Below are 55,111 nucleotides of genomic sequence, written 5' to 3' on the forward strand. Positions count from 1 at the left end.
GCAATGGAACCAATGAGGATGATGCGCGCGATCGCTCCCGGGGCCTGCGGCGCGGCCGCCGCCCTGACCGCTTCGCTGCTGCTGGCCGGGCCCGCCCTGGCCCAGGAGGCACCCGCCATCGACAGCGGCGACACGGCCTGGATGCTGACCAGCACCGCGCTGGTGCTGCTGATGACCATTCCGGGGCTGGCGCTGTTCTATGCCGGCATGGTGCGCAAGAAGAACGTGCTGGCCACCATGATGCAGTCCTTTTTCCTGGCCGCGCTGTGCAGCGTGGTCTGGATGGTGGCCGGGTACAGCCTGGCCTTCGGCGAAGGCGGTGCCTGGATCGGCGATCTGTCGCGGGTGTTCCTGGCCGGCACGGTGGAAAGCTTCAATCAGCCGATGGCGGGCGGAACCATCCCGGAGACGGTGTTCATCGCCTTTCAGATGACCTTCGCCATCATCACCCCGGCGCTGGCCACCGGCGCCGTGGCGGACCGCATGAAGTTCTCCTCGCTCTGTGTCTTCACCGTGCTTTGGTCGCTGCTCGTCTATAGCCCGATCTGCCACTGGGTCTGGCAGTCCAATGGCTGGATCTTCGGCCTGGGTGCGCTCGATTTCGCCGGAGGCACGGTGGTGCACATCAACGCCGGCGTGGCCGGCCTGGTGGCGGCTGTGGTGCTGGGCAAGCGCACCGGCTACGGCACCGAGAACATGTCCCCCTTCAACCTGGCGCTGGCGGTGATCGGGGCTTCCATGCTGTGGGTCGGCTGGTTCGGCTTCAACGCCGGCTCCGCCCTCGCTGCTGGGGGCCGCGCCGGCATGGCCCTTCTGGTTACCCAGATCGCCGCCGCAACCGCCACCATTGTCTGGGTGCTGGTGGAATGGGTGCTCAAGGGCAAGCCCTCGGTTCTCGGCGCCATCTCCGGCGCCGTCGCGGGGCTGGTCGCGGTGACGCCGGCCGCCGGGTTCGTGTCCCCGAGCGGCGCGCTGGTGCTGGGCATCGCAGCCGGCCTGGCCGGCTACTGGGGTGCCACCGCGCTCAAGCACTGGCTCGGCTATGACGACAGCCTCGATGCCTTCGGGGTGCATGGCGTGTGCGGCATTGTCGGCGCGCTGCTGACCGGCATTCTGGCCAATGAAGCCATTGGCGGCACCGCCGCCTCCTTCGGCCAGTTCATGGTGCAGCTCTATTCGGTGATTGCGACGATCGTCTACACCGGCATTGCCACTTTCATCCTGCTGAAGGTTGTGGACATGGCCATGGGGCTGCGCGTGACCGAGGAAGAGGAGCGCGAAGGGCTGGACGTATCGCTGCACGGCGAACGGCTCGGCTGATCCTGCTCCACGGATCGGATGATGCCTGAAGGAGCGTCGGGGCAAGGACCCCGGCGCTCTTTTTGCATCCGCCATCTTGTTCCGACGCCGCAACCGTCTTGCCCATGCCGCGCTTAACCTTGGGGTGATCATCCGCGCGAGAAGGGGAAATGCCATGGCGGATGCGGTGCAGGGTCAAGGCGAACCGCGATTGCAGCGCCGCATCGGCCTGGGCCTGCTGGTGATGTACGGCCTCGGCTCCATGCTGGGCGCAGGCATCTACGGGCTGGTGGGAGAAGCGGCGCGGCTCATGGGCAGCGCCATCTGGCTGGCTTTCCTGGTCAGCATGGTCGCCGCATTGCTCACGGGTCTCTCCTACGCCACCATTGCCTCGCGCTATCCGCGGGCGGGCGGCGCCTGCTACGTCACCCACCGCGCTTACCGCTCGCCGCTGTTGGGCTACCTTGTGGGGCTGGCCGTGGCCTGTTCCGGCCTCACCTCCATCGCCACCCAGGCCAATGTGGTGGCGCGCAACCTGCAGGCCGCCTTCGGGCTGGACGGCGTGCCCGTGCTGCTGCTGGCCACCGGCTTCCTGCTGATCGTCGCCGGCATCATCCTGCGCGGCATCAAGGAGTCCCTTTGGCTCAATGCGCTCTGCACCGTGGTGGAGGCCTTCGGCCTGATCCTGGTCGTTGCCGTCGGCATCCCCTACTGGGGTAGCGCCAGCCTGCTCGAATGGCCGGATGCAGCCCAGGGCACCGAGGCCGCCGGCACCGCTCTGCTGGTGTTTCAGGGCGCCGTGCTGACCTTCTTCTCCTTTATCGGCTTCGAGGACACCATGAACCTGGCCGAGGAGGTGAAATCCCCCGAGCGGACCATGCCTGCCGGACTGATCCTGGCCATGGTGGCGGCCACCATCATCTACCTGGCGATCTGCGTCACCGCAGTCTCGGTGGTGCCCTGGCGGGAACTGGCCGCCGCCCCGGCTCCGCTGGCCGAGGTGGTGCGCCGTGCGGCACCCTGGTTCCCGACGGTGGGCTTCATCGGCATCACGATTTTCGCCGTCGCCAACACGGCGCTGGTGAACTACGTCATGGCTTCCCGCCTGCTCTACGGCATGGCGCGGCAGGGGCTGTTGCCGGCGGCGCTGGGCCGCGTGCATCCCACGCGCCACACGCCGCATGTGGCGATCGGTGCGTTGCTGGTCGTGACGCTGGCGCTGGCGGCGATCGGCAACATCGCCTCTCTGGCCGCGGCGACCGTGCTGCTGCTGCTGTTCGTCTTCACCATCGTCAACGGCGCGCTGATCGTGCTGCAGCGCCGCCAGGGCGAGAAGCGCGGCACCTTCGAGGTCCCGTCGATCATTCCCGCCCTTGGCATGGTCGTGTGCCTGACGCTGATCGTGGTGCGGGTCGCCACCGGGAACATCCAGGCGCCGCTGATCGCCGGCGGGCTGATCCTCGCGATCCTGGCGCTGTATCTGGCGACCTCGCGCAACCGCGGCAAGGAGATGGAGGAGTTGATGCGGAGCGACGTGCTGTCGTGAGGGCCGGAAGCCGTGCTTCAGCCCAGGCGGCGGCGGTTCGACGTGACGGCGCTGCGTACCGGCCGCAGGGACGATTCGGCCATGGCCATCGCATCCTGGCCGAAGCCTGTCCAGAAGCGGGCAGCCCTGTGCGTCGCGCCCGTGGCCCATTCCAGCTGCGCTGCAGCCAGGGCGGCCGGATCCTTCTGCGCACCGGAGCGCACCAGAGCCTGCTGAGCGGCGGCCTCCTGGAAGCCGTATTCCATGGTCCGCTGCATCAGGGCCAACCCGCCCTGCCACATCGCTGTCTGGACGGAAGAGAAGGCCAGCATCTTCTCGGGCACCATGCGGCCGAATTCCAGGGCGGTCAGTGCCGGGCCCCGCAACGCGGCCTCCTCGGCGGAAAGCCGGGACTGCATGACCTGGTGCGCTCCCCGGATCATCTCAACAACATTGTCGCCGTGTCGGAGAAGGCGCGGCATGGTGCTGGGGCTGCGGGTCATCTTGTCACTCCGGCTCGTTGCGAAGCGTAACATGGTGACAGGCCCGGCTTTGGGAATGCCGCACCGGCCATCGTCTCAACCCTTCTCCCGCAGTTGCGGATTGTCGAAGACCGGCTGGCGATACGCCGCCAGGACCGCTTCCAGCGCGGCGGCGAGATCGGCCTGCTCCTGCTCCGAGAGAAAACGCCCGATCTCCACCCGCCGTCCGCGCTGCACCAATGCCAGGCCGCGCTGGTCGTCCCGCTCCACGCGTGCCCAGTACGGATCCAGCGTGGCCTCGAAGGCTTTCCCCCTTCCCCTGTCGCGCCGCACCCGCAGCAGCCCGGAACGGATCGAGATCACCTCCCGCGCACGTCCGGACCAGCGGTGGTGCAAAAGCACCGCCCCCAGCACCAGCAGCGCTTCGCCACCCAGGAACGGCACTACGGGCCAGGCGCCTACCACCAGGAACACCACACCGCCGATCAGGGCCCAGCCGAGGCAGAGCACGGCCAGCACCAGGAAGCCAAAGGGGTGCAGGCTGCGATGCGGCGTGCTGACGGCCTCGAACAGCGGAGGCTCGGCCACCGCATGATCCAGCGAGGGGCGATCCGGGGTTGCTGACATTGCCGGTGAACATAGGGTGTCGAACCCTTCCTTGCCCCTGTCGAATCGCGTGATCCCATGAAACGCCCCCCTGCCGCCGTCCCTGATCCCGCCCTGGCCCCGCCCGGAACCGCCGAGATCCCGCCTCCGCCCCAGGTCGAACCGGATCCTGGCGTTGCCGCCACACGCCGGCCCCGCGGTGCCAAGCGACCGCTGCACGGAACGGCCGAGGCACCCCGCCGCGCCCGCCGCATGTCCGCGGCCCAGGCCGCCCGCTTCGTGGAGGCGCTGGCGGTGGCCAACCCCGCGCCGAAAACCGAGCTGGACTTCACCTCCCCCTACACATTGCTGGTGGCGGTGGCGCTTTCGGCCCAGGCCACGGATGTCAGCGTGAACAAGGCCACGGCCACGCTGTTCGCCGAGGCCGCCACGCCCGAAGCCATGGTGGCGCTGGGCGAGGAAGGGCTGGCGCGGCACATTCGCAGCATCGGGCTGTGGAAGGGCAAGGCGAAGAACGTGATCGCCCTTTCCCAGCAGCTGATCGAGAAGCATGGCGGCGCCGTGCCACCTGACCGGGCGGCGCTGGAGGCCTTGCCGGGGGTGGGGCGCAAGACGGCCAACGTCGTGCTCAACGTGGCTTTCGGCGAGGAGGCGATGGCGGTGGACACCCACATCTTCCGCCTCGGCAATCGGACCGGCCTGGCGCCCGGCAAGACCCCGCGCGAAGTGGAGGACGGCCTGATGAAGCGCGTGCCCGGGTCGCTGCTGCGCGACGCGCATCACTGGCTGATCCTGCACGGGCGCTATATCTGCAAGGCGCGCCTGCCGGAGTGCTGGCACTGCGTGGCGCGCGAGGCCTGCAACTACGGCGACAAGGTCTTGTGGCCGCCCGGACGCGCAGCGAAGTAGCGCAGGGCTGCGGAAGCGGCGTCCCGGGACGGCTTGAAGATGGCGCGCATGATGCGGTGCGGCATTTAGCGTCCTTTTTTCTTTCGATGCCCGCTGCGACATGCCAAACCCTTGCGGCCGCCGCGCATCCGGTTCCGGCTTTGCGCGGTTGCGGCCCCGGCACCCCAACCCTTATGTGACCGTCACCATGACCCGGCTCCTTTCCACGCTCTTTCTGCTTGGCGCCGCCCTTGGCACGGCGCCGATCCCGGCCCTGGCGCAGCAGCAGGCTCGCCCGCAATCGCTCGGCACCTTCCAGGAATGGACGGCGGCGAGCCTCGGCAGCGGCGCGCAGAAGGTGTGCTACGCCTTCACCCGCGCCACCCGCAGCGACGGTGCCGGCACGCGGCAGAACGTCATGCTGACGGTGACGCATCGTTCCGGTGGGCGCGACCAGGTGTCGCTGCGTTCAGGCTACGCTTATGCCCGCAACGCCGAAGTCACGGTGGATGTCGGCTCCACCGAACTGGACTTCTTCACCGCGCAGGAGAACGCTTTCGCGCGGGAAGGCACCCGCACCGTCGCCGCCTTCAAGGCCGGCGCCAGTGCGGTGGCCAAGGGCAGCGGCCCTAATGGGCGCGGCACGGCGACCGACACCTTCTCCCTTTCCGGCTTCACCGCCGCCTATGACGCCATCAGCAAGGAGTGCCCGGCCGGCCGCCGGTAACCCATCATGAACATTTCCGTCGCCCCCACCCCCGACCTGACCGAAGCCGAGCGCGCGCGCATCCTGGCCAAGTCAGCGCTGTTCGCGCCGCCGCCGGCCACCCTGCCCGACGGGCGGCGCGACCTGGTCGGGCTGTCGCGGGAGGAGCTGGCGGCGGAAATGGTCGCGATCGGCGAGAAGCCGTTCCGTGCCAAGCAGCTCTGGCACTGGATCTACCACCAGGGCGCCACCGATTTCGCCAAGATGTCCACCATCGCCCGCCCGATGCAGCAGAAGCTGGCCGAGCGCTTCGTGGTCGGCCGCCCGGGGGTCGATACCGAACAGACCAGCGAGGACGGGACGCGGAAGTTCCTCTTCGCCTTCCGCGACAACCAGAAGGTCGAGACGGTCTACATCCCCGGCCTGCAGGAAGACCGCGGCGCCGTGTGCATCTCCACCCAGGTCGGCTGTACCCTGTCCTGCAAGTTCTGCCACACCGGCACGCAGAAGCTGGTGCGCAACCTGGGCGCGGCCGAGATCGTCGGGCAGTTCATGGCGGCGCGCGACAGCTATGGCGAATGGCCAAGCCCGACCGACGGCACGCCGCGACTGCTGTCCACCATCGTGATCATGGGCATGGGCGAGCCGCTCTATAACTACGAGAACACCGCCAAGGCCATGAAGATCATCATGGATGGCGAGGGCATCGGCCTGTCGCGCCGGCGCATCACCCTCTCCACCTCCGGCGTGGTGCCGATGATGGATCGCTGCGGCGAGGAACTGGGCGTCGGCCTGGCCGTATCGCTGCATGCGGTGCGGGACGAGATCCGCGACGAGATCGTGCCGCTCAACCGCAAATACCCGATCGCCGAGCTGATGGCGGCCTGCCGTCGCTATCCCGGCGCTTCCAACGCCCGTCGGATCACTTTCGAATACGTCATGCTGAAGGGCGTGAACGATTCGGAGGCCGATGCGCGGGAGCTGGTGCGGCTGCTCAAGGGCATCCCGGCCAAGGTGAACCTGATCCCGTTCAACCCCTGGCCCGGCAGCCCCTACGAGACCTCCTCGGGCAACGCCATTCACCGCTTCGCCAAGGTGGTGTCGGATGCCGGCTATTCCTCGCCGATCCGCACCCCGCGCGGGCGCGACATCCTGGCCGCCTGCGGTCAGCTCAAGACCGAGAGCGAGCGCCGGCGGGTCACCCGAGCCAGCCTCGACGCCAACAAGGTCGACGCCGCGTGAGTCCCCGCGGCGAGGCGGCAGACGCGATGTCGGTCAACCCGGCGCCGCCCGGCCCCTCGCCCTCCGGCAACCTCGCCATCCTGCCCCTGCTGGCCGCTGCCGCCTTCGCCACCGGCTGCGGCATGCGGCTGCTCGACCCGCTGCTGCCTCTGGTGGCGCGTGACCTGCACAGCACTGTGGCGGAAGTGGCGGTGCTGATCACCGCCTTTGCCCTGCCCTACGGGTTCTGCCAGGTGCTGCTGGGTCCGCTGGGCGACCGCTTCGGCAAGCTGCGCGTGCTGACCATCGGGCTTGTCTCCTATGGCGTGGCCATGGCGGCCTGTGCCATGGCCGGCTCGCTCGGGCAGATGATCGCGCTGCGCGCCGCAACCGGGGCTGCGGGCGGCGCCATTATCCCGCTCGCCCTGGCCTGGATCGGCGACAATGTGCCCTACCAGGAACGGCAAGCCACGATCAGCCGCTTCATGACCGGCATGGTGATGGCGCAGCTGCTCACCGGCCCCGTTTCGGGCAGCATCGGCCAGGCCTTCGGCTGGCGCTCGGTGTTTCTGGTCACCGCCACGGTGGCCCTGCTGACGGCGGCGGCCATCGCCGCCACGCTGGGGACGCGGCTGTGGCGCGGGCAACCGGCCAAGGCCGGGCGATTCGGCTTCACGCGCTACGCCGAGCTGCTCCGCCGCCGCCCGGCCCGCCTGTTGCTGCTCACGGCGTTTCTGGACGGGCTGCTGCTGTTCGGGGGCGCCTTTCCGTTCATTGGCTCCTACCTGATCCAGGATTTCCACCTGGAACCTTGGCAGGCGGGCCTGGTGGTGGCCGGCTTCGGCCTCGGCGCCCTGGTCTATACCCGCACTGCCCGGCGCCTGCTGGACTGGCTGGGCGAGATGCGCCTGATGCTGGTCGGCGGATTGCTGCTATCGGTCGCCCTGGCTGCCCTGGCCCTGGCGCCGGTCTGGCAGATGGTGGCCGTGTTGCAGGCCCTGATCGGCCTGTTCTTTTTCGGTTTCCACGGCGTGCTGCAGGCCCGCAGCACCGAGGCCCTGCCGGAAGCCCGCGCCACCGCCGTGTCCGCCTTCGCCATGGCCCTGTTTCTGGGCCAGGGGATCGGCTCGATCTGTTTCGGCGTCCTGCTGCGGCATGGCGGCTACAGCGCAGGCTTCCTGACGGCCGCCTTGTTGATGGCGGTGCTGACGCTGTGGACGCGCGGCATGCTGCAGCGTCCCGATTGACCGATCCGGCCACCCGCGGTCCAGCTCTCCCGGGCTGACCCGCCGGCCGGGACGGTCTAGGATCGGCGGCATACCGCACGGGGAATGCCATGATCCGCAGCATCCTGATCGCACTGGACGACACGCCCGGCGCCGCTGCGGCCCGCGACCTGGCCATCTTCTTCGCCCGTCGCGACGGGTCGCACCTCGCTGCCGCCGTGGTGATGGACCTGCCGCACACCCGCGATGCCGCAGGTCCGGTCCCGATCGGCGGCGGCGCCTTCCTGGAGCACCGCAACGCCGCCCTGGTGCAGCGCGCCGAGGCCGAGGCGCGGGCGGCGCTGGATGCCTTCGATGCCGCCGCCGGCGATCTGCCGGTGGAGAAGCTGCGGCTGGAGGAGGCGCCGGAGCCGGCCCTTTTGCGCGCAGCGGCGGGGCACGACCTGCTGGTGATCGGCCGCGACTCCACGCTGGGCCAGGAAAGCAGCGAGGATGGTCTTGCTCCCGTCATCGAAGGGCTGTTGCGGCATGGTGCACGGCCATTGCTGGTGGTGCCGCCGCGGGCCGAGATGCCGGGATACGATCCGGCCGGGGCGGTGCTGGTGGGTTATGATGCCTCCATCCCGGCCCAGCGCGCCCTGCAGATCTTCGCGCTGATGAAGCCTGAGGAGGATGCCGAGATCCGCGTAGTGTCGGTGGACGCCGATGCGGGCCGCGCCCGCGCCCTGGCCGAGGAAGGGCGCGCCTACCTGTCCCGCCACGGCTTCAACGCCACCGCCCTCGCGGTGGAGGGCGACCGCCCGGCCGACCTGTTGCTGGAGGAGGCGGCGCGCATGAAGCCCCGCCTGGCCGTGCTCGGCTCCTTCGAGGTGACGGGATGGCGGGGGCTGATCTCCGGCTCGGCCACGCGCAAGCTGCTCAGAATGATGCCCTGCCCGGTTTTCATTCATCACTGAGCCCGCGCCTTCGCCCTTCCCTTGCCGCCGGACATGGCCAATCATGCCGGCCGGGAGAGTTCGAGGGAGAGAAGCCATGGCCAAGTTCGGCCTCAGCCAGCAGGTGCGCCGCGTCGAGGATCCGCGCCTGCTGAAGGGCAACGGGCGCTACACGGACGATATCTCCGTGCCCGGCCAGTTGCATGCCGTGGTGCTGCGGAGCCCGCACGCCCATGCGCGCATTCAGTCCATCGACACCGCCGCCGCCGCGGCCATGCCGGGGGTCAGGGCCGTGCTGACCGGGCAGGACTGGATGGATGACGGGCTGGGCGAGATCCCCTGCGCCATTCCGCTGAAGAACCGCGACGGCTCGCCTCGCGCCGACACGCCGCGCTACGGCCTCGCGGTCGGCACGGTGCGGCATGTGGGTGATGGCGTGGCCTTTGTTGTTGCCGACACGGTGCAGGCGGCGCGCGACGCGGCCGAGGCGGTGATGGTGGATTACGACATGCTGCCGGCGGTGACCGACCTCGCCACCGCCACCGGGGCCGGGCAGCCGCAGATCTGGGAGGGTGCTCCCGGCAACATCTGCTTCGACTGGTCGGCCGGAGACGAGGCGGCGACCCAGGCCCTGTTCGACCAGGCCTCGCATGTCACCAAGCTGACGGTGGTGAACAACCGCATCATCGTGAACAGCATGGAGGGCCGCGCGGCACTCGCCGAATACGATGCGGCCAGCGGCAAGTTCACGCTCCATGCCGGCACCCAGGGCTCGTGGCTGGTGAAGGACCTGCTGGCGAACGCGGTGTTCCACCTGCCGCCGGAAAAGTTCCGCGTCATCACCCCCGATGTGGGCGGTGGCTTCGGCATGAAGCTCTACATGTATGCCGAGTACGCGCTGTGCTGCTGGGCGGCGCGCCGGCTCGAACGCCCGGTGAAGTGGATCTCCGAGCGCATGGAGGCCTTTCAGTCCGATACCCAGGGGCGCGCGAACCTCACCACCGGGGAGCTGGCCCTCGACAAGGATGGCAAGTTCCTGGCGCTGCGCACCAAGAACTACGCCGATATGGGCGGCTACCTCTCCACCTTCGCTCCCTTCATCCCCTGCGGCGCGGGGACCAAGGTGCTGGCGAGCGTGTATGGCTTCCAGGCCATCTACGCCAATGTGCTGGGCGTGCTGACCAACACCGTGCCGGTGGATGCCTACCGCGGTGCCGGCCGGCCAGAGAGCAACTACCTAGTGGAGCGGCTGATCGACGCCGCCGCGCGTGAAACCGGCATCGACCGCATCGAGCTGCGCCGCCGCAACATGGTTCCGGCCTCTGCCATGCCGCACAAGACGCCGGTGGGACAGACCTATGACTCCGGCGAGTTCGCGATGGTTCTGGACAAGGCGCTGGCACTGTCCGACTGGCAGGGCTTCGAGAGCCGCCGTGCCGAGGCGCAGGCGCGCGGCAAGCGGCGCGGCATCGGCATGGCCTATTACCTGGAGGCCACGGGCGGCGATGCCTCGGAGCGCGCGGCGATGCGATTCGCCGATGACGGCATGCTGGACGTTCTGGTCGGCACGCAATCCACCGGCCAGGGCCATGAAACGGCCTATGCCATGATCACCGGCCACCAGCTGGGCATTCCGATCGAGAAGATCCGCGTGCTGCAGGGCGATTCCGATGGACTACCCTCGGGCGGCGGCACTGGAGGCGCCCGTTCCCTTTACTCGGAAGGCGCCGCGTTGCTGGCGACCACCGCCAGCGTCATTGAGAAGGGCAAGCAGGCGGCTGCCGAGGCGCTGGAAGCCGCTGTCGCGGATATCGAGTTCGAGGGTGGCCGCTTCGCCATCGCCGGCACCGATCGCGGCCTGGGCATCCTGGAACTCGCCGCCGCCCAGCGCGAGCGGGCCGCCCGGGGCGAGACGGTGACGCTGCTGGACGCCGCCGAGGTCGCGGCCATCCCGGCGCACACCTTTCCGAATGGCTGCCATATCGCCGAGGTAGAGATCGATCCGGATACGGGCCACACCGAAGTCGCCCGCTACATCGTGGTGGATGATGTGGGACATGCGTTGAACCCCCTGATCGTACGCGGCCAGGTGCATGGGGGCGTGGCGCAAGGGATTGGCCAGGCAGTGATGGAACGCGCCGCCTATGATCCGGACACCGGCCAGCTGCTTTCGGCCAGCCTGAACGACTACGCCCTGCCACGCGCCAACGACCTGCCCGATATCGAGGTGGAGCTGGTTGAGATTCCGTGTGAAACCAACGCCCTTGGCGTCAAGGGTGCAGGTGAGGCCGGTGCGGTGGGCTCGCCTCCTGCCGTGATCAATGCCATGGTCGATGCACTGGCCCCGGCCGGGGTAACCCATCTGGACATGCCGGCAACGCCGGAAGTGGTGTGGAAGGCCGTGGCCACCGCACGCGCCGCCTGATCCCATCCGGGGACGGCTTCCGCGGCAGGGATCGCGGAAGCCGTTCGTGGCCGGAATGGCCCTGTCTCGGAAGGTGAGCCTCATTCTTCCTTAACGGATAGTCAGCAACCATGCGTTGTATGACATACCCGGCTCCTATCCGCCCGGCAGTAGCCCGGCGGATCCTCGCACGCAGCGCGCCTGTTGCCATGCTGCTGGCGGCCAGCGCGCCTGGCATCGCCAAGGCCGCGCCCTACAGCGTGACGCTGGAGGTTGATGGCCAGACCTATTCCCGGACCTTTGGCAGCTATTCAGAGGCGCAAAGAGCTTTGCGGGAACGGAGCATCCGCGAGATCGCGCCCAACTACACCCCACGATCCTCGGTCAGAGCGGATGTCAGCATCCGCGGCCTGCCCGCCACGGTCACCCGCGTGCCTGGCGAGACAGCACTGGTGCTGTCTGTCCCAGCCGCCGGCGTGACCCAGGTCTTCTCGGGGCAAAGCTTCGCCGACTCGACGCGCCAGCTGGAAACCTTCGCCAGGGGCCAGGGCAACACCGAGGAGTTGCGCAAGATCTACGACGCGATCGCCGCCAACAGCACCATCGACCCGGTAATCGGCAATCCCTCCTCGCTGCAAGGCCAGTCGATCACTGCGGACCATGGCGCCGGCACAGCACTCCCGGGCGACCTGGGCCGCATGGAGCCGCGCGAGGCAGGATGGCATTTCGGCATCAGCGGCCGGCTCGGTCGCCACCAATCGAACGACTTCGACACCACGGCCTATGACCTGCCGCTGGCAGTGTCCTACGTGTTCGGTGCGGACGGGCCGGAACTGTTTCTCGACCTCCCGCTGAGCTTGACCACGGTGGCGGGCGCCACCTCCTACCTGGGCTCCGCCGGCATTGGCCTGCGGGTGCCGGTGCTGCGCCGGGAGGCCTTGCGGTGGGCGCTGACGCCGGCGATGCGCGGCGGCGCAGCGGGCTCCAGCGAGGTTGGGTCGGTAGGCGCGGCCTATGGTGCTTCGCTGACCAGCGACCTCCGGATGGCCTTGCCGGCGGGGCTGGTGCTCGGCATCGGCAACACGGTCGGGTACTACGAGACGGAGCCGGTGCAGGTCGGCGACTACGATCTGCGCTACGACCTGCAGAACGTTTACTACCGCAACGGACTGCGGCTTTCCCGCCCTGTCGGCAGCATCGGGAACCGGCCGGTGCTGCTCGGGGTGAACGTCACCGATACGCGCGTCGCGGGCGATGACATCGCGGTGCGCAGCTGGCAGGAATACGGGCTGACGGTGACCGTCGGGCAGGCGGCGCCGGTGCAGCTGGGCCTGAGCTACCTGGATGGTCGCAACGGCTACAACGCCTTCCGCTTCGGGATCAGTTTCGGCTTCTGAGCGGGGCACTCAGCCGGGCAGTGCCCGCCACGCACCGTCGGGCGCGAGTTCGGCCTCGCCCTGACCGGCCAGCTTCAGCAGGTGCGCGAGCAGGCTGCGCGCCGCAGCCGGGCGCAGCCGTGCATCGAGGCCGAGATACAGGAACGGCACCAGCTCCTCCACCGTTGCGGGTCCATGGCGGCCGAGCACCTCCAGCACCCCTTCCTCGCGCCGCTGGCGGTGCTCCAGCATGGTCCGGGTGAAAGGCATGGGGTCAGGCAGCGGCGCGCCATGGCCAGGCAGGTAGAGCCGATCATCCCGCCGTAGAAGCCGCTCCAGGCTGGCCATGTACTCCGCCATGTCGCCGTCGGGGGGTGAAACGATGCTGGTGGACCAGCTCATCACATGGTCGCCGGAGAACAGCACCCCCTCTCCCTCCAGCGCGAAGCACAGATGGGTGCCGCAATGGCCTGGCGTGTGCAGGGCGGTGAGGCTCCAGCCCTCACCGGCCACGCTATCGCCATCGGCCAGACGGTGGTCGGGCGTGAAGTCCTGGTCGCCCCCTTCCGGTACGCGGTGCCGGCCGAAGCCATGGCTGGGCGCGCCTGTTGCCGCCTGCAGGGCCGCCACGCCGCCCGAATGGTCGCGGTGCGTGTGGCTGACCAGAATGCGGGTGATGCGCTCATCGCCGAGGGCGCGCAGGATGGCGTCGCGATGCGCCGCATCCTCTGGCCCCGGATCGAGCAGCGTGACCTCGTGCTCGCCGAGGAGATAACTGTTGGTCCCGAGAAAGGTGAACGGCCCGGCATTGCCGGCACGGATCCGGCGCAGCCTGGGGCCGCCGGGCCGTCCCAATTCCTGCACCGCGCCGGCCGGCAGGGCGTCCTCCTTGATGTAGCGGATGCTCATGCGCCTTCTCCTCGGCGGCGCGCTCAACGGCCGCGCCGCCGCAATTCGCGATGCAGGATGTAGAGCCCGGCGGCGACGATCATCGCCGAGCCCAGCAGCATGGTGGGCGTGGGCCGGTCGCCCCAGAACAGGGCGCCCAGCAGCATGGCCCAGATCAGCGCCGAATAGGAATAGGGGCCGAGCGCCGAGACCTGCGCGCTGGCATAGGCTTCCGTCAGCATCACCTGGGCCAGCCCGCCGAACAGCCCGATGCCCAGCAGCAGCACCCACTGCTCGAGGCTCGGCGTCACCCAGATGAAGGGCAGGGCCAGGGCCGACATGGCCGTCATCAGGATGGATTGCCACAGCACGATGGCGGCGGTGGTCTCGGTCGCGGAGAGCTGGCGCACCAGCAGGGTGGTGAGGGCCGCGAACAGCCCGCCCGCCGCCGCGGCGGCGAAGCCGGCCCAGCCCAGCCACTCCGCCTGCCCGGGCGGCCCGCCATGGCTGGTGAACGCCCCCTGCCCTACGGCGATAACCACGATACCCAGAAACCCGGCCAGCACCGCGCCCCATCGATGTACGCCGGGCCGTTCGCCCAGAAAGGGGATGGCCAGCAGCGTGACGAAGAGCGGCTGCGAATAGTTCAGTGCCGTCTGCTCGGCCAGCGGCAGCACGGTGATGGCAAAGAAGGAGCAGCCCATGGCGCCGATGCCGGCCAGCGCGCGCACCACGTGCCCGCCGAAACGCTGGGTGCGCAGGTCCACATGCCGCCGCAGCCCGATCAGCGCCACCACCGGCAGGGCCAGCAGGTTGCGGAAGAACATCAGCTCCGGAAAGGGGATGCTGTCGCCGAGCGCCTTCACCAGAGCGCCCATCACCGAGAACAGCGCCGTGGCGCCCAGCATCATCAGCGCGCCGCGGCGCAGGTCGTGGCGCAGCGGCATCAGTTCTTCCCCTGACTGCCGGCGCGCAGCGCATCGCGCCGCCGGACCTGCTCGCGATGCAGGTTGTAGAGCCCGGCGGCGATCACGATGGCAGCGCCCCCCAGGGTGCCAAGGGCCGGGAACTGTCCCCAGATCACCAGCCCGAGCACCAGCCCCCAGACCAGGGTGGAGAACTCGAAAGGCGCCAGAACCGAGGCCGGCGCCAGCGCAAAGGCGCGGGCGAACAGCCAGTGCGCCACGCCGTTGGCCGCGCCCAGCAGCACCAGCACGGCGGCCGTGCCCCAGCCGGGCAAGGCGCTGGGCGGTGGCATGGCCGGCAGCAGCGCGAGGCCCACCGGCACATGCGCGAGCAGCAGCCAGAAAGCGATGCTGGCCGGGGTGTCGGTGCGCGCCAGCAGCCGGGTCCAGAGCCGCGTCAGCGCCATCAGCGACGTGGCCAGGACCAGCAGGGCCGCGTCGGCATTCCACAGATCCCCGCCAGGGCGCAACATCACCAGCACGCCGACAAATCCGCCCACCGTGCTGGCCCAGCGGCGCCAGCCCACCTGCTCGCCCAGGATCGGGATGGCCAGCAGGGTCACGATCAGCGGCGAGGCGGCGGCCACCGCATAGGTGTCGGCCAGCGGCATGCCACGCAGCCAGACGATGTAGAACAGCACCGTGACGCCGCAATGGATCGTGCAGCGCAGCAGCATCAGCCGCCGGTTCACCACGCGCACCACCTGGCCGCGCGCCAGCACGGCAATGGCCAGGGCGCCGAACACGCCGCGCCAGATCATCGCCGCCGCCGGCCCCACCTCGGGCAGAGCCCATTTCACCATCGCGTCGGAAACAGTGATCACGGCATAGCCGAGCGCCACCAGACCCATGCCGCGCAGGATGGCGTCGCCGGCCGCGGCGGGGGCAAGCGGCGGCAGCACGGCCGACATCAGGGAACCCGCCGGAACAGGCGATAGCCGCCGATCTCGCCCGCCGGCCGGTACATTCGCCAGGCGCGGGCGAATTCCGGGTTCCGCAGGAAGTAGTCGAGCAGGTCGAAATGCCCGCCGCATTCCGGGATGCCGCTCCAGCGGGCGATCATCACCGTGGCCGGCGCGCCCTGCGCCAGCGCCTCCGCCACGCTGTTCCAGACGCGGCGCTCGGCCTCGGGCATGGCGCGGGGCGCGCGGTAGCGCGGCGCGCCGGGGCTGCATTCGCCATAGGTCGCCTGCAGCAGCCACGTGCTCATGAAGGGCAGCAGCAGCCGCTCCCCGGCGTAGTTCACCGCCGGATACACGTCGGGGATATCCGGGGAGAGCACCAGGAGCCGACCTTCCGGCGCCTCGCGCGCCAGCCATGCGGCGAGCTGACCGCCGCGGCTTTCCGCCCAGTTGAGCTGCAGCCAGGGCGACTGGTCGCCACGCAGCGCGAAGGCACCGAGGAACAGCGCCAGCCCGAAGGCCAGAAACGGTCCCGCGCGGCGGGCGGTCCCGGGCGATAAGGCGGCGTCGGCGGCGCGGGCGGCCAGCGTCGCCGCCGCCAGCCCGCCGAACAGCCACACAGGCACCAGGTGGTAGCTCCAGCCCTTGTGCTGCACCAGCGCGGCGGCCAGCCCGCCCAGCATGGCTGCGGCGGCGAGCTTCGGCAGCCAGCCCAGCCGGGACGGCGCGAAGCCGGCCAGCAGCGCGGCACCCAGAGCCAGCAGCGCCGCGCTGCCGGTAGGTGCCGTCAGCAGCACCCGCCACCAGGGGGCGCTGCCCAGATCGACGTACCAGCCCCAGACGAGTGGCAGGATCTCGTCGAAGTAGGCCGGAAAAAAGACCGGAATGGCAGCGACATACAGCGCCCAGAGTGCCGCCATCAGCCACGGCGCCGGATCGTGGAAGGCCGCGACCAAGCCCCGCCCGCGCCAGACGGCCAGCAGCACCATGGCTTCCACCAGCAGGGGCACGGCCAGGAAATGCGGCTTCAGCGCGAAGCCCAGGGCCGCCAGGCCGAGCGCCGCCAGCCAGAGGGGCCATGGTGTCGCCACCGCCGCAATCCGCCGTTCGGCCAGGAACAGGTAGGGCAGCGCGGCCACAGCCATCAGGTGCTCGCGCTGGCCGAAATCGTAGCCAGCCTGGAGCATCAGCAAGGGCAGCAACGCCATCAGCACCGCGCGTTCCGCGGCGCCGCGCTGCGCCAGCCGCAGGCACAGCCAGAGCGTGCCGGCGCAGAACAGCAGCAGCAGGCCGAGCAGCGCCTGGATGTCGGAGAGCGGCGTCATCGCCGCCAGCCAGGCGGCGGGGAGGTTCAGCAGGAAGACCAGCGGCGGGTTGACGTCCACCAGCTCGGCATAGAGCGGCTCGCCCCGCAGCATCCGCGCTGCGAAATCCAGCACGGCGGCAACATCGTGGTTCAGCGGCGGCGACAACACCACGAGCAGGAAGCCGAGCGCCGGAAGCAGTGCCAGGATGCGCAGCGCCAGGGCCTGGAAAGCCCAGGTATCGGCAAAATAGGCGGGGTCCGCATGACGGCCGGGTGTGGTTCTCTCCGGGGCATGCTCCCCGGCGGCGGCATTCATGGTGCTCGGCTTCATCGGACGCCGGACCATCCTTCCCCGGCAAGGCAATTTCTGCAATGGCATTGCGGCCATCATCGGGCGCTGCCACAACTTTTCCCGTGGATCCCGCCGAATACGACCTGATGGACGCGGCCGAGGAGCGGATGTGGTGGTATCGCGCCCTGCATGCCCGCGTCGGCACCGCTTTGCGCACCGCGCAACCGCCGCCCGGCCCCTGGCTTGACCTGGGCTGCGGCACCGGGGGGCTGCTCCGCCGCCTTGCCTCCAGCTTCCCCGGACAGGCTCTGCACGGGCTCGAATACAACCCTGCTGCCGCCCGCCGCGCCGCCGCGAAATCCGCGGCAGCCATCGTCACAGGGGATGCTGCCGCCCTGCCCTACGGCGACGCATGCTTCACCGCCCTCGCCAGCATGGACGTGCTCTGCCACGCGGCGGTGGACGAGGCGCGGGCGCTGGCCGAGATGCACCGGGTGCTGGCGCCGGGTGGCGTGCTGGTGCTGAACCTCCCGGCTTTTCGCTGGCTGCACTCGGCGCATGACCGGCGGGTGCACAATGCCCGCCGCTACACCGCGGGCGAAGCGCGCCGCCTGCTGGCGCGCGCCGGCTTCGCGCCCGGCCGAGTCACCTACTGGAACGCGCTGCTGCTGCCGCTGATGGTGGCGCAGCGCAAGCTGCTGGCGCGTGGTGCGGACGATGCCAGCGACGTTGCCCCGTTTCCGCCGTGGTTGAATGCCACGCTGCACGGCGTGACCGTGGCCGAAGCCGCGCTGGTCCGCCTCGGCCTCCGCTACCCGGCCGGCGGCTCCGTGCTCGCCATCGCCACACGACGCTGAGCTCCTCACCAAGGTCCAACGCCCATGACCACGCCCCTCCCCGAACCGGCCATCGGCCTGTCCATCGTTGTACCGGTGTATCGCGGGGCGGATACCGTAGGGCGGCTGGTCGCCGCCCTTTCGGCGCTGGAGCCCGAGGGCGGGATCGAGGTCATCCTGGTCAACGATGGCAGCCCGGACAACAGCGGCGAGGTCTGCCGCGAGCTCGCCCGCACCGCCACCGTGCCGCTCACCTATGTCGAGCACGCGCGCAATTTCGGCGAGCACAACGCGGTCATGACCGGGCTCCGGCACATGCGCGGCCGCTACGTCATCACCATGGACGATGACCTGCAGAACCCGCCGGAGGAGGTGCTGAAGCTCTACAACCATGCCCGGCTCGGCAACTGGGACGTGGTCTACACCCGCTATGCCGAGAAGCAGCATGAGGGCTGGCGCAACCTGGGCTCGCGCTTCGCCAACTGGGTGGCGGACCAGCTGATGGACAAGCCGAAGGGGCTCTACCTTTCCTCCTTCCGCTGCATGTCGGCGCTCGTGGTCGGTCAGGTGACGCGCTATGCCGGCCCCTACCCCTATATCGACGGGCTGGTGATGCAGGTGACGCAGCGCATCGACAGCATCGAGGTGCTGCACCTGCCGCGCATGGAGGGGCGCTCCAACTACACGCTTCGGCGGCTGATCCGGCTGTGGCTGAATCTGGCCACCAGCTTTTCCTTGTTGCCGCTGCGGCTTGCCATGCTGGCGGGGGTGGCGATGGGCGCGCTCGGCGTGGTCGGCGCCATCTTCACCATGATCGAGGCGCTGACGGTTGACACTCCCACCGGCTGGGCCTCGGTGATGACGGTGACGCTGCTGATCGCGGGTGTGCAGTTCCTGATCCTGGGCGTCATGGGCGAGTATCTCGGTCGCGCCTTTCTTTCGGCCAATGGCAAGCCGCAAGGCGTGGTGCGGCAGGTGGTGGCGGCCGGGCCGCAGCCGCCGGGCCCGGCGCCGGAAGAACGCGCCGAGATCCTGACACCGGGCCTCTATTGATGGCTACCACCGCCCCACTGCTGCACTGGGCTGTGCTGGCCGCCGCCATTTGCACCTCGCTGGCCGGGCAGGTGCTGCTGAAGCTCGGCACCATCGGTCATGGCTCCTTTCTGGTGCAGCTCTTCCGCTGGCAGACGATGCTGGGGTTGGTCTTCTATGGCGGCGCGGCGATGCTCTACATCGTGGCGCTGCGCAAGCTGCCGATGAGCGTGGCCCTGCCCTGCACCGCCGCCTCCTATGTCATCGTGGCGCTGATCGGGCATTACGGCTTCGGCGAGGCGCTAGGGGTACAGAAGATCGCTGCCATCGCGCTGATCTCCGCCGGGGTGGTTCTGCTGGCCACGGCCTGAGCGGCGCCAGGCCAGAATGTGCGGCCGCCTTGCCGCCCTTACCACACGGCGGTTATGACAGAGGGGCTGACCCATCGCGGCCCCTGGTCGCTGCCGCAGGAGAACCCGGATGCCGACCAGCCTGGACCGAAACCGGCCGCTCGGCACCCCTTCCGCCTGGGGAATGCTTGGCCGGCTCTGGCGCATGCCGGTGCTGCTGCTGATAGGGGCCTGCTTGTTCTGGGCCGGCAACTTCATCATCGGCCGGGGGATCGGGCAGAGCGTACCGCCCTTTTTTCTTTCCTTTTGGCGCTGGCTGCTGGCCCTAGGAATGCTGCTGCCCTTCGCCTGGCCGCATCTGCGACGCGATGCACAGGCGATCCTGCGCCATGTGCCGCTGCTGTTCGGGCTGTCGCTGCTGGGCATCGGCTCCTTCAGCACGCTGGTCTATATCGGGCTGCGCAGCACGCCGGCCATCAACGGGCTGCTGCTGCAATCGGTGATCCCGCTGGCCATCATCCTGTGCAGCTTCCTGCTGTTCCGCGAGGCGCCGCGGCGCGGGCAGGTGCTGGGCCTGGCGCTCTCGGCCGGCGGGGTGGTGGCCATCGCCAGCCACGGCTCTGTGGAGGACCTGCTGGCGCTCCGGCTGCATCCGGGCGATCTGTGGGTGCTGGCGGCGGTGCTGTCCTACGCGGTCTATTCGGCCTGCCTGCGGCTGCGGCCGGCGATCCACCCGCTGAGCTTTCTGGCGGCCAGCATCGCCCTTGCCCTGGTGGCGATCGGCGCGGGGGCGATCTGGGAGGCGGGCCACAGCGCTGCGCCACCCGTCACCGCCACGCTGCTGCTCGCCATCTTCTACCTGGCGCTCTTTCCTTCGCTGCTGGCCTACCTGTTCTTCAACAGGGGGGTCGAGTTGATCGGCGCGAACCGTGCGGGGCAGTTCATCCACCTCCTGCCATTATTCGGCAGCCTGATGGCAGTAGGATTGCTGGGCGAGGCGCTGCACGGCTTTCACCTCGCCGGGCTGGCGCTGATCGGCGCCGGCATCCTGCTGGCCATGCGGGGGCGCTGAGGTCCCCGGCGGTGGTCAGCGCGCAGCGACGGCGGCCGACCAGGGGGTCATGACATCGGTGATGCCCACCATCCCACCTTGCTCGGCGCGGATCAGGTTGGGACAGGCGAAGTTTACCGGCAGCACGGAATGGTCCACCAGCGTCAGCCCGCCCTGCGCCTCCAGCGCCGCCAGCACATCGGCTGGCAGGCGGCGATCGGCGGTGGCGTCGTCCGGGCCGGAAACGTCGATGCGGGGGAAATGGGCCGCTTCCTCCACGCTCATGCCGAAATCCAGCAGGTAGGCGAGGGTCTGATAGACCGAGGCCAGGATGCGTCGCCCCCCGGAGGCGCCCAGCGCCATCACCGGGCCGCGCCCGTCGCTCACCGTCACCGGGCACATGTTGCAGAGCGGGCGCGCGCCGGGCCGGATGGCATTGGCCGAGCCGGGGCGCGGGTCGAACCACATCATGCCGTTGTTCATCAGCACGCCGCTGCCCGGCAGCACCACGCGGCTGCCCATGGAAGAGAGCAGCGTGGTAGTCATCGCCACCATGTTGCCTTCGGCATCCACCACCGTCAGGTGCGTGGTGCAGGTCTCGGGCGATTCGGGGGCGGTGGTGGCGCCGAGGCCCTCCAGCCGCTCGGCATAGGCGCTGCGCAACGTGCGGGCCAGGGCGCTGAACCAGGCGGCATCGGGCGCGGCGGGATCGAGCTTCGCCATTTCCGCCACTACCCGCGCCAGCGTCGGCGCGGCGGTCAGCCCGCCAGCGCCCTGCAGGGTCAGCCCGCCGCGCCAGGGGATCGACAGAGCCGGGCGAATCTGCGCCTGGCAGTCGCGCAGATCCTCGGCCGAAAGGAAGCCGCCCATGGCCTTGACGTCCGCGATGATGGAGGCTGCGATCTCGCCCTCGTAGAAGTCGCGCCAGCCGGCATCGCGCAGACGCTCCAGCGTCGCCGGAAGCTGGCCGAGGCGGAAATAGCTCATGGCGCCTTGGTAGGGGGCAACGGGCGGCAACCCATCGGGCAGGTAGATGCGCGCGCTTTCCTCGTACAGGCGCAGCACCTTGGCCGAGTTGGCGATCTTCAGCGTGGTGTACCAGTCCTGCGGCAAGCCGCGACGGGCGAGCGCGATGGCCGGCCCCAGCAACTCGGCCAGCGGAAGGCCGGACCCGAAGCGTTCCGCCATGGTGGCGTAGCCGGCCACGGAGGACGGGATCACCATGGAAAGCGGACCGTGGATGTTGCGGTCGCCCTCCACCTCCGGCCAGGAGAACAGGTCCTGCTTCATCTTGCCGGTCATCGGGAAGGCGGAAGGATCGCTGGCGGCGGGTGCCACCGGGCCGAAATCCAGCAGCTTCGCCTCGGCCTCGCCGGCCTTGTGGAACAGCGCGAAGCCGATGCCGCCCAGGCCCGAATTCCAGGGTTCCATCGCGGCAAGCGCGAAGGCCGTCGCCACCGCCGCATCGGCCGCGTTGCCGCCGGCCTCCAGCACGGCGACGCCGGCCTCGGCGGCGGCGCGGCTCTGGCTCGCCACCACGCCGCGCGTGCCCCGGGCCGTCGGCTTGGTCACCTGCCAGTTCTGCGTGGCGAAGGGCGGGGGCGCGTAGGCGATGGCCATGGCGGGCGGCATCCTCTCAGGCTCGGAACAACGGAATGGCGCGGGCAGCCTCCACCCATAATCCGGCCTGGGCAAGACCCCACCCGGAACTGCCGCCCCCGGCATGCGGCTGGTGGGAGGCGCTTTGCTCCTCAAGCTCTTTGCCCGCTATGCTCCGGCACCAGCAGAAGAGGGAGCAGGACATGGCCGGTAAGAAGGGGGCTGAGAAGGCGGCGCTGCAGGTGGCCCCGGTGCTGCGGGAGTTCGTGCAGGCCGAGGCGCTGCCGGGCACCGGCATCGAGCCCGACGCCTTCTGGAAGGCGATGGAGAATCTTCTTCGCAACCTCGCCCCGCGCAATGCCGCCCTCCTGGCCGAGCGCGATGCACTGCAGTCGAAGATCGACGAATGGCACCGGGCTCACCCGCAAAAACCGGTGGATGCCGCTGCCTACCGCGCCTTTCTTACGGAGATTGGATACCTGCGGCCCGATCCCGGCCCCGTCGCCATCAGCACGGCCAATGTTGATCCGGAGATTGCCAGCATTGCCGGGCCGCAACTCGTGGTGCCGGTGAACAACCCCCGTTACGCGCTGAACGCCGGCAATGCACGGTGGGGCAGTCTCTATGACGCTCTCTATGGTACCGACGCCATTCCGCAGGAAGGCGCCCTTGCCGCCAGCCAAGGCTTCAACCGTGCTCGCGGCGAGAAGGTGATCGCCCGCGCCCGCGCCGTTCTGGACGGGGCGGCGCCGCTGCTGGGCGGAGCCTGGGCCGATGTTGCGGGGCTTTCGGTTGTTGGTGGATTGCTGCTGGTGAACCTGGCGGATGGCGGCGCGACGGCGCTGAAGGATTCGACACAGTTCGCCGGCTTCACCGGCAGCGCCGAAAGCCCATCCACCATCCTGCTGCGCAACCATGGTCTGCATATCGAGGTGGTGATCGACCGCGGACACTTCATCGGCAAGGACGACCTGGCCGGCATTGCCGACGTCGTGCTGGAATCGGCCATCACCACCATCATGGATTGCGAAGACTCGGTTTCCGCCGTGGATGCCGAGGACAAGGTGGCGGTGTATCGCGCCTGGCTCGGGCTGATGAAGGGCGACCTGGAGGCCAGTTTCGAGAAGGGCGGCAAAACCCTCACCCGCCGCCTGAACGAAGACCGCAGCTACGCCACGCCGGATGGTGGCAGCCTGACCCTGCCCGGCCGTTCCCTGATGCTGGTGCGCAATGTTGGCCACCACATGATGACCGACGCGGTGACGCTCGATGGCAAAGAGGTGCCGGAAACCATCCTGGATGCGCTGGTCACCGCCGCTATCGCGCTGCACGACATCAAGGGCGCGCGCCGCAATTCCCGCGCCGGCAGCCTGTATGTCGTGAAGCCCAAGATGCACGGGCCGGAGGAAGTCGCCTGGGCCAATGAACTGTTCGGCCTGGTGGAGGATGCGCTGGGCCTGCCGCGCAACACCATGAAGATGGGCATCATGGACGAGGAGCGGCGCACCACGGTGAATCTCCGCGCCTGCATCGCCGCCGCGCAGGAGCGTGTGGCCTTCATCAACACGGGCTTTCTCGATCGCACGGGGGACGAAATCCACACCTCCATGGAAGCCGGGCCCGTGCTGCGCAAGAACGACATGAAGGGCGCTGCCTGGATCGGCGCCTACGAGAACTGGAATGTGGATACCGGCCTGGATTGCGGCCTGCGCGGCAAGGCGCAGATCGGCAAGGGCATGTGGGCGGCGCCGGACCGGATGGGCGACATGCTGGCGCAGAAGGTGGGCCATCCCAAGGCCGGAGCCAACACCGCCTGGGTTCCCTCCCCCACCGCCGCCACGCTGCATGCGCTGCACTATCACGAGGTGGATGTGGCGGCGCGGCAGGCGGAGATCGCCGCCGGCGGGGCGCGTGCGAAGCTCGACGATATCCTCACCATCCCGCTATCTGACAGCAACTGGTCACCGGCGGACGTGCAAGCAGAACTGGACAACAATGCCCAGGGCATCCTCGGCTATGTGGTGCGCTGGATCGACGCGGGCGTGGGCTGTTCCAAGGTGCCGGACATCAACGATGTCGGGCTGATGGAGGACCGGGCGACGCTGCGCATCTCGGCCCAGCACATCGCCAACTGGCTGCGCCACGGCGTGGTGACGGAAGCGCAGGTGGAAGACACGCTGCGCCGCATGGCGGCGGTGGTTGACCAGCAGAATGCGGGGGACGCCGCCTACACGCCGATGGCGCCCGGCTATGACAGGCCGGCCTATCAGGCGGCGCGCGACCTGGTGTTCGGAGGCACGACCCAGCCCAACGGTTATACCGAGTTCATCCTCCACAAGCGCCGGCGGGAAGCGAAGGGCGCGGGCTGACGCCGCAGGAGGGGCTCCGCCCCTCCCGGACCTCCCATGGCCCAGGCGCTTGGGACCTAGGGCGTTTGGAACCCATCCCCGGGCACTTCAGGTGATCCAGGGCGTGAAAGTGCCGCCAGCGGGCATCGAGCTTGGCTTCCGCCCCTTGATGCGGCGTGAGCTCCGGCGATCCGTCCTTGAACAAGGCGGCAGGGGCTTCAAGCCCCTGTCGGGAAAGTTCGAGGGGACGCTGCCCACTCACCGCAGCGGCGGTGCCTTCACTTCCGCCGGAATCGGGCAGGCATAAGGTTTGCCGCCCGTCCGACGCTTCAGCTCGTCCTTGGCGCGGGCGAGCATTTCCGGATCGCGGATCATGTCGAGCGCCGTCGCCGCCATGGCCTTGGAGGCGTGCAGCATGCCCTTGTGGGCCGCCGGGCTCTTGCCCTGCGCGACCATCTGCCAGGTGTGGAAGGGCGTGCCGACGGCGTAGTTGGCGCCGTGGCACTGCACCGTCGGGACCACCCAGGACACGTCGCCCACATCGGTCGAACCCGGCATCCAGCGAGGATTGCCGTCAAAGGGCAGCACATCCTCAGCCATGGCGAGATCTGCCGCCTCGGGCGGGGCACCGAAGAACTCGACGCTGCTCTCGATATCCTCGGGCGTCAGCGTCGCCTTGATGGCGGCGGCGAAGGCAAGGTCGTCCGCGTCGAAAACCGGAGCGCCGAGGCGGCGGATGTTCTCGTGCATCGCCATCTCCAGCACGGTGTTCGGCATGACCTCCGAGCAAGCCTTGTCGATCTCGACGGTCAGCTTCGTCTCGGTCATGTGCGCCGCCCCTTCGGCGCAGCGTTTCACCCGCTCGAACAGCGCCGCTGCCTGCGCCACCTTGGGCGAGCGGATCAGGTAGAGCACCTCGGCATTGGCCTGCACCACGTTGGGAGAGTTCCCACCCGCATCGGTGATGGCGTAGTGCAGACGCGCATCGCTGGGCATGTGCTCGCGCAGATAGTTGGCGCCCATGTTCATGATCTCAACCGCGTCAAGCGCCGAGCGACCGAGATGGGGGCTGCCGGCGGCATGGGCGGGCCGGCCCTTGAAGCGGAAATAGACCTGGAAATTGGCCAGCGTCTTTGCCGAGTTCACCCCGGCGAACACGCCCGGATGCCAGCAGATGGCGGCATCCAGATCGTTGAACGCACCGTCCCGCGCCATGAAAGTCTTGCCGGAGCCGCCTTCCTCGCCCGGGCAGCCATAATAGCGGATGATCCCCTTGCGGCCCTCGGCGGCCAGGGTGTCGCGCGCCGCCACGGCCGCCAGCATGGCACCCGAGCCCAGCAGGTTGTGGCCACAGCCATGGCCAATGCCGCCGGGCAGCACCGGGCGCGGCTCGGCCACCCCGGCTTCCTGCGAAAGTCCGGCCAGCGCATCGAACTCGCCGAGGAAGCCTATCACGGGCCCATCCTCGCCCCATTCGGCCATGAAGGCGGTGGGCAGTCCAGCCACCTCACGGGTGATGCGAAACCCTTCCGCCTCCATGGTGGCGATCTGCGCGGCGACCGACTGGTGCTCGTTGAAGCGCAGTTCGGCGAAGCCCCAGATGGTGTCGGACAGGGCGATGTAGGCCGGCCCCTTGGCTTCGATCCGGGCGGAAAGATCGTCGAGGCTGATGGGATCGTTGCGCATGATGGTCTCGTTCGGCTGCGGCATGTCGGCGCTGGCATACGCCCTTTCCGCCGCCACCGAAACCGCGGTGCACGCTTCCCGTTCCCTGCGCGGGAGGGCACAGGTCATGTTTCCGGACGGATGGCACCTGCGCGAGGCGCTGGATCTGGTGATCGCCTACCTGCTGGCGGTGCCGATCGGACTCGACCGCGAACGGGAAGATCGCAGCGCCGGGCTGCGCACCTTTCCACTGGTGGCCCTCGCCTCATGCGGCTTCATGCAGGCCGGCGGGGCATCGCTGATGGACAACGCTGATGCCACGTCCCGCGTCATCCAGGGGCTCACAACCGGTATCGGCTTCATCGGCGCAGGCGCCATCATCCGCCAGGGCGGACGCGTGCATGGCACCGCCACGGCGGCGGGCCTCTGGGTCACGGGTGCGATTGGCTGCGCAGTGGCCCTGCATGCCTATGCCGTCGCCATCGTGCTCAGCCTGGCCACCATCGTGACCTTGAGCGGATTGCAACTGGTGAAGAAGGACCGCGAGCCTCCGGCACGGTAGGGCCGACGCGCGGGCACCCCCTTGGCGGCGGGCCGCCGCATGCCCATAAGCGCGGCATGAAACGTTTCTGGGACCAGGCCACCGTCTCCACCGTCGACTCCGCGGGCGGCGGCGGCTTCACCGTGCTGCTGGATGGCCGGCCGATGCGCCTGCCCGGAAGCGGCATCCTGCATCTGCCAGGGCGTGCGCTTGCCGAGGCAGTCGCGGAGGAATGGCAGCTGGCCGGTGGCGGTAAGGGCGGCGAGATGCGGCTGGAGGAAGTGCCACTTACCCGCGTGGCTGCCACCGCCATGGAGCGCATCGCACCCGATCCGGCGCCCTCGGCGGAGGCAATCGCATCCTATGGCGGCACCGACCTGCTGTGCTACCGCGCCACCGAGGCGCCCCTGGCCGCGCGTCAGGCAGCCGAGTGGCAGCCGCTGCTCGACTGGCTGGCGCAGGCTTGCGCGGCGCCGCTCAGGGTCACGGAGGGCATCATGCCAGTGGCGCAGGATTCGGCCGCGCTTGCTGCGCTGGCGCAGGCGGTGGCGGCGCATCCTCCGCTGGAGCTCGCCGCACTCGGCGTTGCCGTGCCGGCGCTGGGCAGCTTGGCGCTGGGTCTGGCCCTCTCGCGCGGCCGGATCAATGCCGCAGAGGCTTGCCGGCTCGCCTTCCTGGATGAAAGCTACCAGCAGGAACTCTGGGGCCGGGATGAGGAGGCGGCGCAGCGGCAGGAGAACGTCGAGCGCGACGTGCATCTGGCGGCGAGGCTGCTGACACTGGCCCGGCAATAGCGAAGCCGGGGAGACGAAAGGGGATGGACGCCAAGACGGTACGGATCCGGGGCCGGGTGCAGGGCGTCGGCTATCGTGACTGGATGGTGGAGGAAGCAACGCGGCTGGGCGTGCAGGGTTGGGTCCGCAATCGCGCCGATGGCAGCGTGGAAGCGCTGGTGGCGGGGGACGCCGCGGCGGTGGGCGCATTGCTCATCGCCTGCCGCGCCGGCCCCCGCCTCGCCTGGGTGGAGCGGATCGAGGAGGATTTCGCCGAACCGCCGGCCGAGCCCGGCTTCCGCCGCCTGCCCACCGCCTGACGGCCCGCGCGCCTCCCCGTCCTGTTCTCAGCGCATCGGCGGCGCGTATTGGAGCCCGCCCTTGGTCCAGAGATTGTTGATGCCGCGTTGCACGCCGAGCGGGGTGATGTTGCGGTCCCAGATCTCGCCGAAATTGCCTACCTGGCGGATGATCTGCACCGCCCAGTCAGGCTGCAGGCCCAGCATCTTGCCCAGGTCGCCCGACTTGCCCATGAAGCGCTGAACATCGGGGTTCGAATTATCGGCGAAACTGTCGAGGTTCTTGCTGTTGATGCCCAGCTCCTCCGCCGTCACCTGGGCGAAATGCGCCCAGCGGACAATGTCGAAGAACTTCCAGTCGCCCTTGCGCACCACGGCGCCCAACGGTTCCTTGGAGATGATCTCGGGCAGCAGGACGTAATCATCCGGGTTGCGCTGCGCGACGCGGAAGGCGGCCAGCGAGGACGAGTCGTTGGTGTAGGAATCGCATCGCCCGCTGACAAAGGCCGCGCGCAGCTCTTCCAGATTGTCGATCACCACAGGGTTGAAGCGGATGTTGTGGGTGCGGAAGTAATCCGCGGTGTTCAGCTCGGTGGTTGTGCCGGGCTGCACGCAGATGGTGGCCCCGTCCAGTCCATTGGCGCTTTCCACGCCCAGCGACTTCTTCACCATGAAGCCCTGGCCATCGTAGAAATTGATCGAGGCAAAGGCGAGGCCCAGCGCTCCCTCGCGTGAAAGCGACCAAGTGGTCGCCCGCAGCAGCATGTCGAGCTCGCCCGATTGCAGCGCGGTGAAGCGGTTGGCGGTGGTGGTGTTGACGTAGCGCACCTTGTCGGCGTCGCCCAGGATAGCGGCGGCCACGGCACGGCAGCCATCCACGTCGATACCGCGGTACACGCCCTTGGTGTCAGGCAGGCTGAACCCGGCGGTGCCGCCGATCACTCCGCAAACCAGCGTGCCGCGGGCCCGGATGGCGCCCACCGTGTCGGCAGATGCGGCGCCCTGCGCTGCGGCCGGCTGGCTGAACGCGAGCCCTGCCGCCAGTGCCCCCGCGGCCAGCGATGCGGCCACGGCATGAAACTTGAACAAATCGGACCTCCCCTGATGGGCCCGGGTCTCGTGCCCGGATGCAGTCAGTGTTCCGGCGCCACGCGGCGCCGGCAAGCGGAAAACGACCGGCCAGGAATGCCGGCAATCCCTTAGCGCATCGGCGGCGCGTACTGCAGCCCGCCCTTGTTCCAAAGGTTGTTGAGGCCACGCGGCACGCCGAGCGGGGTGATGTTGCGGTCCCACATCTCGCCGAAATTACCGACGCCCTTCACCACCTGCACCGCCCAGTCGGGCGACAGGCCGAGCATCTTGCCGAGATCGCCCGATTTGCCCATGAAACGCTGCACATCCGGGTTGCTGTTATCGGCGAAGCTGTCGACGTTCTGCGCGGTGATACCCAGCTCCTCCGCCGTCACCTGGGCGAAATGCGCCCAGCGGACGATGTCGAAGAACTTCCAGTCTCCCTTGCGCACCGTGGCTCCCAGCGGTTCCTTGGAGATGATGTCCGGCAGCAGCGTGTACTGGTTGGGGTCGGCCTGGTTGGCGCGGAAGGCGGCAAGCGAGGAGGAATCGTTGGTCATGGCGTCGCAGCGGCCGGAGATGAAAGCGCGGTTCACCTCCTCGATGCTCTCGATCACCAGCGGCGTGAATTGCAGGCCGTTGGTACGGAAATAATCCGCCATGTTCAGCTCGGTGGTGGTGCCCTGCTGCACGCAGATGCTGGCGCCACCCAACTCCTTGACCGATTTGACGCCCGAGGATGCCTTCACCATGAAGCCCTGGCCGTCATAGAAGTTGATTGACGCGAATTCGAGGCCCAGTGCCGCCTCTCGTGCCAGCGTCCAGGTCGTGTTGCGCACCAGCATATCCAGTTCGCCGGACTGCAGGGCGGTGAAGCGGGCCTGCGCCGTGGTGCGGACAAAGCGCACCTTGCTGGCATCGCCGAAGATGGCTGCGGCGACGGCCCGGCAACCGTCGGCATCCAGGCCGCGCATTTCCCCCCGGCTGTCCGGCGCGCTGAAGCCGGGCACGGCGCCATCGACGCCGCATACCAGGGCGCCTCGGGCCCGGATGGCCGCCACGGTGTCGGCGGCGGGTTGCTGGGCGCTGGCTGGAGCAGTCGCTCCCAGGGCGAACAGACTGAGGCCGCCGACAAGGGCGGCAAGCGCGGAACGGAACACGGCAGGTCTCCCGGCATTGCAGCGTCGGCATGGCAGCCCGGCGCCTGACGCAGTGTTGGTGAAGCGGTGCCATTCCGGCAAGTGGAGAATCAGCGGCGGCTGAGGCCTGGGCGGCAAGGTTGCGCGTCATGTGGGCAGATGCAGCGCCGCCTGCACAAGATATTGCTTCCACGCGGATGATCGGGCGCCCTGGCGCGGCAGCAGGAGCCTCGTCATCCTGGGGGTTCCTCAAGGCCAAGCGCCTCTTTCCTTCGGATCATCTTCATCATGCCCGCCTGGCTTCCCCTCCTGCTCGGCTTCATGACAGCCATCGGGCCGCTTTCCACCGACATGTACCTGCCGGCCTTTCCGGCCATTGAAGCGGGCTTCGGCGTGCCGCCCGGCTCGGCGGAGCTGACCCTGGCCACCTGGTTCGTCGGCCTTTCAGCAGGACAGCTCGTTCAGGGCACCTTGGGCGATCGGCTGGGGCGGCGCCGGCCGCTGCTGGTGGGCTTGTGGATCTATGTGCTCGGTTCCGTGGGCTGCGCGATGTCCACCTCCATCGAGATGCTGGCCGTCTGCCGCTGCATTGCCGCCTTCGGTGGCTCGGCCAGCATGGTGCTGCCGCGCGCCGTGGTGCGCGACATGGCGGACGGGCACGAGGCGGCGCGGCTGATGTCGCGGCTGATGCTGGTGATGGGCGCGGCGCCGATCCTGGCGCCGAGCCTGGGCGGACTGATGCTGGGCTTTGGTGGCTGGCGGCCGATCTTCTGGTTCGGCGCGGGCTATGCCGTGATCTCCTCCCTGCTCGTCTGGCGCCTGCTGCCGGAAACGCTGGAGCCGTCCCGCCGGCTGAAGCTCGGGCCGACGCAGTTGCTGGCGCGCTACCTGCAGATCCTGCGCGAGCCCAGCTTCCTCGCGCACACCGCCATGGGCTGTGCCGCCATGTTCCTGACCTTCGCCTATGTGGGCGGCGCGGCCGGGGTGTTCGTCGGCCTGTACGGACTGAGCCCCTCGGCCTTCGCCATTCTGTTCGGGGTCAATGCGGCAGGCTTCATCCTGTTCTCGCAGTTCAACCCGCCGCTGCTGCTGCGGCTTGGGCCGGTGCGGCTGGTGCGCATCGCCACCCTGGCGCTGCTTGCGGCCACGCTGTTGCTGGCACTGCTGGCCTGGTCCGGCTTGGCGCCGTGGTGGATGCTGGTACCCTGCATCGCCGTCGCCATGTCCTTTGCCGCCTTCGTCATGCCGAACGCGGCGGTGGGCGCACTCAGCCGCCATGCCATGCAAGCCGGCTCGGCCTCGGCGTTGATGGGCACGCTGCAATTCGGTGTAGCGGGTACCAGTGGTTTCCTGCTCAGCCATTTCGCCGATGGCACGGCACGGCCGATGGCGGCGCTGATGCTGCTGGGCGCGATCGGCACCGTGGTGGCGGAGCGGCGTCGGCCTGGCGCCTGAGGAAGGCCGGGCCGTACGACGAAGCAGGATCAAGGGGGGCCCTGCCCTTCAAGCTCCCCTGTCCACGGACACGGCTCGCCTCTACCTGCGACCCGTTGGCGCTGCCCTGTGCAAGCCAGCAGGTGAGTCTCCGGCGGACCTCATGCCTCTGGCGGGGTGGGGCCAGGAAGGACGGCGCGCCTTGCAGAAGTGCGGCGGAAGCAGCGGGCATCATGGTCGTCCACGATGCCTACCGCCTGCATCCAGGCATAAATGATGACCGGGCCAACGAATTTGAAACCACGCTTCCTCAGGGCCTTGGAGATCGTTTCCGAGAGAGGCGACGATACCAACCGCTCTGGGCCATCATGCCGGATGGTCTGGTCCCCGGTGAACGACCAGCAAAAACTGCTGAAGTCCTCTCCCTGCTCCCGCATCGCCTCGTAGATCCGCGCCCCCTGGATGGTGGCCTCGATCTTGGCGCGGGAGCGGATGATGCCGGGATCGGCCAGCAACCGCTGGATGTCCGCCTCCCCGAACTGCGCCACCACCGCCGGCTCGAAGCCCCCAAAGGCGTGGCGGAAGGCATCGCGCTTGCGCAGCACGGTGATCCAGGCGAGGCCGGCCTGGAAACCCTCCAGCATCAGCATCTCCCACAACATGCGGGGGTCGCGCTGCGGCACGCCCCATTCCTCGTCATGGTAGCGTTGTTGCAGCGGGTCACCTTCGGCCCAGGCGCAGCGGCACAGTTCGGTCATGCTGTGGTCTCCGGCCGGGAGCATGGCAGCGACCCCGGCCCGCGCCAATGTCTCACAGCCAATGTCTCACACAGGCCGGCGCAGGCCTGTATGCTTCGTCGTGCGGAGGATCATGGCCATGCCGAACTTCATCTGCGCTACCTGCGGAACCAGCTTCCCCGAGGCCAGTATCCCGCCAGCCCGCTGCCCCATCTGCGAGGATGAACGGCAATACGTGCCGGAAGGTGGGCAGCGCTGGACCACGCCCGGCGATCTTGCCCGCGGGCACAGCAATGGCTGGCGGCAGCTGGAGCCGAACCTGTTCGAGCTGCGCACCCATCCGGCCTTCGCCATCGGCCAGCGTGCCTTTCTGATCCGCACGACGCGCGGCAACGTGCTATGGGACTGCATCGCATTGCTGGACGATGCAACGCGCGCGCTGGTCGGCACGCTGGGCGGACTCGCGGCCATCGCCATCTCTCACCCGCATTACTACACCACCATGCAGGACTGGGCGGCGGCCTTCGACGCGCCGGTTTACCTCCATGCGCGTGATCGCGAATGGGTGATGCGTCCGGATACCAGGCTGCGCTTCTGGCATGAGGAGGAGCACGGCATCGGCGAAGGGCTGACGCTGCTGCGGCTCGGCGGGCACTTTCCCGGCGGCACGGTGCTGCACTGGCGGGATGGTGCCGGCGGCGGAGCAGTCATGGCGGGCGACATCCTGCAGGTTGCGCCCGGGCGGAAAAGCGTGTCCTTCCAGTGGAGCTACCCGAACTGGATGCCGCTCGCCGGCGCCTCCGTGACGCGCATCGCGGCGCGACTGGAGCGCTGGGAGTTCGGGCGGGTTTACGGCGCCTTTGGCCACAACATCCTGGAAGATGGCAGGGCGGCGGTGTTGCGTTCCGCCGCCCGGTATGGGGAGTTGCTGCGCCAGGATCAGCCCTGACGCGGCGGCCTCACTCCCACTCGATGGTGCCGGGCGGCTTCGAGGTGATGTCGTAGGTCACGCGGTTGATGCCCCGCACCTCGTTCACGATGCGGGCCGAGACCCGCGTCAGGAACTCCATGGTGAAGGGATACACATCGGCCGTCATGCCGTCGGTCGAGGTCACGGCGCGCAGGGCACAGACGCTCTCATAGGTGCGGCCATCACCCATCACGCCGACACTGCGAACCGGCAGCAGCACGGCAAAGGCCTGCCAGATGGCGTCGTAGAGACCCGCCGCGCGGATCTCCTCCAGGTAGATGGCATCCGCCTTCTGCAGGATCTGCACCCGCTCCCGGGTCACTTCGCCAGGAATGCGGATGGCCAGGCCCGGCCCGGGGAAAGGATGGCGGCCGACGATCTCCTCCGGCATGCCCAGCTCGCGGCCCAGCTCACGCACTTCGTCCTTGAACAGGTCACGCAGCGGCTCGACCAGCTTCATGCGCATGTTCTCGGGCAGGCCGCCGACATTGTGGTGCGACTTGATGGTGACCGAGGGCCCGCCCGTGGCTGAAACGCTCTCGATCACGTCCGGGTAGAGCGTTCCCTGGGCCAGGAAGTCGGCGCCGCCAAGCTTGGCCTGCTCCTCCTCGAACACCTCGATGAACAGGCGGCCGATGGTCTTGCGCTTCCTTTCCGGGTCCGTGACGCCTTCCAGCTGGCCGAGAAACAGGTCGGAAGCGTCGCGGTGCACCAGCGTGATGTTGAAGCGGTCGCGGAAGGTGCGGACCACCTGCTCCGTTTCGCCGCCGCGCATCACGCCGTGATCCACATAAATGCAGGTGAGCTGGTCGCCGATCGCCTCGTGGATCAGCACGGCGGCAACCGAGGAATCGACGCCCCCGGAGAGGCCGCAGATCACCTTGCCGTCGCCAACCTGGGCGCGGATGCGCTGGATGGCCTCGGCACGGAAGGCGGCCATGGTCCAGTCGCCGGTGCAGCCACAGACGCCATGGGTGAAATTGCGCAGCAGCTGCGCGCCATGCGGTGTGTGCACCACCTCAGGGTGGAACTGGATGCCGTAGAAGTGCCGGGCATCGTCGGCGATCATGGCGTTCGGCGCCCCTTCGGAAACGGCGACGATGCGAAAGCCCTCGGGGAGCTTTGCCACGCGGTCGCCATGGCTCATCCAGACCTGCTCGCGCGCGCCGGAGGACCATACATCGCGGGTCAATGCGCAATCCTCGCGCACCTCGACATAGGCGCGGCCGTATTCCTGATGGTCGCTCTTCTCCACCAGCCCGCCAAGCTGCATGCACATGGTCTGCTGGCCGTAGCAGATGCCGAGCAACGGCACGCCCATGGAGAACACCGCCTCCACCGCGCGGGGGCTGCCTTCATCGACCGTGCTGGCCGGCCCGCCGGACAGGATGATCCCCTTGGGCGCGAAGCCCCGGATGCGATCATCGGTGGCGGTAAAGGGCCACACCTCGCAATAGACGCCCGATTCCCGGACCCGGCGCGCAATGAGCTGCGTCACCTGGCTGCCGAAATCGAGGATGAGGATGCGGTCCTGGTGGAGGGCTTGGGAGGACAGGTCGGCCATGGGCGAGCTTGCACCACGTTCGTTCCCCCAAGGCAAGCGTTTCGCACAGGGGCGTGCCATGCGCCCCTTGACCGTACGGCATGCCCCCCACTTCTGTACCGCACGTTGAAGGAGAGGAACCCCCGATGACCTGGTCGATTGTGGCGCATGACCCGGATACACAGGCCTTCGCGGTCGCCGTCACCACCTGCGCCTTTGCCGTTGGCGCGTCCTGCCCGCATGTTCGCGCCGGGGTGGGAGCGGTTTCCACCCAATCCTTCACCAACCGCTACCTGGCGCCGGCCGTGCTGGACGCGCTGGCACGGGGACTGACCCCGGCGGCGGCCATCGAGGGCGCGCTGGCGGGCGACGACGGCAAGGCGCTGCGGCAGATCCACGCGGTGGACCGGCTGGGACGTAGCGCCGTCTGGACGGGGCAGGATTGCGTGGAATGGGCCGGCAGCCGATCGGGCCCGGGCTTCAGCGTCGCCGGCAACATGCTTGCCGGACCAGCCGTGGTGGGTGAAACAGCCGCGACCTATGCTTCGGGTTCGGCCCTCACGCTACCGGAGCGGCTGATGCTGGCCCTCGATGCAGGGGAAGCGGCCGGTGGCGACCGGCGTGGCCGGCAATCGGCAGCCATGAAGCTGGCGACAACGGAGGATTTCCCCGATCTGGACCTGCGGGTGGACGACCATCCCCAGCCTCTCATGGAGTTGCGCCGGCTGCTGGACATCTGGCGACAGACACGGGCGCCCGCGCTCCCCTTCGCACCTCGCAAGGCTGACCCGGCCGGCATCATCGACAAGGCGATCATCGAGGCAGGGTGGCGCGCACGAGGGCTGGATCTGCGCTTTCCGCAACGGCCGGCGCCACAAGGTTGAGGACCAGACGTTCTTTGTCGGAAAGGAAAACGATGGGCCCGCCGGTCATCGTGCGACAAAAGGAAGCGCCGCACGTCAGGGGCAGTCACAACGCGAAAAGGGGCCTCAGGCCCCCAGTCGCCACACCGCCGAACAAAGCAAGCGTTACTTCGGTGCCAGCACCATGATCATCTGACGGTTTTCAAGACGAGGCATCTGCTCGACCTTGGCCATCTCCGCCAGCTCGGTACGCACACGCTCGAGCACGCGGGCACCCAGATCCTGGTGCGCCATCTCGCGGCCGCGGAAGCGAAGCGTCACCTTGACCTTGTCGCCCTCTTCCAGGAAGCCCTTGGCTGCACGCATCTTCACGTCGTAATCGTGGTCATCAATGTTCGGGCGAACCTTGATTTCCTTGATCTCGACGATCTTCTGCTTCTTGCGGGCCTCGTTGGCCTTCTTCTGCTGCTCATACTTGTACTTGCCGTAGTCGGTGATCTTGCACACCGGAGGCACGGCATTCGGACTGATCTCCAGCAGGTCCATGCCGACGTCATAGGCACGAAGCAGGGCTTCGCGCGCCGACATGACGCCGATCATTTCACCATCCTGGTCGATCAGGCGAACCTGCGGAACGCGGATATCCTCATTGACCCGCGGTCCTTCGCGGGGCGGCAGCTGGTTCGGTACGGGGCCTCGGGCCAGAGTCGGCTCCTGTTGCTGTTGGAACGAAATCGAAGTGTCTTATGATCCAGCGGTCACGCCGCTGCAACCTCCATTGCGGGCCTCAGATCGGGTGCCGCGGCCTCGGCTGCAAGGGCCTGCACAGCTTCGGCGAGGCTCATCGCCACCTGTTCCCGTCCCGGCAGGCGACGGAGGACGACCTTGCCCTCCTCCGCTTCGCGCCGGCCGATCACCGCCAGCACCGGCACCCGCGCCTCAATATGATCGACGACCTTTCGGTTGATCTTTTCATTGCGCAGGTCAAGTTCCACCGAAAGCCCGGCCTTGCGAAAGGCGTCGGTCACCTCGCGCGCAAAGGGCACCGCGTCGTCGACGATGGTGGCCACCACCACCTGGACCGGCGCCAGCCAAAGCGGGAAGCGTCCTGCGTGCTCCTCGATCAGGATGCCCAGGAACCGTTCAAAGGAACCCAGAATGGCGCGATGCAGCATGACAGGGCGATGGCGATTGCCGTCTTCGCCCACATACTGCGCATCCAGCCGCTCGGGCAGCACGAAGTCGACTTGCAGCGTGCCGCACTGCCAGTCCCGGCCGATGGCATCGCGCAGCACGAATTCCAGCTTCGGCCCGTAGAAGGCGCCCTCCCCCGGGTTCAGCTCGTATTCCACGCCGGCAATGCGGCAGGCTTCCTTGAGCGCACCCTCGGACCGGTCCCAGGTGGCGTCGTCACCCGCGCGCTTCTCCGGCCGGTCGGAGAACTTCACGCGGAAGCTCTCGAAGCCGAAATCCTTGTAGATACGGGACAGCAGCGCCACGAACTCCACCGTTTCCTGCGCGATCTGCGCCTCGGTGCAGAAGATGTGGGCATCGTCCTGGGTGAAGGCCCGCACCCGCATGATGCCGTGCAGCGCGCCGGATGGCTCATAGCGGTGGCAGGAGCCGAACTCGGCCATGCGCATTGGCAGCTCGCGGTAGGAGCGCAACCCGTGGTTGAAGATCAGCACATGGCACGGGCAGTTCATCGGCTTCAGCGCCAGCACGCGGTCCTTCTCGGACTCGTCGTCCACATTCGCCAGGAACATGTTCTCCCGGTACTTGTCCCAGTGGCCGGAGGCTTCCCACAGCTTGCGGTCCAGCAGCTGCGGGGTCTTCACCTCCTGGTAGCCGGTCGCGTCCAGCCGGCGGCGCATATAGTCCTGCACGGTGGTGTAGAGGCGCCACCCCTTGGGGTGCCAGAAGATCGAGCCCGCCGCCTCTTCCTGGAGATGGAACAGTTCCATTTCCTTGCCGATCTTGCGGTGGTCCCGCTTCTCGGCCTCCTCCAGCATGTGAAGGTGGGCATCAAGCTCCTTGCCGTCGCGCCAAGCGGTGGCGTAGATGCGGCTGAGCATGGCGTTGCGATGGTCGCCGCGCCAATAGGCGCCGGCCACCTTCATCAGCTTGAAGGCGGAGCCGATATCGCCGGTGGAACGCATATGCGGGCCGCGGCACAGGTCGAGCCACTCGCCCTGGCGGTAGATCGAGATCGCCTCGCTTTCCGGAAGGTCCCGGATCAGCTCGGCCTTGTAGCGCTCGCCCCGCTTCTCGAAGAAGTCGATAGCCTCGGCACGCGGCCATTCCTCGCGCACAAAGGCGGCGTTGCGCGCGATGATCTCCCGCATCTTGGCCTCGATCGCGGGGAAATCCTCGGGCGTGAAGGGCTCGTTGCGCGCGAAGTCGTAGTAGAAGCCGTTCTCGATGGCGGGGCCGATGGTGACCTGGGTGCCGGGGAACAACTCCTGCACCGCCTCGGCCAGGACGTGCGCGGCGTCGTGCCGGATCATCTCCAGCGCCTCGGGATCGCGGCGGGTGATGAAGCGGAGCGAGGCATCGGCCGCGATCTCGTGGCTGAGGTCGCGCAGCACGCCATCCACCTGCATGGCCAGCGCCGCCTTGGCGAGGCCGGGGCCAATGGCGGCGGCCACGGTCGTGCCGGTCACAGGCCCGTCGAATTGGCGGACGGACTGGTCAGGCAGCGTGATCGCAGGCATCGGAAGGGTATTTTCCAGGTTGAATTTCGGGCGGCGGACCATGCGGCCCTGGCCTCCCTCCCGTCAACGGCTAAAGCCTCGACGAAAGCTGAAGGCTGGGATGCCCGGCCGGAACGAAAAAACCGCGAAGTTGATCCGCATCAAGGATGGGGCCGAGGCACGGCGACATGCTGCCACCACCGGGACGGTGCTGTGGCAGGCCGCCGTGCGCGGGCTTCCAGGCGCCTGGGCCATGCCGGCAGGGTGCCTGGAGGCACAGGCCCGTGAAAGGCCGGCGGCCGCGCGCGCTCTCATCCGGGCGCGGCCGCGCTCCGCTCCGGGGCAGGCTCCGCCGGCAGCAACCGCACCATGAACAGCAGATCGAGCCAGCGGCCGAATTTGCGGCCGACCTCTGGCAGCAAGCCGGCGTCGCGGAATCCCATGGCCCTGTGCAGTGCCACGGAAGCGGCGTTGCCGGCCTCAATGCCGCCGACCATGGCGTGCATCCCTGCGGCTTCCGCGCGTTCGATCAGGGTCGCCATCAAGGCGCGTCCCACTCCGCGCCCCTGTGCGGCCGGATCCACGTAGACAGAGTGTTCCACCGTCTGCGAGTAGCCCGCGAAAGGACGGAAATCGCCGAAGGAGGCAAAGCCCAGCACCGCCCCCTCGTGCTCCGCCACCAGCACCGGCAGGCCACGCCCTTGTCGCTCCCGCAGCCAGGCCAGCCGCGCCTCCAGCGTCGCCTCCTCCAGATGCCAGATCGCGGTGGTTTCGCGGATGGCCTGGTTCAGGATTGGCAGCATCTGCGGCAGATCGGCCTCGGTGGCGTCGCGAATCAGGGGCGGCATTCGGCTCTCCGGCTTGGCGCAGCCATTCTACTGCCGCCCTTGCGCCCCTCCAATGCTTCCCGCGAAGGTTGACCCGCGCCCCCTGACCGGCCCAGTTTCCCGCGACACGGCAGCGATAAAGGGCATTTCCGCGTGCGGCAGGACATTCTGGACGAGTTGAAGGCCGACGAGGCCGAACTGATCGCCATCCGGCGCGACATCCACCGTCACCCCGAAACCCGCTTCGAGGAAGTCCGCACCGCGGCCCTGGTGGCGGAGAAGCTGCGCGAATGGGGTCTCGCGGTGGAAACCGGCATCGGCAAGACCGGCGTCGTGGGCACGTTGAAGGGAAAGCGCCCCCTGGGGCACAACCAGGCGCAGCGCGCCATCGGGCTGCGGGCCGACATGGATGCGCTGTTCATCCAGGAGGAAACCGGCCTGCCCTACGCCTCTGCAGTGCCCGGCAAGATGCATGCCTGTGGCCATGACGGCCACACGGCCATGCTGCTCGGCGCGGCCAAGCACCTGGCGCGCAACCCGGATTTCGCCGGAGCCGTGCACTTCATATTTCAGCCCGCCGAAGAGGCTGGCACCGGCGCTCCCGCCATGATCGCCGACGGCCTGTTCGACCGTTTTCCGGTGGACAGCGTCTGGGGCATGCACAACACCCCGGGCATGGCAGTGGGCGCGTTCGCGACGCGCCCAGGACCGATCCTGGCAGGCGCCGACTTCTGGGGCGTGACGTTTCACGGCACAGGCGGGCATGGCGGGGCCGCGCCGCACCTGGCCACCGACGCCACCGTGGCGCTGGGCCAGTTCCTGCTGGCGGTGCAGACCATCATCCCGCGCAACCTGAAGCCGACCGAGAGCGCGGCGCTGTCCGTCGGCTATGTTGGCGGCGGCGCCTACAACTCGCCCAACGTCATGCCGGCCAAGATCGGCGTGCGCGGCACGGCGCGATACTTCCGCCCCGAGGCGCAGGCGATCATCCGCCGGCGCTTGCAGGAGCTGGCGGAAACCCTGGCGGCCGCCTCGGGCTGCACCGCCGAATTCCAGTATGACGCGCTGTGCCCGCCCACGGTGAACGCGCCGGAAAAGGTTGCCTCGGCCCTGGCCGCAGCCGCGGCCGTGGTGGGCGAGGCACAGGTCGGCGAGTTCCCGATGAGCACGGGTGGCGAGGATTTCGCCTTCATGCTGCGGGAAAAGCCCGGCGTGTTCATGCGCATCGGCAACGGGGTGGAGGCCGACGGATCCTTCCACAACGTCCATACGCCGAAATACGACTTCAACGACGCCGCACTGCTGCACGGCTCGGCCTACTGGGTGGAGCTGGTGCGGCGGGAACTCGGCGAGGAGGCGGAGAGCGCATGATGCCCGGCCGCCGTGAATTCGCCGCCGGCCTGCTGGGCGCGGCGGCTCTTCCCTGGCTGCCACGGCGTGCCGCCGGGCAGGCTGCGGACCACCTGTCCCTCGCCGTCAGTGCGCCGCCCGCCAGCATCGACCCGCATTATTACACGTTGACGCCGAGCATCCAGATTTCGGCGCAGATCTTCGATCCGCTCGTACGGCGCGACGAAAACTCCCGCTTCGGGCCCGGCCTCGCCGAGAGCTGGCGGCTGGCGGACGACACTACCTGGGAGTTCACCCTCCGCACGGGCGTGAAGTTCCACAACGGGGACGCGCTGCATGCCGAGGACGTGGCCTACACGTTGAAGCGTGTGCCGACAGTGCAGAGTCCTTCCAGCTTCGCCGTCTACACCCGGCAGATCACGGGTGTGGAGGTGGTGGATGCCCGCACCGTGCGGTTGAAGACCAACAGCCCTTACCCGCTGCTGCCGAACGACCTGTCGCAGATCTTCATCCTGCCGCGAAGCCTGGGCGAGAACGTCGCATCCGCCGCCTTCAACAGCCCCGAGGTGGCGGTGGGCACCGGACCCTTCCGGCTGGTGTCCTACAGCCCGAACGACCGGGTGGTGCTGGCACGTAACGAGGCATACTGGGGCGAGAAGCCGGATTGGGCCCGGGTCGATTGCCGCATCGTCACCCAGTCCGGACCCCGTGTGGCAGCCCTGCTTTCGGGTGATGTCGGCATGATCGACAACGTGCCGACAGCCGATCTGGCCAAGCTGCGCCAGGACAATCGCATCACCATCACCGAGGGCAACAGCCTGCGGCTGATCTTCCTGGGCCTCGACATCGGGCGGGAGGAAGATAGCCCTGACATCACCGGCCCCAAGGGCGAGAAGCTGGGCCGCAATCCGCTGCGCGACCAGCGCGTGCGGCAAGCTCTGTCGATCGCCATCAACCGCGATGCCATCGTGAAGCGGGTGATGGAGGGCGCGGCGGCGGCGGCGGGGCAGTTCATGCCGGAGGGAACCTTCGGCCATGATCCCGGCATCAAGGTGCCGGCCTTCGACCCCGCTCGCGCCAAGGCGCTTTTGGCCGAGGCGGGCTATCCGGACGGCTTCTCCATCATTCTGCGCGGCCCCAACGACCGCTACGTCAACGACGCGCAGATCATCCAGGTGGTGGCGCAGCTCTGGAGCCGGATCGGCGTCAGGACGCAGGTGGATGCGCAGCCACTGGCGACGCTGATCGGCCGGCTCAACCGCTTCGACGTTTCTGCCTACCTGCTGGGCTGGAGCAACAGCACGGGCGAGCCTTCCACGTCGCTTCGCGCCGTGCTGGGATCGCGCGGGAAGCCGGGGCTGGGCGTCACCAATTATGGCCGCTACACCAGCGACGAGATGGACGCGCTGGCGGAACGCGGCTTGTCCACCCTGGACGATGCGGCGCGGGAAGCGCTGATGCGGCAGGCCATGGCGGTAGCGATGCGGGATGTGGCGGTGATTCCGCTGCACACGCAGGCCAGCGTCTGGGGCACGCGGCGCGGCCTCACCTACACGGCGCGGGCCGATGAGCTGACCCTGGCCTCCGGGGTGCGCAAGGCGGGCTGAGGCGGCCGCCGGTCAAAGCCGGGGCGTCGCCGAGGCGGCCCCGGCTCATCCGGTCACAAGCAGGAACCCTGCCCAGGCTGCGGTCTTGCGCCGCCGGCCCACCTTGGGACATGACTCCACGGACCAGCCGGGCTTCTCAAGAACCGGCAGCGCCAGGAGATGTCCATGACCCGCCTGCCCCGCCGCGCCTTGCTCGGCGCCGCCGCCCTGATTCCCTTCGCGCCTCGCGCACGTGCCGCGCAGGCCGCCTGGCCCAGCAGGCCGGTCAAGTTCGTGGTGCCCTTCGCGCCGGCCGGCACCACCGACATTGCCGCGCGCATCCTGGCAACCCGGCTGCACCAGCGACTGGGGCAGCCTTTCCCGATCGAGAACCGCGCGGGCGCCGGCGGCAACATCGGCTCCGATGCCGTGGCGAAGGCCGATCCTGATGGCTACACCATCCTGATGCAGACCGTGTCGTCGGGCGCGATCAACTACGCGCTTTATGCCGGTGAGATCCCCTACAAGCCGGCCGACCTCGCCAATGTCGGACTGCTGATCCGGGTGCCGAACGTGATCTTCGTCACCCCTTCCCTGCCGGTGAAGACGCTGGCCGAGCTGGTGGCGCTGGCGAAGTCCAAGCCCGGGGACCTCAATCATGGCTCGTCCGGCGCGGGCACATCGCTGCACATGGCGGGAGAGTTGCTGAAGCTGGAGGCCGGCATCCAGATGACGCATGTGCCGTTTCGCGGCGCCGGCCCGATGCTGGCCGAGGTCATGGCCGGCCGCATCGAGTGCGCCGTGGACAACCTGCCTTCCGCCATCAACCACATCCGCGATGGAAGACTGCGTGCGCTGGCCGTCACCAGCAGCACGCGCAGCCCCGCCCTGCCGGACGTGCCGACAACGGCGGAGGCGGGCTACCCGGGTGTCGAGGTCACCGGCTGGTTCGGCGTGCAGGCGCCGGCGAAGACGCCCAGGTCCATCGTGGAGAAGCTGGGTGCGGAGATCGATGCCATCGTCAAGGAACCGGACACCTGGGCCAAGCTCGCCGACCTGGGCGGCATGAAGCCGGAACTGACACCCGATGGCGGCACCAGCCCCGAAGCCTATGAGAAGTTCGTCACCGCCGAGGTGGCCAAATGGGCCGATGTGGTGAAGCGTTCGGGGGCGACGGTGAACTGACCCTCCGCCGGGGCGACGTTGCCCCGGCCTTCTCAGCCCTCCCGGGCCGGCATCGCCGCCTCGATCCAGGCGGCGTGGCTGAACAGCGCGGCATCCCTGTCCTGGAAGCCGAGCAGTTGCAGCCCGAGTGGCAGGCCTTCCGACCGCAATATCGGCAGCGACACTGCCGGGATGCCCAGCACCGAGCCGGGCGCGGCAAACACCGGGTCGCCGGTCGACTCCAGCCCGACCGGCGCAGCACCCGTTGCCGAGACGCTGATCATGCCGTCGCAAAGCGCCGCCAGCCGGCCATGCACGGCGCGGGCGGTCGCACGGCGCTCCAGCAATGCCACGTAATCGCCACGCGTCATGTGCCGCGCCACGGCCAGGCGGTCCCGCGCCGAAGGGCTGAGCGCCGCCTCGTCGCGCGCCGCGAAGGCACCCAGCGGCCACAGCCATTCCCAGGCATTGATGCCGTTGGACAGGGCCTTGGCATCGGCCACCAGCCGCTCCAACTCGGCCAGCTCAGGGCAGGCTTCAGCGGTGAGGATGGCAACGCCGCGTGCCATCAGCGCCTCCAGTGCGATGTTCAGCGCGGCTGCGGCATCAGCGTGCAGCAGCGACCAGCCGGCGGTCTGGAGCAGCGCCAGCGCCCGGGGTTGCCGCGCCTCCGGGAGTGTCAGCGGGCCGGCAAGGCCAGGATATCCGGGGTCACCTCCCACCCGCTCGGCGATGGCGCGGGCCATGCACCAGGCATCCGACAGGCTGGCCGCCATCGGGCCGGTGGTGCTCTGGCTCAGCATGTCCAGGCTGCCGCCGCGATTGATGCCGCCAACCGAGGGCTTGAAGCCATAGACGCCCGTGTACCCGGAAGGGCGGATGATGGAGCCCACCACCTGCGTGCCCAGGGCACCAGCCACTATTCCTGCCGCCACCGCCGCGCCTGAACCGCTGCTGGAGCCGCCTGGCGTGCGCGCCACGTCCCAGGGGTTGCGGGTTCCACGCGGTTTGGTGGAGGCGAATTCCGTGGTCACGGTCTTGCCCAGGATGGCGCCTCCTGCTTCGCGCAACGCCCAGGCACTGGCCGCCGTGAAGCGGGGCACATGGCCTTCAAACAGCGGCGAACCCATCTGCGTCGGCAGGTTATCGGTGTCGATGATGTCCTTGATGCCCAGCGGCATCCCGTCAATGGCCGAGAGCGGGCGGCCAGCCTGCCAGCGCAGGGTGGCGGCATCGGCAGCGGCGCGCGCGCCGGACACATCCGTGGCGGTGAAGGCCCCGATGCGGGGTTCCCAGTTCTCCAAGGCTTCCAGACAGGTTTCCAGGAAGTCACGCGGTGTCCTGGCACCGGACGCAAAGGCAGCGGCATGGCTGGTGAAGGGTCGAAGCTCGGGTGTCATGGCGCATCCTGTGGGTGGCGGTCAGCAACCATGCCAGCAAAGCCGTTGCCGCATCACCCCTGTGCAGGAGGGGCCGGTCGGCCAATGGGTCGCCCCCGGTTCCAGGGCCGGATGCGGGGGTCTGGCAGTCGCCAGATCATCCCCTTCGCCACGCCGACCAAGCTCAGCGCGTGTCTTCCGCAGGAACAGCGAACGGTCCCATCAGGCGGGTCGGCTCCATCCGCAGCGCCAGGGTGGTGAAGCCTTCCTGGCGTCCTGCCCAGACCAAGAAGGGGTTCACCGCCAGCAGGTCGCCGGGATGCAGGGTGATGCGGAGAGGCAAGGCCGGGTCCGCCGTTGCCCGCAGCGCCGTCAGGGCTGCGGCCGCTTCCGCGGCGGCGGCGGTCTCGTCCAGCCGCGCGGCGAAAACGCCATGGTGCAACACGAACACCGGACGATCCGGGCCTTCGCGCTGCGGGAGCGGTCGGTAGAGCGCCTCCAGGGCCGCGCGATCCGACTTCATCAGGGCGTTGTGCCGGGCGGCGGCCGATTCGAGGGCCATCTCCGCCCGCGCGCAGCAGAGCAGTAGCAATGCATCGCAAGGCTCCGCGTGCAGCGCGCCCTGGCTTGGCGGCAGCGCGATCGGCGCACCGATGCGGCTGCCCAGCAGGCGCAGCAGCGCTTCCGGGTCGGCAAGTTGTGGCAAGCCCCGCATCAGGCAGAAGCCCATGCCGTGCGCCAGTCGATCCGCCACCTCGCTCAGAAGCGGGGTCAGGCGCGGCATGGGATGGGCCGGATCGGCCAGGGCGGCCTCGATCTCGGTTCCGGCCTCGGCGCCGAGCGGCAGCATCCAATCCGAAGGGGAAAGCGTGGCGCCGCTCCAGAGGTGAGGCCCGGTCTGGGGTACGATGCGGCGTGTGGGGCTGGTGTCGGTCATCGGCGCTAGGTTTAACGCAGTGCCCCCCCGTTTCGTCACCCCGTTCCGCATCGCCAACCCTCCGCAAACCCCCTTGCCCGATCCGTCATCGCGACGCAGGCTTTCCACCAGGCCGGCACGCACGGCGGTTCCGCAGAAGGACAGGCGCATCATGGACGACACCCTCCAGGCCGATTGCACTTCCGAGGCCAAGCGCGCCCTGGCCCTGCCTTTCGAGGCGGAGGCGCTGCTGGCCGGGCTGCGCCCCTGGGTGGAGTGCGAGAGCCCGACCTTCGACACGGCGGCGGTGAACCGGATGATGTCCCTGGCGGCACGCGACTTGGCCATCCTCGGCGCGCGGATCGAGCGCATTCCAGGCCGGATGGGCCTGTCCGACTGCATTCGCGCGCGCTTCCCGCACCCGGATGCCGATGCTGAAGGCGGCATCCTGGTGCTGGCGCATCTGGACACGGTGCACCCGCTTGGCACGCTTGGAGTCCTGCCCTTTCGGCTGGAAGGAGAGCGCTGCTTCGGTCCGGGCATCTGCGACATGAAAGGCGGCACCTACATCGCCATGCAGGCCATGGCGGCGATCATCCAGTCAGGGATCGCGCTGCGCCGCCCGGTGACCTTTCTGCTCACCGGGGACGAGGAAATCGGCAGCCCCTCCACCCGCGACCTGATCGAGGCCGAGGCGGCGCGGCACGAGGTGGTGCTGGTGCCGGAGCCAGCCCGTCCCGATGGCGGCGTGGTCACCGGCCGCTATGCCATCGCGCGCTTCAACCTGAAGACCACCGGCCGCCCAAGCCATGCCGGCTCGGCCCTGTCGGATGGTCGCAGCGCGATCCGCGAGATGTGCCGGCTGGTGCAAGCCATCGAGGCCATGACCACCGAGGCCGCGACCTTCTCTGTGGGCGTGATCCGCGGCGGGCAATGGGTGAACTGCGTCACCACCACCTGTGAGGCCGAGGCGCTATCCATGGCGAAGCGCCAGGCCGACCTCGACAGCGCGGTGCAGCGCATGCTGGGCCTGGCTGGGGGAAGCGAAGTGGGTGTCGAGATCACCCGCGGCGTGACCCGGCCTGTGTGGGAGCCGGATGCGGCGGTGATGAAGCTTTACCGCTGCGCCGAAGCCCTGGCAGGGCATCTCGGCTACGCCCTGCCACATGCCAGCGCCGGCGGCGGCTCGGATGGCAATTTCACCGGTGCGCTCGGCATCCCGACCCTGGACGGGCTCGGCGTGCAGGGGGCCGGCATCCATACTCTCCAGGAACATGTGCAGGTCGCAAGCCTGGTGCCGCGCGCCCGCCTTTTCGCAGGCCTGCTGGCCAGCGTCTGAACCCCCCCTTCCAACCCACGCAGGACCTTCGCCATGCCCTTTGTCCGCATCGACCTCTTTCCCGGCCGCACCGCCGAGCAGAAGGCCAACACCGCCCGCGCCATCACCGAGGCCCTGGTGCAACACGCCGGCTGCACCCCCCAAAGCGTGCAGATCGTCTTCGCAGAGGTGGCGAAGTCGGATTGGGCAAATGCCGGGGTGATGGCCTCTGAGGCCAAGCCCGGCAGCTAGGCTGACGCGATGGCGGCGAGGTAAATCGGCTTGCGTCGCAAGCTGAGGCGCAGCATCTTGCCACCCTTCTCCACCGGAGGTCGAAGATCCGAGACGTAGCCCTGCCGGCCACGTGGGACCCGGCCAACGGACGGTGCGCGTTGAACCGGGACCGGCATGCCTCTGCACTCCATTCTTCTGGCTGGCGGAACGTCTGATTTCGCCGGCGAACTGCCTTTCAAGATCGCCCAGAACCTGCAGAGCTTCCGCGACGAGCATCCGGGCTTCCGCCACCGGCTCTATGGCGACGAATCTCTTCGTGCGTTCCTGGAAGCCCATTTCGGGGCCGAGGTGGTGGCCGCCTACGACGAGTTGGTGCCGCTGGCCTACAAGGCCGATCTTGGCCGCTATTGCCTGCTGCACGCGCTGGGCGGCATCTACAGCGACGTGTCGAATTTCTTCATGGCGCCGCTGCTGAACGGGCCGCGGATCGACCGGCTGCATGTGTTCCGCGACAACCACAGCGCCGCGCCCTGGATCGTCAACAACGCCATCATCGCGTCGCCGCCCGGAGCGCCGGTGTTCGCCCGCTGCATTGAGCGCATCTGCGCCCATGCCGCCAGCCGGCACTACGGCACCAACGCGCTTTGCCCCACCGGTCCAAACCTGTTCGGTGCGGAGTTAGCGGCCTCGGCCACGGTCGGCGGGCTGGCGAATGGCCGGGTGGTGCTGGTCAATCCCGGCGCGGCTTACGAGGCCTTCGCCTTTGTTTCCGCGGGGGGCGAGCTGGTTGCGGTGCGGCGCAAGACATCGCCTGGCCTTGCCTCGCTGGGCTTCCCGGTGGCTTCATCCTATGCGCAGATCTACGACGCGCGCGGCATCTACCGGGGCGATCTGGCCGCCGGCCGCCGCTTTCCGGCCGTGGAGCTGGCCGCCAAGGGCTGGCTGCACGGCTCGGCCGCACCCGGAGCGGACGGATCGGTGGAACTGAGCCCGCAGCCGGGCATCGTCATCTCCGGCCCCTATGTGGCCCTGTCACCCGGCCGCTACACCGCCGCCTTCCGGCTCCGCCCCTCCGAAGGCGGGTGCGAACGGCTGCGCGGCGCGGTGGATGTGGTTTGCGGCGCGGGGCACCACGTCCTGGCACCCTTGCAGCAGCTCGACCTGCCCCTGAACGGCGCGACCAGCCTCAACATCGGCTTCGAGCTGGAAGCCGAGTGCATGGATGTCGAAATCAGGCTCTGGGCCACGGAGGCGACCCGGTTCCGGGTGGCGGAGCTGGAAATCGGTATGGCGGCCTGAGCTACGGCTCCCGGACCATCGGCAACACCGCACACAAGGCAGCGATCAGGGCCGCGATCATCGCATCCGTGTGGAAGGGCGTGGCGCAGAGCCGCAGCCTTTCCGTGCCACGCGGAACGGTGGGGTAGTTGATCGGCGTAACGTAAAGGCTGAACTCCTCCAGCAGCCGCCGGGCCACCATCCGGCAATGCCCGGCACCGGGAACGGGGATGGGCACGATGTGGCTCTCGCTCGGCAGGCGGGGCAGACGGGCGACGTCCAGCGCCGCCTTCAGCGCGGCGGCACGCTCCCCTAACCTCTCCCGCAGCCCGGCATTGTCCCGGATACGGCGGATGCTGGCGCGCGCGGCGGCGGCGGTGGCCGGCGGCATGGAGGTGGTGAAGATCAGCCCGCCCGCTGTGGAGCGGACATAGTCCACCAGTGCCGCATCGCCCGCGATGTAGCCGCCCACCACGCCCACACCCTTGGCAAGCGTGCCCTGGATGATGTCGATGCGCGCTGTCGCGCCGTCGCGCTCGGCGATGCCGGCGCCGGTCGCGCCGTAGAGTCCCACGGCATGCACCTCATCCAGGTAGGTCATGGCGCCATGACGGTCGGCCAAGTCGCACACCGCGTGCAGCGGCGCGACGTCGCCATCCATGGAATACACGCTTTCCAACGCAATCAGCTTCGGCGCCTCCGGCGGAGCCTCGCGCAGCAATACCTCCAGGTGCTTCAGATCATTGTGCCGCCAGATGCGCTTCCCGGAGCCGCCGCGGCGGATGCCGTCGATCATGGAGGCGTGGTTCATCGCGTCCGAGAACACGATGGTGCCGGGCAGGGCGGAGAGCAGCGCCGACAGGGCCGCCGAATTGGCGATGTAGCCCGAGCCGAACAGCAGCGCCGCCGGCTTGCCGTGCCAGGCCGCCAGGTCGGCCTCCAGCCCGGCATGCAGCGGCGCGGTGCCGGAAATGTTGCGAGTCCCCCCCGCGCCGGCGCCGTGCGCGGCAATGGCATCGGCCGCCGCTTGCCGCACGGCCGGATCGCAGCCCATGCCGAGATAATCGTTGGACGACCACACGGTGATCTCGCGCGGTGGAGCGCCGCCGCCAGGATGCCAACGATAGGCGGGGAACCTGTCGGCCAGCTTTTCCAGCGCGGCGAAATCACGGTAGCGGCCTTCTGCGCGCATCGTGTCGAGGTGGCCCGCGCAATGGGCGCGCAGCATCTGCCGGGTATCCATGGCCCCTGGCATAGCCCCGGCGGCGCGCAATTTCACCCGGTTTGCGCGCCCCCCTGCCCCGCTTCGGCGGCAAGGATGCCGCGCAGGCCCTCGCGGTAGGACGGGTAGCGCCATTCAATTCCGAGGGCCGCCTTGGTCGCCGCGGAGCGGACCCGGCGGCTTTCCGACCAGAAGGAGCGGCCCATGGGCGACATCGCTTCCCAGGCCTCGGCGAAGGACACCAGCGGCGGCGGCTCCAGGCCCAGCAGGCGCGCCGCCTCGGCCACCACATCCGCCCCTGCCGCCGGCTCATCATCGGCCAGGTTCAAGACCCTCGCCTGCCCCGGCGCGGGTGGGCGGGCGATGCCGGCCAGGATGGCGGCAGCGATGTCGTCGCGATGAATGCGGGAAAACACATGCCCCGGTCGGTCCACCCGTCGCGCCCGGCCGGCGCGCAGGTCATCGAGCGCCGACCGCCCGGGACCATAGATTCCGGCAGTGCGGAACAGGTCCAGCGCCGCGCCACGCCCGACGAGGGCGGTAGCCCAGGCCCGCTCGGCCGCCAGGCGACGATGGGCACGGTCCTGGCGCGGCGCGGGTGGCGTCGCCTCCTCCGCCCAGCCGCCGCCGAGGTCGCCATAAACGGCAGTGGTGGACATGTAGCCAACCCAGCGAAGCCGCTCGGCGGCGGCGATGGCCGCACCATGGGCCTGCAGCACCGGGTCCCCCGCCTCGCCCGGTGCGGCGGTGACCAGCAGATGCGTGGCATGCCGCAGCGCCGGCCCGGCTTCGGCAAAACGCAGCACGGCCGGGCCGCCGGAAGACGCGCTGTCGGCGGCCTCGCCCCCCTCCGGCTCGCGCCGCGTGCCTGTCACGGTCATGCCAGCGGCCAATGCGCGGCGCGCCACCTCTGTTCCGGCATAGCCAAGCCCCGCCACCACCAGATGCATCGCCACCCCCTGCTGCCAACACGGCCGATGTGGCGCAAGGCCGGCCATGACGCTAGTCTCGCCGGCCATGCGGGCTCCTCTTCGCAACGCGCTGCTTGGCGGCGCCGCCCTTGCCCTTCTGGCCATGCTCACGGCCGGCACAACTTTGCTGGGCGATGCGGCGCGGCCTTCCGCCGCCGAAAGCCCAGGCGCAACGTTGCCCCCCGGTGGCGGTTCGCCTGCCGCTGCGGGAGGGGTCCTACCGGAACAGTCGGCGCCTGAGCCGCCACGGCTCGCCGAGGGGCCGGATTACGACGCCTGCCTGGCCCAGCTTCGCATGGATCCCGAGGGTGCCATTGCCCGCGCCACCGCCTGGGAAGCGCGGGGTGGCGGCGAAGGGGCGCGACACTGCCTGGCCCTCGGCCTGCTGGCGGCTGGCGACGCCCCGCGGGGCGCCGAGCGCCTGGAACGGCTGGCCGCCGCCTCCCAGGCTCCCGCCGCCATCCGTGCCTCAGTCTACGCCCAGGCGGCGCAGGCCTGGATGCTGGCTGCGCAGCCGGACCGCTCCTATGGCGCCGTCACCCTTGCCCTCAGCCTCGTGCCGGGGGATGCCGCCCTTCTGGTGGACCGTGCCGTGGCCGCGGCGGGGCTCGGTCGCAACGCCGAGGCGCTGATCGACCTCGATCAGGCGATCCGCCAGGACGGGGCGCGCGTGGAGCCCTGGGTATTTCGCGCCGCAGCGCTGCGGCGGCTGGACCGGCCGGATGAGGCGATGCGCGATGTGCAGCGTGCCTTAGCGATGGAGCCGGGCAATGCCGAGGCGATGCTGGAGCGCGGTATCCTGAAGCAGTTGAAGGGCGACACGGCCGGCGCGCGCCGGGACTGGCAGCAGGTGGTACGGTTGGCGCCGGACAGCGCCGCGGCCGATCTGGCGGCGCAGAACCTGGCGCTGAACGAGGCCGGGCCGAGGCGGCGCTGAACCCATGCTGCGGGCCACGACGCTGAGCATCGGGATCGCCCGGGACCAGCGGACGGTGCGACGCGAGCTCGCCCGGCCGAAGGCCCTGGCCCAGGGCTGAGGCGTCAGGCGAAGCCGGCGCGCGAAGGCCAGCCGTTCCGCTTCAACAACCGCACCACGGGGCAGATGCCGGTGAAGGAGGCCTGCACCAGATGTGCGCCCATCAGCCCCGCCAGCCACAGCCAGCGCTGGTCATGCCAGACGGCCAGCAGCACGCTGAGCAGCACCACGCTGCCCGCCACAAGAAGAATCATCCGCTCCAGCGTCATCATCCTGCCCTTCGCTAAGTATGGGCGCATCTGGCCACGGATTTTCGTAACGATGTAATAACAAAATCAGGCGCGGCTGCCGCTCATGCGTGGTGCCGCGCACGCTGGCTCATCACGCAGGCCGCCACCACCAGGATGCCGCCGGCCAAGGTCGCCGTTTGCGGCAGCACGCCCCAGATCGCGAGGTCCGCCAGCATAGCCCAGAGCAGTGCGGAGAATTCCAGCGGCGCCAGCTGGGCGGCGTTGGCATGGCGGAAGGCGACGGCCAGGCAGATGGTGGCGGCCCCGGCGAAGATGCCGTTCACCGACAGCGCCAGCCAGTCCCCTCCCTGGGGCGGTACCCAGGCGCTGATGGTGAAGGGCAGCAGCACCAGGACACCTGGCAAGGCCGACCACAGCACCAGCCGGGCCACTCCTGCCTCGTGCCGCAGCGAACGGTTCACCGTCAGCACCAGAGCGTAGCTCACAGTGCCGAGCAGGGCATAGCCATAGGCCAGCAGGCTGCCGCCGGCCTGCAGCCCGGGTGCCATTGCCACCAGCACGCCCAGAAAGCCGACCCCGCTCCAGAGCCACACCGCGCGAGGCAGCTTCTCGTTCAACACCAGGGCGGCCAGGGCCAGCGTCATGAAAGGTGCGGTGAAGTAGACCAGGTAACCCTCGGCGAGCGGGATCTCCCGCAGGGCCTGGAAAAAGCCGAAGGCCGAGCCAAGCATGGCAGCGGCGCGCAACAGGTGCAGCCAGGGATGGCGGGTGCCCAGTTCGCCGCCGGTGCCGGGGCGCACCAGCCGGGCGGCCAGCAGCAAAGCCAGAACCACCACCAGCCGGACCAGGACCACCTGCGCCACCGGATAAGCGCCTGAAAGCAGCTTGCTGTTGGCGTCCAGCGCAGCGAACAGGCCGAGCGCTGACAGCATGGCCACCGATCCCCCGAGACGCACTCCATCCCTCCCCGGCCAAAGGCTTCGCGCCGGCTTCTGGCCTGCGGCGCCGCCCCTGTCCATCCCGCGGCGCGGCAAAAGGCCGCTTTCCTTGCGGGCGCGGGCAGGGCACAAGCGAGGCTGACATGACCCCCTCTCTCGCCTCCGCCCTGATGCCGTTGATGCGCGGCATGGACCCCGAACGTGCCCACAACCTATCGCTGAAGATGCTGCGCCTGGGATTGGTCGGGCGCGATCGCACGGCCGACGACCCGGTGCTCGCCACATCGGCGCTCGGGCTGGCATTCCGCAATCCGATCGGGCTTTCGGCCGGCTTCGACAAGAATGCCGTGGCGGTGCGTCCGCTGATGCGGCTGGGCTTCGGCTTCGTGGAGCCGGGCACGACCACGCCGCGCCCACAGGACGGCAACCCGCAGCCGCGCCTGTTCCGCCTGCCGGAGGACGCGGCGGTGATCAACCGGATGGGCATGAACAATGAGGGAATGGCGAGTTTCGTTGTCCGGCTGGCGGCGCTGAAGCGGCCCCTGCCTGCGGTGCTCGGCGCCAATATCGGTATCAACAAGGAAGGTGCGGAGCCGGAGCACGACTACCCTTCGCTCTATGCCGCCGTGGCGCCGCAGGCCGATTACGTCGCCATCAACGTCTCCTCCCCCAACACGCCGGGGCTGCGCGACCTGCAGGGGGAGGCGAAGCTGGCCGCCATTCTGGAAGCGGTGGCGGCCGCCCGCGCCGCCGCGCCGCGCCAGCCCCCCGTGCTGGTGAAAATCGCGCCCGACCTGGCTGATGAGGCGCTGCCAGGGCTAGTGGAAAACTGCGTGGCCCAGGGTGTGGCCGGGCTGATCGTCAGCAACACCACGGTTGCACGGCCCGACAGCCTCAGAAGCGCGCATCGCGGCGAAATGGGTGGATTGTCGGGTCAACCGCTCTTCGCTCCCTCCACTGAGCTGCTGCGCCGGGTCTTCCGGCTGGCGCAGGGCCGGCTGACCCTGATCGGCTGCGGCGGGATTGCCTCCGGCGAGCAGGCTTATGCCAAGATCCGTGCCGGCGCGTCACTGGTGCAGCTCTACGCCGGCTTCGCCTATGCAGGCCCCGCCCTGGTGCCTCGGCTGAAGCAGGAGCTCGCCACGCTGCTGAAGCGCGACGGGTTCCGCCACGTTCATGAAGCCGTAGGAGCTGACGCCCGATGAAGATCTTGGATTCCGTGGCGCCCCTTGCCGAGGACCATGACGGCTTCATCCTCGACATCTGGGGCGTGCTGCATGACGGGGAGAAGCCTTATCCCGGTGTGGTGGAGGCGCTGCGCGAGCTGCGTGCGCGCGGCAAGCGGGTCGTGCTGCTGTCCAACGCGCCGCGCCGGTCCTGGACCGTGGCCAAGGCGTTGGAGGACATGGGCCTGCCACCGGAATTGTTTGACGGCGTGGTGACCTCGGGCGAGGTGGCCTGGACGCTGTTGCGCGACCGTACCCATCCCTTCTTCGCCAAGTTGGGGCGGACCGCGTTCCACATCGGGCCGGACCGCGACTTGTCAGTGATCGAGGCCTTGGACATCCCGGTTTCCCGCGACGCCGCAGCGGCCGATTTCGTGCTGAACACCGGGCCGGATTTCGAGCATGGCCGGCTGAGCACCGATCCGTACCGGCCGATGCTGGAAGCCGCGGCCGCGCGGCGCCTACCCATGGTCTGCACCAATCCGGACCGCGCCGTGATGGTGGGCGGCGAGCGGCTGATCTGCGCCGGTGCGTTCGCCGACATCTACATGGAGCTGGGCGGCGAGGTCATGGAGATCGGCAAGCCCGATCCCATGGTTTACGAGACGGTGCTGTCGGCACTGGCGGTTCCGAAGGACCGCATCGTGGCGGTGGGCGATACGGCTCACACCGACCTTGCGGGCGCCATGGCGGTGGGCGTGGCGCCGGTGTGGGCGCTGACCGGCCTGGCGGGCGATCATTTCGGGCCGGATCCGTCGCCCGATGCGCTGGATGAGGAAGCAGCGCGCGAGGGCGTGCAGCCCGTGGCGGCGCTGCGCTCGCTGCGCTGGTAAGAGCAGCTGGCGCCGCGCCCAGCACATGGCAGACCCGCCGGAGCCTGTTGGCATGGTGGCCGCGCTGGCGCCCATGGGCAGCAAGCCCCTAGGCTGAGGGCATGAGCCCGAGAGACGTTTCCCCGGAACATCCACCAGTCGCGGAAGACCCCCTCTGTCTACCCGGCCAAGCCTCTCCGGGCTCGGCCCGGCCACGCCGCATCCCCGCCACCTGGCTGCTCACCCTGCTGATGGGCCTTGGCCCGTTCAGCATGCAGATCATCATCCCCGCCTTGCCGACCTTGGCCGGCGCCTTCACTGTGCCCTACGCCACGGCGCAGATGACGCTGACTGTCTACCTGATTGGCGTGGCGCTGGGGCAGCTCATCTACGGCCCGCTCTCGGATCATTTTGGCCGCAGGCGGGTGCTGCTGGTGGGGCTGCTCATCTACCTGACGGGCTCGGTCGCCGCCCTGGTGGCGCCGTCGATCGGCTGGCTGATCGTCGCGCGGGCTGCGCAGGCGGCGGGAGCCTGTGCCGGCATGGTGCTGTCCCGCGCCATCATTCGCGACGTCTTCCCGCGCGACGAGGCCGCCAGCAAGATCGGCTTCGTCATGATGGGCATGACGGTGGCCCCCATGATGGCGCCGCTGCTGGGGGCCGAGCTGGGCATCCTTCTCGGGTGGCGCTCCATCATG

Annotated in this window: 51 protein-coding genes and 1 pseudogene (1 of these 52 only partly in view); 30 read left to right on the top strand and 22 right to left on the bottom strand. The window is 68.9% G+C overall.

Annotated features, from left to right (window positions below):
* Positions 1 to 21 precede the first annotated feature (21 nt).
* Both ACFOD4_RS16915 and ACFOD4_RS16920 read left to right on the top strand, forming a co-directional pair.
* Positions 22 to 1,320: an ammonium transporter gene (locus tag ACFOD4_RS16915; RefSeq protein WP_379598888.1), complete on the top strand. Its 1,299-nt coding sequence runs from the start codon at positions 22 to 24 to the stop codon at positions 1,318 to 1,320.
* Between the two features lie 154 nt (positions 1,321 to 1,474).
* Complete coding sequence (locus tag ACFOD4_RS16920) at positions 1,475 to 2,845, top strand: APC family permease (RefSeq protein WP_379598300.1); 1,371 nt, start codon at positions 1,475 to 1,477, stop codon at positions 2,843 to 2,845.
* Positions 2,846 to 2,862: 17 nt separating this feature from the next.
* Here the strand turns inward: ACFOD4_RS16920 and ACFOD4_RS16925 are convergent, their stop codons facing one another.
* Together ACFOD4_RS16925 and ACFOD4_RS16930 are read right to left on the bottom strand one after the other, a co-directional pair.
* Complete coding sequence (locus ACFOD4_RS16925; protein WP_379598301.1) at positions 2,863 to 3,327, bottom strand: hypothetical protein; 465 nt, start codon at positions 3,325 to 3,327, stop codon at positions 2,863 to 2,865.
* 75 nt (positions 3,328 to 3,402) lie between these two features.
* Positions 3,403 to 3,894 carry a DUF2244 domain-containing protein gene (locus ACFOD4_RS16930; protein WP_379598303.1) on the bottom strand — a complete coding sequence of 164 codons (492 nt, stop codon included), beginning with the start codon at positions 3,892 to 3,894 and terminating at the stop codon, positions 3,403 to 3,405.
* A gap of 270 nt (positions 3,895 to 4,164) precedes the next feature.
* On the opposite strand from ACFOD4_RS16930, the gene nth reads away from it, so the two are divergent.
* The 7 genes from nth to ACFOD4_RS16965 all read left to right on the top strand — a co-directional run bounded on the left by nth (position 4,165) and on the right by ACFOD4_RS16965 (position 12,689).
* Positions 4,165 to 4,821 carry an endonuclease III gene (gene nth, locus ACFOD4_RS16935; RefSeq protein ID WP_379598889.1) on the top strand — a complete coding sequence of 219 codons (657 nt, stop codon included), beginning with the start codon at positions 4,165 to 4,167 and terminating at the stop codon, positions 4,819 to 4,821.
* Between the two features lie 187 nt (positions 4,822 to 5,008).
* Positions 5,009 to 5,527, top strand: coding sequence for an invasion associated locus B family protein (locus ACFOD4_RS16940; protein WP_379598305.1), 519 nt, complete (start codon positions 5,009 to 5,011; stop codon positions 5,525 to 5,527).
* A 6-nt stretch (positions 5,528 to 5,533) separates the two neighbouring features.
* The gene (rlmN, locus tag ACFOD4_RS16945) at positions 5,534 to 6,748 is read left to right on the top strand and encodes a 23S rRNA (adenine(2503)-C(2))-methyltransferase RlmN (RefSeq protein ID WP_379598307.1); all 1,215 of its coding nucleotides are present in this window, start codon (positions 5,534 to 5,536) and stop codon (positions 6,746 to 6,748) included.
* Positions 6,745 to 7,974 (top strand): MFS transporter, encoded by a 1,230-nt coding sequence (locus ACFOD4_RS16950; RefSeq protein ID WP_379598309.1) that lies wholly within the window; start codon positions 6,745 to 6,747, stop codon positions 7,972 to 7,974. Before rlmN ends, ACFOD4_RS16950 begins: the two co-directional genes overlap by 4 nt.
* Before the next feature lie 89 nt (positions 7,975 to 8,063).
* On the top strand, positions 8,064 to 8,909 hold the full coding sequence (locus tag ACFOD4_RS16955) for a universal stress protein (protein ID WP_379598310.1): 846 nt from the start codon (positions 8,064 to 8,066) through the stop codon (positions 8,907 to 8,909).
* 76 nt (positions 8,910 to 8,985) lie between these two features.
* Positions 8,986 to 11,313, top strand: coding sequence for a xanthine dehydrogenase family protein molybdopterin-binding subunit (locus ACFOD4_RS16960; protein ID WP_379598312.1), 2,328 nt, complete (start codon positions 8,986 to 8,988; stop codon positions 11,311 to 11,313).
* A 110-nt stretch (positions 11,314 to 11,423) separates the two neighbouring features.
* Positions 11,424 to 12,689, top strand: coding sequence for a hypothetical protein (locus ACFOD4_RS16965; protein WP_379598313.1), 1,266 nt, complete (start codon positions 11,424 to 11,426; stop codon positions 12,687 to 12,689).
* A gap of 9 nt (positions 12,690 to 12,698) precedes the next feature.
* Here the strand turns inward: ACFOD4_RS16965 and ACFOD4_RS16970 are convergent, their stop codons facing one another.
* Genes ACFOD4_RS16970 through ACFOD4_RS16985 form a run of 4 tightly spaced genes read right to left on the bottom strand, consistent with a single transcriptional unit; the run spans position 12,699 to position 17,060 of the window.
* Positions 12,699 to 13,577 carry an MBL fold metallo-hydrolase gene (locus ACFOD4_RS16970; RefSeq protein WP_379598314.1) on the bottom strand — a complete coding sequence of 293 codons (879 nt, stop codon included), beginning with the start codon at positions 13,575 to 13,577 and terminating at the stop codon, positions 12,699 to 12,701.
* Positions 13,578 to 13,600: 23 nt separating this feature from the next.
* Positions 13,601 to 14,503, bottom strand: a complete 903-nt coding sequence (locus ACFOD4_RS16975; RefSeq protein WP_379598315.1) for a DMT family transporter — start codon at positions 14,501 to 14,503, stop codon at positions 13,601 to 13,603.
* Entirely contained in the window at positions 14,503 to 15,432 is a 930-nt protein-coding gene (locus tag ACFOD4_RS16980) for a DMT family transporter (RefSeq protein WP_379598316.1), read from the bottom strand. The genes ACFOD4_RS16975 and ACFOD4_RS16980 overlap by 1 nt, the downstream gene beginning before the upstream one ends.
* Positions 15,432 to 17,060, bottom strand: a complete 1,629-nt coding sequence (locus tag ACFOD4_RS16985; protein WP_379598317.1) for a hypothetical protein — start codon at positions 17,058 to 17,060, stop codon at positions 15,432 to 15,434. The genes ACFOD4_RS16980 and ACFOD4_RS16985 overlap by 1 nt, the downstream gene beginning before the upstream one ends.
* 41 nt (positions 17,061 to 17,101) lie before the next feature.
* Here ACFOD4_RS16985 and ACFOD4_RS16990 point away from each other — a divergent pair, with 41 nt between their 5' ends.
* The 4 genes from ACFOD4_RS16990 to ACFOD4_RS17005 all read left to right on the top strand — a co-directional run bounded on the left by ACFOD4_RS16990 (position 17,102) and on the right by ACFOD4_RS17005 (position 20,311).
* Positions 17,102 to 17,878: a class I SAM-dependent methyltransferase gene (locus ACFOD4_RS16990; protein WP_379598318.1), complete on the top strand. Its 777-nt coding sequence runs from the start codon at positions 17,102 to 17,104 to the stop codon at positions 17,876 to 17,878.
* A gap of 24 nt (positions 17,879 to 17,902) precedes the next feature.
* Positions 17,903 to 18,910, top strand: coding sequence for a glycosyltransferase family 2 protein (locus ACFOD4_RS16995; protein ID WP_379598319.1), 1,008 nt, complete (start codon positions 17,903 to 17,905; stop codon positions 18,908 to 18,910).
* A complete protein-coding gene (locus ACFOD4_RS17000; protein ID WP_379598320.1) occupies positions 18,910 to 19,260 on the top strand; it encodes a DMT family transporter in 351 nt (116 codons plus the stop codon). The genes ACFOD4_RS16995 and ACFOD4_RS17000 overlap by 1 nt, the downstream gene beginning before the upstream one ends.
* Positions 19,261 to 19,369: 109 nt before the next feature.
* Entirely contained in the window at positions 19,370 to 20,311 is a 942-nt protein-coding gene (locus ACFOD4_RS17005) for a DMT family transporter (protein WP_379598322.1), read from the top strand.
* A 15-nt stretch (positions 20,312 to 20,326) separates the two neighbouring features.
* Here ACFOD4_RS17005 and ACFOD4_RS17010 read toward each other — a convergent pair whose 3' ends face one another.
* On the bottom strand, positions 20,327 to 21,910 hold the full coding sequence (locus tag ACFOD4_RS17010; RefSeq protein ID WP_379598323.1) for a gamma-glutamyltransferase: 1,584 nt from the start codon (positions 21,908 to 21,910) through the stop codon (positions 20,327 to 20,329).
* A 182-nt stretch (positions 21,911 to 22,092) separates the two neighbouring features.
* Here ACFOD4_RS17010 and ACFOD4_RS17015 point away from each other — a divergent pair, with 182 nt between their 5' ends.
* Positions 22,093 to 24,258, top strand: coding sequence for a malate synthase G (locus ACFOD4_RS17015; RefSeq protein WP_379598324.1), 2,166 nt, complete (start codon positions 22,093 to 22,095; stop codon positions 24,256 to 24,258).
* A 237-nt stretch (positions 24,259 to 24,495) separates the two neighbouring features.
* Here ACFOD4_RS17015 and ACFOD4_RS17020 read toward each other — a convergent pair whose 3' ends face one another.
* Positions 24,496 to 25,923 carry a M20 family metallopeptidase gene (locus ACFOD4_RS17020; protein ID WP_379598326.1) on the bottom strand — a complete coding sequence of 476 codons (1,428 nt, stop codon included), beginning with the start codon at positions 25,921 to 25,923 and terminating at the stop codon, positions 24,496 to 24,498.
* Between ACFOD4_RS17020 and ACFOD4_RS17025 the strand changes: the two genes are divergently transcribed.
* The 3 genes from ACFOD4_RS17025 to ACFOD4_RS17035 are packed head-to-tail and all read left to right on the top strand — an operon-like array spanning position 25,922 to position 27,536.
* Positions 25,922 to 26,464 (top strand): MgtC/SapB family protein, encoded by a 543-nt coding sequence (locus ACFOD4_RS17025; RefSeq protein ID WP_379598327.1) that lies wholly within the window; start codon positions 25,922 to 25,924, stop codon positions 26,462 to 26,464. The two genes, ACFOD4_RS17020 and ACFOD4_RS17025, sit on opposite strands and share 2 nt — an antisense overlap.
* 56 nt (positions 26,465 to 26,520) lie before the next feature.
* Entirely contained in the window at positions 26,521 to 27,237 is a 717-nt protein-coding gene (locus ACFOD4_RS17030) for an ATP12 family protein (protein WP_379598328.1), read from the top strand.
* A 23-nt stretch (positions 27,238 to 27,260) separates the two neighbouring features.
* Positions 27,261 to 27,536 (top strand): acylphosphatase, encoded by a 276-nt coding sequence (locus tag ACFOD4_RS17035; RefSeq protein WP_379598330.1) that lies wholly within the window; start codon positions 27,261 to 27,263, stop codon positions 27,534 to 27,536.
* Positions 27,537 to 27,563: 27 nt separating this feature from the next.
* On the opposite strand, the gene ACFOD4_RS17040 is transcribed toward ACFOD4_RS17035, so the two are convergent.
* Both ACFOD4_RS17040 and ACFOD4_RS17045 read right to left on the bottom strand, forming a co-directional pair.
* Positions 27,564 to 28,604, bottom strand: a complete 1,041-nt coding sequence (locus ACFOD4_RS17040; RefSeq protein ID WP_379598332.1) for an amino acid ABC transporter substrate-binding protein — start codon at positions 28,602 to 28,604, stop codon at positions 27,564 to 27,566.
* 110 nt (positions 28,605 to 28,714) lie between these two features.
* Positions 28,715 to 29,746, bottom strand: a complete 1,032-nt coding sequence (locus ACFOD4_RS17045; protein ID WP_379598334.1) for an amino acid ABC transporter substrate-binding protein — start codon at positions 29,744 to 29,746, stop codon at positions 28,715 to 28,717.
* Positions 29,747 to 30,013: 267 nt separating this feature from the next.
* Between ACFOD4_RS17045 and ACFOD4_RS17050 the strand changes: the two genes are divergently transcribed.
* Positions 30,014 to 31,180: a multidrug effflux MFS transporter gene (locus ACFOD4_RS17050; protein ID WP_379598336.1), complete on the top strand. Its 1,167-nt coding sequence runs from the start codon at positions 30,014 to 30,016 to the stop codon at positions 31,178 to 31,180.
* A 140-nt stretch (positions 31,181 to 31,320) separates the two neighbouring features.
* On the opposite strand, the gene ACFOD4_RS17055 is transcribed toward ACFOD4_RS17050, so the two are convergent.
* Positions 31,321 to 31,917 (bottom strand): DNA-3-methyladenine glycosylase I, encoded by a 597-nt coding sequence (locus ACFOD4_RS17055; protein ID WP_379598338.1) that lies wholly within the window; start codon positions 31,915 to 31,917, stop codon positions 31,321 to 31,323.
* A gap of 118 nt (positions 31,918 to 32,035) precedes the next feature.
* Here ACFOD4_RS17055 and ACFOD4_RS17060 point away from each other — a divergent pair, with 118 nt between their 5' ends.
* Positions 32,036 to 32,845: an MBL fold metallo-hydrolase gene (locus tag ACFOD4_RS17060; protein ID WP_379598340.1), complete on the top strand. Its 810-nt coding sequence runs from the start codon at positions 32,036 to 32,038 to the stop codon at positions 32,843 to 32,845.
* Between the two features lie 10 nt (positions 32,846 to 32,855).
* Here the strand turns inward: ACFOD4_RS17060 and guaA are convergent, their stop codons facing one another.
* The gene (gene guaA / locus ACFOD4_RS17065) at positions 32,856 to 34,430 is read right to left on the bottom strand and encodes a glutamine-hydrolyzing GMP synthase (protein WP_379598341.1); all 1,575 of its coding nucleotides are present in this window, start codon (positions 34,428 to 34,430) and stop codon (positions 32,856 to 32,858) included.
* Between the two features lie 125 nt (positions 34,431 to 34,555).
* Between guaA and ACFOD4_RS17070 the strand changes: the two genes are divergently transcribed.
* Positions 34,556 to 35,293 (top strand): DUF1028 domain-containing protein, encoded by a 738-nt coding sequence (locus ACFOD4_RS17070; protein ID WP_379598343.1) that lies wholly within the window; start codon positions 34,556 to 34,558, stop codon positions 35,291 to 35,293.
* Between the two features lie 144 nt (positions 35,294 to 35,437).
* On the opposite strand, the gene infC is transcribed toward ACFOD4_RS17070, so the two are convergent.
* The 3 genes from infC to ACFOD4_RS17085 all read right to left on the bottom strand — a co-directional run bounded on the left by infC (position 35,438) and on the right by ACFOD4_RS17085 (position 38,813).
* Positions 35,438 to 35,950 carry a translation initiation factor IF-3 gene (gene infC / locus ACFOD4_RS17075; protein WP_379598891.1) on the bottom strand — a complete coding sequence of 171 codons (513 nt, stop codon included), beginning with the start codon at positions 35,948 to 35,950 and terminating at the stop codon, positions 35,438 to 35,440.
* A gap of 80 nt (positions 35,951 to 36,030) precedes the next feature.
* The gene (gene thrS / locus ACFOD4_RS17080; RefSeq protein WP_379598345.1) at positions 36,031 to 37,986 is read right to left on the bottom strand and encodes a threonine--tRNA ligase; all 1,956 of its coding nucleotides are present in this window, start codon (positions 37,984 to 37,986) and stop codon (positions 36,031 to 36,033) included.
* Positions 37,987 to 38,276: 290 nt separating this feature from the next.
* Positions 38,277 to 38,813, bottom strand: a complete 537-nt coding sequence (locus ACFOD4_RS17085; protein ID WP_379598347.1) for a GNAT family N-acetyltransferase — start codon at positions 38,811 to 38,813, stop codon at positions 38,277 to 38,279.
* A gap of 132 nt (positions 38,814 to 38,945) precedes the next feature.
* On the opposite strand from ACFOD4_RS17085, the gene ACFOD4_RS17090 reads away from it, so the two are divergent.
* The 3 genes from ACFOD4_RS17090 (at position 38,946) to ACFOD4_RS17100 (ending at position 42,913) form a co-directional block, all read left to right on the top strand.
* A complete protein-coding gene (locus ACFOD4_RS17090; protein ID WP_379598349.1) occupies positions 38,946 to 40,163 on the top strand; it encodes an amidohydrolase in 1,218 nt (405 codons plus the stop codon).
* Positions 40,160 to 41,749: an ABC transporter substrate-binding protein gene (locus tag ACFOD4_RS17095; protein WP_379598351.1), complete on the top strand. Its 1,590-nt coding sequence runs from the start codon at positions 40,160 to 40,162 to the stop codon at positions 41,747 to 41,749. The genes ACFOD4_RS17090 and ACFOD4_RS17095 overlap by 4 nt, the downstream gene beginning before the upstream one ends.
* 165 nt (positions 41,750 to 41,914) lie before the next feature.
* Entirely contained in the window at positions 41,915 to 42,913 is a 999-nt protein-coding gene (locus ACFOD4_RS17100; protein ID WP_379598353.1) for a Bug family tripartite tricarboxylate transporter substrate binding protein, read from the top strand.
* Positions 42,914 to 42,945: 32 nt separating this feature from the next.
* On the opposite strand, the gene ACFOD4_RS17105 is transcribed toward ACFOD4_RS17100, so the two are convergent.
* On the bottom strand, positions 42,946 to 44,292 hold the full coding sequence (locus ACFOD4_RS17105; RefSeq protein ID WP_379598355.1) for an amidase family protein: 1,347 nt from the start codon (positions 44,290 to 44,292) through the stop codon (positions 42,946 to 42,948).
* A gap of 163 nt (positions 44,293 to 44,455) precedes the next feature.
* Complete coding sequence (locus tag ACFOD4_RS17110) at positions 44,456 to 45,361, bottom strand: hypothetical protein (protein ID WP_379598356.1); 906 nt, start codon at positions 45,359 to 45,361, stop codon at positions 44,456 to 44,458.
* Between ACFOD4_RS17110 and ACFOD4_RS17115 the strand changes: the two genes are divergently transcribed.
* The gene (locus ACFOD4_RS17115) at positions 45,360 to 46,526 is read left to right on the top strand and encodes a M20/M25/M40 family metallo-hydrolase (RefSeq protein WP_379598358.1); all 1,167 of its coding nucleotides are present in this window, start codon (positions 45,360 to 45,362) and stop codon (positions 46,524 to 46,526) included. The genes ACFOD4_RS17110 and ACFOD4_RS17115 overlap by 2 nt on opposite strands.
* A gap of 30 nt (positions 46,527 to 46,556) precedes the next feature.
* A pseudogene (locus ACFOD4_RS17120) lies at positions 46,557 to 46,757 on the top strand (tautomerase family protein); the annotation flags it as partial.
* On the opposite strand, the gene ACFOD4_RS17125 reads toward ACFOD4_RS17120, so the two are convergent.
* The gene (locus tag ACFOD4_RS17125; RefSeq protein ID WP_379598359.1) at positions 46,754 to 46,915 is read right to left on the bottom strand and encodes a hypothetical protein; all 162 of its coding nucleotides are present in this window, start codon (positions 46,913 to 46,915) and stop codon (positions 46,754 to 46,756) included. The pseudogene ACFOD4_RS17120 and the gene ACFOD4_RS17125 sit on opposite strands and share 4 nt — an antisense overlap.
* On the opposite strand from ACFOD4_RS17125, the gene ACFOD4_RS17130 reads away from it, so the two are divergent.
* Positions 46,914 to 48,038 carry a glycosyltransferase gene (locus ACFOD4_RS17130; protein ID WP_379598361.1) on the top strand — a complete coding sequence of 375 codons (1,125 nt, stop codon included), beginning with the start codon at positions 46,914 to 46,916 and terminating at the stop codon, positions 48,036 to 48,038. The genes ACFOD4_RS17125 and ACFOD4_RS17130 overlap by 2 nt on opposite strands.
* 1 nt (position 48,039) lies before the next feature.
* On the opposite strand, the gene hemA is transcribed toward ACFOD4_RS17130, so the two are convergent.
* Both hemA and ACFOD4_RS17140 read right to left on the bottom strand, forming a co-directional pair.
* Complete coding sequence (gene hemA / locus ACFOD4_RS17135) at positions 48,040 to 49,245, bottom strand: 5-aminolevulinate synthase (protein ID WP_379598362.1); 1,206 nt, start codon at positions 49,243 to 49,245, stop codon at positions 48,040 to 48,042.
* A gap of 47 nt (positions 49,246 to 49,292) precedes the next feature.
* Entirely contained in the window at positions 49,293 to 50,258 is a 966-nt protein-coding gene (locus ACFOD4_RS17140; protein ID WP_379598364.1) for a Rossmann-fold NAD(P)-binding domain-containing protein, read from the bottom strand.
* On the opposite strand from ACFOD4_RS17140, the gene ACFOD4_RS17145 reads away from it, so the two are divergent.
* Complete coding sequence (locus tag ACFOD4_RS17145) at positions 50,236 to 51,147, top strand: tetratricopeptide repeat protein (RefSeq protein WP_379598365.1); 912 nt, start codon at positions 50,236 to 50,238, stop codon at positions 51,145 to 51,147. The two genes, ACFOD4_RS17140 and ACFOD4_RS17145, sit on opposite strands and share 23 nt — an antisense overlap.
* Before the next feature lie 104 nt (positions 51,148 to 51,251).
* Here the strand turns inward: ACFOD4_RS17145 and ACFOD4_RS17150 are convergent, their stop codons facing one another.
* Entirely contained in the window at positions 51,252 to 51,458 is a 207-nt protein-coding gene (locus tag ACFOD4_RS17150) for a YgaP family membrane protein (protein WP_379598367.1), read from the bottom strand.
* Between the two features lie 80 nt (positions 51,459 to 51,538).
* Positions 51,539 to 52,369, bottom strand: a complete 831-nt coding sequence (locus tag ACFOD4_RS17155; protein WP_379598369.1) for a DMT family transporter — start codon at positions 52,367 to 52,369, stop codon at positions 51,539 to 51,541.
* A 149-nt stretch (positions 52,370 to 52,518) separates the two neighbouring features.
* Here ACFOD4_RS17155 and ACFOD4_RS17160 point away from each other — a divergent pair, with 149 nt between their 5' ends.
* The 3 genes from ACFOD4_RS17160 to ACFOD4_RS17170 all read left to right on the top strand — a co-directional run.
* Positions 52,519 to 53,580: a quinone-dependent dihydroorotate dehydrogenase gene (locus ACFOD4_RS17160; RefSeq protein WP_379598371.1), complete on the top strand. Its 1,062-nt coding sequence runs from the start codon at positions 52,519 to 52,521 to the stop codon at positions 53,578 to 53,580.
* Positions 53,577 to 54,434, top strand: coding sequence for a TIGR01459 family HAD-type hydrolase (locus tag ACFOD4_RS17165; RefSeq protein ID WP_379598373.1), 858 nt, complete (start codon positions 53,577 to 53,579; stop codon positions 54,432 to 54,434). The genes ACFOD4_RS17160 and ACFOD4_RS17165 overlap by 4 nt, the downstream gene beginning before the upstream one ends.
* A 101-nt stretch (positions 54,435 to 54,535) precedes the next feature.
* Positions 54,536 to 55,111, top strand: the beginning of a protein-coding gene (locus ACFOD4_RS17170; RefSeq protein WP_379598375.1) for a multidrug effflux MFS transporter. 684 nt of this gene lie beyond the right edge of the window; the window shows 576 of its 1,260 coding nt (coding positions 1-576); the start codon lies at positions 54,536 to 54,538; the stop codon falls past the right edge of the window.

The organism is Teichococcus globiformis (assembly GCF_042646265.1).
Lineage (GTDB): Bacteria > Pseudomonadota > Alphaproteobacteria > Acetobacterales > Acetobacteraceae > Pseudoroseomonas > Pseudoroseomonas globiformis.

Excerpts from the sequence above, each read along its gene's own strand:
- ACFOD4_RS17115 (WP_379598358.1), top strand. The coding sequence starts at position 45,360 with ATGGACGACACCCTCCAGGCCGATTGCACTTCCGAGGCCAAGCGCGCC.
- ACFOD4_RS17165 (WP_379598373.1), top strand. The coding sequence starts at position 53,577 with ATGAAGATCTTGGATTCCGTGGCGCCCCTTGCCGAGGACCATGACGGC.
- nth (WP_379598889.1), top strand. The coding sequence starts at position 4,165 with ATGTCCGCGGCCCAGGCCGCCCGCTTCGTGGAGGCGCTGGCGGTGGCC.
- ACFOD4_RS16925 (WP_379598301.1), bottom strand. The coding sequence starts at position 3,327 with ATGACCCGCAGCCCCAGCACCATGCCGCGCCTTCTCCGACACGGCGAC.
- ACFOD4_RS16920 (WP_379598300.1), top strand. The coding sequence starts at position 1,475 with ATGGCGGATGCGGTGCAGGGTCAAGGCGAACCGCGATTGCAGCGCCGC.
- ACFOD4_RS17105 (WP_379598355.1), bottom strand. The coding sequence starts at position 44,292 with ATGACACCCGAGCTTCGACCCTTCACCAGCCATGCCGCTGCCTTTGCG.
- hemA (WP_379598362.1), bottom strand. The coding sequence starts at position 49,245 with ATGCTGCGCGCCCATTGCGCGGGCCACCTCGACACGATGCGCGCAGAA.
- ACFOD4_RS17140 (WP_379598364.1), bottom strand. The coding sequence starts at position 50,258 with ATGGCCGGCGAGACTAGCGTCATGGCCGGCCTTGCGCCACATCGGCCG.
- ACFOD4_RS17030 (WP_379598328.1), top strand. The coding sequence starts at position 26,521 with ATGAAACGTTTCTGGGACCAGGCCACCGTCTCCACCGTCGACTCCGCG.
- ACFOD4_RS17125 (WP_379598359.1), bottom strand. The coding sequence starts at position 46,915 with ATGCCGGTCCCGGTTCAACGCGCACCGTCCGTTGGCCGGGTCCCACGT.
- ACFOD4_RS16915 (WP_379598888.1), top strand. The coding sequence starts at position 22 with ATGCGCGCGATCGCTCCCGGGGCCTGCGGCGCGGCCGCCGCCCTGACC.
- ACFOD4_RS16980 (WP_379598316.1), bottom strand. The coding sequence starts at position 15,432 with ATGTCGGCCGTGCTGCCGCCGCTTGCCCCCGCCGCGGCCGGCGACGCC.
- ACFOD4_RS16975 (WP_379598315.1), bottom strand. The coding sequence starts at position 14,503 with ATGCCGCTGCGCCACGACCTGCGCCGCGGCGCGCTGATGATGCTGGGC.
- ACFOD4_RS17070 (WP_379598343.1), top strand. The coding sequence starts at position 34,556 with ATGACCTGGTCGATTGTGGCGCATGACCCGGATACACAGGCCTTCGCG.
- ACFOD4_RS17110 (WP_379598356.1), bottom strand. The coding sequence starts at position 45,361 with ATGATGCGCCTGTCCTTCTGCGGAACCGCCGTGCGTGCCGGCCTGGTG.
- ACFOD4_RS17010 (WP_379598323.1), bottom strand. The coding sequence starts at position 21,910 with ATGGCCATCGCCTACGCGCCCCCGCCCTTCGCCACGCAGAACTGGCAG.
- rlmN (WP_379598307.1), top strand. The coding sequence starts at position 5,534 with ATGAACATTTCCGTCGCCCCCACCCCCGACCTGACCGAAGCCGAGCGC.
- guaA (WP_379598341.1), bottom strand. The coding sequence starts at position 34,430 with ATGGCCGACCTGTCCTCCCAAGCCCTCCACCAGGACCGCATCCTCATC.
- ACFOD4_RS17150 (WP_379598367.1), bottom strand. The coding sequence starts at position 51,458 with ATGATGACGCTGGAGCGGATGATTCTTCTTGTGGCGGGCAGCGTGGTG.
- ACFOD4_RS17145 (WP_379598365.1), top strand. The coding sequence starts at position 50,236 with ATGACGCTAGTCTCGCCGGCCATGCGGGCTCCTCTTCGCAACGCGCTG.
- ACFOD4_RS17025 (WP_379598327.1), top strand. The coding sequence starts at position 25,922 with ATGATGGTCTCGTTCGGCTGCGGCATGTCGGCGCTGGCATACGCCCTT.
- ACFOD4_RS16995 (WP_379598319.1), top strand. The coding sequence starts at position 17,903 with ATGACCACGCCCCTCCCCGAACCGGCCATCGGCCTGTCCATCGTTGTA.
- ACFOD4_RS16990 (WP_379598318.1), top strand. The coding sequence starts at position 17,102 with ATGGCATTGCGGCCATCATCGGGCGCTGCCACAACTTTTCCCGTGGAT.
- thrS (WP_379598345.1), bottom strand. The coding sequence starts at position 37,986 with ATGCCTGCGATCACGCTGCCTGACCAGTCCGTCCGCCAATTCGACGGG.
- ACFOD4_RS16955 (WP_379598310.1), top strand. The coding sequence starts at position 8,064 with ATGATCCGCAGCATCCTGATCGCACTGGACGACACGCCCGGCGCCGCT.
- ACFOD4_RS16940 (WP_379598305.1), top strand. The coding sequence starts at position 5,009 with ATGACCCGGCTCCTTTCCACGCTCTTTCTGCTTGGCGCCGCCCTTGGC.
- ACFOD4_RS17095 (WP_379598351.1), top strand. The coding sequence starts at position 40,160 with ATGATGCCCGGCCGCCGTGAATTCGCCGCCGGCCTGCTGGGCGCGGCG.
- ACFOD4_RS17050 (WP_379598336.1), top strand. The coding sequence starts at position 30,014 with ATGCCCGCCTGGCTTCCCCTCCTGCTCGGCTTCATGACAGCCATCGGG.
- ACFOD4_RS16970 (WP_379598314.1), bottom strand. The coding sequence starts at position 13,577 with ATGAGCATCCGCTACATCAAGGAGGACGCCCTGCCGGCCGGCGCGGTG.
- ACFOD4_RS16965 (WP_379598313.1), top strand. The coding sequence starts at position 11,424 with ATGCGTTGTATGACATACCCGGCTCCTATCCGCCCGGCAGTAGCCCGG.
- ACFOD4_RS17060 (WP_379598340.1), top strand. The coding sequence starts at position 32,036 with ATGCCGAACTTCATCTGCGCTACCTGCGGAACCAGCTTCCCCGAGGCC.
- ACFOD4_RS17035 (WP_379598330.1), top strand. The coding sequence starts at position 27,261 with ATGGACGCCAAGACGGTACGGATCCGGGGCCGGGTGCAGGGCGTCGGC.
- ACFOD4_RS17085 (WP_379598347.1), bottom strand. The coding sequence starts at position 38,813 with ATGCCGCCCCTGATTCGCGACGCCACCGAGGCCGATCTGCCGCAGATG.
- ACFOD4_RS17160 (WP_379598371.1), top strand. The coding sequence starts at position 52,519 with ATGACCCCCTCTCTCGCCTCCGCCCTGATGCCGTTGATGCGCGGCATG.
- ACFOD4_RS17155 (WP_379598369.1), bottom strand. The coding sequence starts at position 52,369 with ATGCTGTCAGCGCTCGGCCTGTTCGCTGCGCTGGACGCCAACAGCAAG.
- ACFOD4_RS16960 (WP_379598312.1), top strand. The coding sequence starts at position 8,986 with ATGGCCAAGTTCGGCCTCAGCCAGCAGGTGCGCCGCGTCGAGGATCCG.
- ACFOD4_RS17015 (WP_379598324.1), top strand. The coding sequence starts at position 22,093 with ATGGCCGGTAAGAAGGGGGCTGAGAAGGCGGCGCTGCAGGTGGCCCCG.
- ACFOD4_RS17100 (WP_379598353.1), top strand. The coding sequence starts at position 41,915 with ATGACCCGCCTGCCCCGCCGCGCCTTGCTCGGCGCCGCCGCCCTGATT.
- ACFOD4_RS17005 (WP_379598322.1), top strand. The coding sequence starts at position 19,370 with ATGCCGACCAGCCTGGACCGAAACCGGCCGCTCGGCACCCCTTCCGCC.
- ACFOD4_RS17130 (WP_379598361.1), top strand. The coding sequence starts at position 46,914 with ATGCCTCTGCACTCCATTCTTCTGGCTGGCGGAACGTCTGATTTCGCC.
- ACFOD4_RS17055 (WP_379598338.1), bottom strand. The coding sequence starts at position 31,917 with ATGACCGAACTGTGCCGCTGCGCCTGGGCCGAAGGTGACCCGCTGCAA.
- ACFOD4_RS17000 (WP_379598320.1), top strand. The coding sequence starts at position 18,910 with ATGGCTACCACCGCCCCACTGCTGCACTGGGCTGTGCTGGCCGCCGCC.
- ACFOD4_RS17020 (WP_379598326.1), bottom strand. The coding sequence starts at position 25,923 with ATGCGCAACGATCCCATCAGCCTCGACGATCTTTCCGCCCGGATCGAA.
- ACFOD4_RS16985 (WP_379598317.1), bottom strand. The coding sequence starts at position 17,060 with ATGAAGCCGAGCACCATGAATGCCGCCGCCGGGGAGCATGCCCCGGAG.